General features: G+C 59.6%; 61 protein-coding genes and 1 tRNA gene. 49 read left to right on the top strand and 13 right to left on the bottom strand.

The window, feature by feature from the left end:
- Window positions 1–47: 47 nt before the first annotated feature.
- The 9 genes from asd to mshD all read right to left on the bottom strand — a co-directional run bounded on the left by asd (window position 48) and on the right by mshD (window position 10,038).
- Window positions 48–1,172 carry an aspartate-semialdehyde dehydrogenase gene (gene asd / locus HMPREF3160_RS00300; protein WP_083285181.1) on the bottom strand — a complete coding sequence of 375 codons (1,125 nt, stop codon included), beginning with the start codon at window positions 1,170–1,172 and terminating at the stop codon, window positions 48–50.
- A 49-nt stretch (window positions 1,173–1,221) separates the two neighbouring features.
- On the bottom strand, window positions 1,222–3,006 hold the full coding sequence (locus tag HMPREF3160_RS00295; RefSeq protein WP_070506359.1) for a choline/carnitine O-acyltransferase: 1,785 nt from the start codon (window positions 3,004–3,006) through the stop codon (window positions 1,222–1,224).
- A 117-nt stretch (window positions 3,007–3,123) separates the two neighbouring features.
- On the bottom strand, window positions 3,124–3,588 hold the full coding sequence (locus HMPREF3160_RS10270; RefSeq protein ID WP_070490209.1) for an NF038396 family protein: 465 nt from the start codon (window positions 3,586–3,588) through the stop codon (window positions 3,124–3,126).
- 1 nt (window position 3,589) lies between these two features.
- Window positions 3,590–4,162 (bottom strand): dihydrofolate reductase, encoded by a 573-nt coding sequence (locus HMPREF3160_RS00285; protein ID WP_070506356.1) that lies wholly within the window; start codon window positions 4,160–4,162, stop codon window positions 3,590–3,592.
- A gap of 64 nt (window positions 4,163–4,226) precedes the next feature.
- Window positions 4,227–5,033 (bottom strand): thymidylate synthase, encoded by an 807-nt coding sequence (locus HMPREF3160_RS00280; RefSeq protein ID WP_070490205.1) that lies wholly within the window; start codon window positions 5,031–5,033, stop codon window positions 4,227–4,229.
- An 86-nt stretch (window positions 5,034–5,119) separates the two neighbouring features.
- On the bottom strand, window positions 5,120–5,428 hold the full coding sequence (locus HMPREF3160_RS00275; RefSeq protein WP_035757991.1) for a GNAT family N-acetyltransferase: 309 nt from the start codon (window positions 5,426–5,428) through the stop codon (window positions 5,120–5,122).
- Window positions 5,429–5,549: 121 nt separating this feature from the next.
- Complete coding sequence (locus HMPREF3160_RS00270) at window positions 5,550–6,521, bottom strand: NUDIX hydrolase (RefSeq protein ID WP_256173696.1); 972 nt, start codon at window positions 6,519–6,521, stop codon at window positions 5,550–5,552.
- Window positions 6,522–6,544: 23 nt separating this feature from the next.
- Window positions 6,545–8,785: an RNA degradosome polyphosphate kinase gene (locus tag HMPREF3160_RS00265; RefSeq protein WP_070506354.1), complete on the bottom strand. Its 2,241-nt coding sequence runs from the start codon at window positions 8,783–8,785 to the stop codon at window positions 6,545–6,547.
- Window positions 8,786–8,958: 173 nt separating this feature from the next.
- Window positions 8,959–10,038: a mycothiol synthase gene (gene mshD / locus HMPREF3160_RS00260; protein ID WP_176744667.1), complete on the bottom strand. Its 1,080-nt coding sequence runs from the start codon at window positions 10,036–10,038 to the stop codon at window positions 8,959–8,961.
- A gap of 156 nt (window positions 10,039–10,194) precedes the next feature.
- Between mshD and HMPREF3160_RS00255 the strand changes: the two genes are divergently transcribed.
- From HMPREF3160_RS00255 to HMPREF3160_RS00235, 5 genes are all read left to right on the top strand, one after another.
- Window positions 10,195–10,839 (top strand): hypothetical protein, encoded by a 645-nt coding sequence (locus HMPREF3160_RS00255; protein WP_070506349.1) that lies wholly within the window; start codon window positions 10,195–10,197, stop codon window positions 10,837–10,839.
- A gap of 179 nt (window positions 10,840–11,018) precedes the next feature.
- Window positions 11,019–11,726 carry a nitrobindin family protein gene (locus HMPREF3160_RS00250; RefSeq protein ID WP_070506346.1) on the top strand — a complete coding sequence of 236 codons (708 nt, stop codon included), beginning with the start codon at window positions 11,019–11,021 and terminating at the stop codon, window positions 11,724–11,726.
- 66 nt (window positions 11,727–11,792) lie between these two features.
- The gene (locus HMPREF3160_RS00245) at window positions 11,793–13,049 is read left to right on the top strand and encodes a CAF17-like 4Fe-4S cluster assembly/insertion protein YgfZ (RefSeq protein WP_176744666.1); all 1,257 of its coding nucleotides are present in this window, start codon (window positions 11,793–11,795) and stop codon (window positions 13,047–13,049) included.
- A 144-nt stretch (window positions 13,050–13,193) separates the two neighbouring features.
- Window positions 13,194–14,240 (top strand): L-threonine 3-dehydrogenase, encoded by a 1,047-nt coding sequence (tdh, locus tag HMPREF3160_RS00240; RefSeq protein WP_070506344.1) that lies wholly within the window; start codon window positions 13,194–13,196, stop codon window positions 14,238–14,240.
- Between the two features lie 61 nt (window positions 14,241–14,301).
- A complete protein-coding gene (locus HMPREF3160_RS00235) occupies window positions 14,302–15,528 on the top strand; it encodes a glycine C-acetyltransferase (RefSeq protein WP_370977300.1) in 1,227 nt (408 codons plus the stop codon).
- Between the two features lie 72 nt (window positions 15,529–15,600).
- On the opposite strand, the gene HMPREF3160_RS00230 is transcribed toward HMPREF3160_RS00235, so the two are convergent.
- On the bottom strand, window positions 15,601–15,897 hold the full coding sequence (locus tag HMPREF3160_RS00230) for a PspC domain-containing protein (protein WP_070506341.1): 297 nt from the start codon (window positions 15,895–15,897) through the stop codon (window positions 15,601–15,603).
- Between the two features lie 119 nt (window positions 15,898–16,016).
- On the bottom strand, window positions 16,017–17,216 hold the full coding sequence (locus HMPREF3160_RS00225; protein ID WP_070506369.1) for a pyridoxal phosphate-dependent aminotransferase: 1,200 nt from the start codon (window positions 17,214–17,216) through the stop codon (window positions 16,017–16,019).
- 366 nt (window positions 17,217–17,582) lie between these two features.
- Here HMPREF3160_RS00225 and HMPREF3160_RS00220 point away from each other — a divergent pair, with 366 nt between their 5' ends.
- Window positions 17,583–17,960: a hypothetical protein gene (locus tag HMPREF3160_RS00220; protein ID WP_141739754.1), complete on the top strand. Its 378-nt coding sequence runs from the start codon at window positions 17,583–17,585 to the stop codon at window positions 17,958–17,960.
- 118 nt (window positions 17,961–18,078) lie between these two features.
- Here the strand turns inward: HMPREF3160_RS00220 and HMPREF3160_RS00215 are convergent, their stop codons facing one another.
- Window positions 18,079–20,112 (bottom strand): S8 family peptidase, encoded by a 2,034-nt coding sequence (locus tag HMPREF3160_RS00215; RefSeq protein WP_176744665.1) that lies wholly within the window; start codon window positions 20,110–20,112, stop codon window positions 18,079–18,081.
- A 474-nt stretch (window positions 20,113–20,586) separates the two neighbouring features.
- Here HMPREF3160_RS00215 and HMPREF3160_RS00210 point away from each other — a divergent pair.
- The 7 genes from HMPREF3160_RS00210 to rplL all read left to right on the top strand — a co-directional run bounded on the left by HMPREF3160_RS00210 (window position 20,587) and on the right by rplL (window position 24,736).
- Window positions 20,587–20,659, top strand: a tRNA-Trp gene (locus HMPREF3160_RS00210).
- Between the two features lie 140 nt (window positions 20,660–20,799).
- Window positions 20,800–21,024 (top strand): preprotein translocase subunit SecE, encoded by a 225-nt coding sequence (gene secE, locus HMPREF3160_RS00205; protein ID WP_035758003.1) that lies wholly within the window; start codon window positions 20,800–20,802, stop codon window positions 21,022–21,024.
- Between the two features lie 72 nt (window positions 21,025–21,096).
- Window positions 21,097–21,831, top strand: a complete 735-nt coding sequence (nusG, locus tag HMPREF3160_RS00200) for a transcription termination/antitermination protein NusG (protein ID WP_070490189.1) — start codon at window positions 21,097–21,099, stop codon at window positions 21,829–21,831.
- A 147-nt stretch (window positions 21,832–21,978) separates the two neighbouring features.
- Entirely contained in the window at window positions 21,979–22,410 is a 432-nt protein-coding gene (gene rplK, locus HMPREF3160_RS00195; RefSeq protein ID WP_035758007.1) for a 50S ribosomal protein L11, read from the top strand.
- A gap of 177 nt (window positions 22,411–22,587) precedes the next feature.
- Window positions 22,588–23,292 carry a 50S ribosomal protein L1 gene (rplA, locus tag HMPREF3160_RS00190; RefSeq protein WP_035758009.1) on the top strand — a complete coding sequence of 235 codons (705 nt, stop codon included), beginning with the start codon at window positions 22,588–22,590 and terminating at the stop codon, window positions 23,290–23,292.
- 427 nt (window positions 23,293–23,719) lie between these two features.
- The gene (gene rplJ, locus HMPREF3160_RS00185; RefSeq protein ID WP_035758011.1) at window positions 23,720–24,235 is read left to right on the top strand and encodes a 50S ribosomal protein L10; all 516 of its coding nucleotides are present in this window, start codon (window positions 23,720–23,722) and stop codon (window positions 24,233–24,235) included.
- Between the two features lie 126 nt (window positions 24,236–24,361).
- Window positions 24,362–24,736 (top strand): 50S ribosomal protein L7/L12, encoded by a 375-nt coding sequence (gene rplL, locus HMPREF3160_RS00180; protein WP_035758013.1) that lies wholly within the window; start codon window positions 24,362–24,364, stop codon window positions 24,734–24,736.
- 136 nt (window positions 24,737–24,872) lie between these two features.
- Here rplL and HMPREF3160_RS00175 read toward each other — a convergent pair whose 3' ends face one another.
- Window positions 24,873–26,063, bottom strand: a complete 1,191-nt coding sequence (locus HMPREF3160_RS00175; RefSeq protein WP_070506366.1) for an acetyl-CoA C-acyltransferase — start codon at window positions 26,061–26,063, stop codon at window positions 24,873–24,875.
- Window positions 26,064–26,456: 393 nt separating this feature from the next.
- On the opposite strand from HMPREF3160_RS00175, the gene HMPREF3160_RS00170 reads away from it, so the two are divergent.
- The 36 genes from HMPREF3160_RS00170 (at window position 26,457) to rplQ (ending at window position 55,688) form a co-directional block, all read left to right on the top strand.
- The gene (locus HMPREF3160_RS00170) at window positions 26,457–29,963 is read left to right on the top strand and encodes a DNA-directed RNA polymerase subunit beta (RefSeq protein WP_070490817.1); all 3,507 of its coding nucleotides are present in this window, start codon (window positions 26,457–26,459) and stop codon (window positions 29,961–29,963) included.
- A 133-nt stretch (window positions 29,964–30,096) separates the two neighbouring features.
- The gene (locus HMPREF3160_RS00165) at window positions 30,097–33,984 is read left to right on the top strand and encodes a DNA-directed RNA polymerase subunit beta' (protein WP_070506336.1); all 3,888 of its coding nucleotides are present in this window, start codon (window positions 30,097–30,099) and stop codon (window positions 33,982–33,984) included.
- A gap of 19 nt (window positions 33,985–34,003) precedes the next feature.
- The gene (locus HMPREF3160_RS09755; protein ID WP_070490812.1) at window positions 34,004–34,225 is read left to right on the top strand and encodes a hypothetical protein; all 222 of its coding nucleotides are present in this window, start codon (window positions 34,004–34,006) and stop codon (window positions 34,223–34,225) included.
- Window positions 34,226–34,434: 209 nt separating this feature from the next.
- The gene (rpsL, locus tag HMPREF3160_RS00160; RefSeq protein WP_035758017.1) at window positions 34,435–34,809 is read left to right on the top strand and encodes a 30S ribosomal protein S12; all 375 of its coding nucleotides are present in this window, start codon (window positions 34,435–34,437) and stop codon (window positions 34,807–34,809) included.
- Window positions 34,809–35,279 (top strand): 30S ribosomal protein S7, encoded by a 471-nt coding sequence (gene rpsG, locus HMPREF3160_RS00155; RefSeq protein ID WP_035758019.1) that lies wholly within the window; start codon window positions 34,809–34,811, stop codon window positions 35,277–35,279. The genes rpsL and rpsG overlap by 1 nt, the downstream gene beginning before the upstream one ends.
- Before the next feature lie 66 nt (window positions 35,280–35,345).
- Complete coding sequence (fusA, locus tag HMPREF3160_RS00150; protein WP_035758022.1) at window positions 35,346–37,460, top strand: elongation factor G; 2,115 nt, start codon at window positions 35,346–35,348, stop codon at window positions 37,458–37,460.
- A 242-nt stretch (window positions 37,461–37,702) separates the two neighbouring features.
- Window positions 37,703–38,896, top strand: a complete 1,194-nt coding sequence (tuf, locus tag HMPREF3160_RS00145) for an elongation factor Tu (RefSeq protein WP_070506333.1) — start codon at window positions 37,703–37,705, stop codon at window positions 38,894–38,896.
- 475 nt (window positions 38,897–39,371) lie between these two features.
- Entirely contained in the window at window positions 39,372–39,680 is a 309-nt protein-coding gene (gene rpsJ, locus HMPREF3160_RS00140) for a 30S ribosomal protein S10 (RefSeq protein WP_035758027.1), read from the top strand.
- Window positions 39,681–39,701: 21 nt separating this feature from the next.
- On the top strand, window positions 39,702–40,352 hold the full coding sequence (gene rplC, locus HMPREF3160_RS00135; protein ID WP_035758030.1) for a 50S ribosomal protein L3: 651 nt from the start codon (window positions 39,702–39,704) through the stop codon (window positions 40,350–40,352).
- A gap of 3 nt (window positions 40,353–40,355) precedes the next feature.
- The gene (gene rplD, locus HMPREF3160_RS00130; RefSeq protein WP_035758031.1) at window positions 40,356–40,961 is read left to right on the top strand and encodes a 50S ribosomal protein L4; all 606 of its coding nucleotides are present in this window, start codon (window positions 40,356–40,358) and stop codon (window positions 40,959–40,961) included.
- Window positions 40,958–41,266 carry a 50S ribosomal protein L23 gene (rplW, locus tag HMPREF3160_RS00125; protein ID WP_035758034.1) on the top strand — a complete coding sequence of 103 codons (309 nt, stop codon included), beginning with the start codon at window positions 40,958–40,960 and terminating at the stop codon, window positions 41,264–41,266. The genes rplD and rplW overlap by 4 nt, the downstream gene beginning before the upstream one ends.
- A gap of 34 nt (window positions 41,267–41,300) precedes the next feature.
- Window positions 41,301–42,140 carry a 50S ribosomal protein L2 gene (gene rplB, locus HMPREF3160_RS00120; RefSeq protein WP_035758037.1) on the top strand — a complete coding sequence of 280 codons (840 nt, stop codon included), beginning with the start codon at window positions 41,301–41,303 and terminating at the stop codon, window positions 42,138–42,140.
- Between the two features lie 10 nt (window positions 42,141–42,150).
- Window positions 42,151–42,432, top strand: coding sequence for a 30S ribosomal protein S19 (rpsS, locus tag HMPREF3160_RS00115; protein ID WP_035758039.1), 282 nt, complete (start codon window positions 42,151–42,153; stop codon window positions 42,430–42,432).
- A 44-nt stretch (window positions 42,433–42,476) separates the two neighbouring features.
- Complete coding sequence (rplV, locus tag HMPREF3160_RS00110) at window positions 42,477–42,842, top strand: 50S ribosomal protein L22 (protein WP_035758042.1); 366 nt, start codon at window positions 42,477–42,479, stop codon at window positions 42,840–42,842.
- Window positions 42,843–43,625 (top strand): 30S ribosomal protein S3, encoded by a 783-nt coding sequence (gene rpsC / locus HMPREF3160_RS00105; RefSeq protein WP_035758044.1) that lies wholly within the window; start codon window positions 42,843–42,845, stop codon window positions 43,623–43,625.
- Entirely contained in the window at window positions 43,625–44,041 is a 417-nt protein-coding gene (gene rplP / locus HMPREF3160_RS00100; protein WP_035758047.1) for a 50S ribosomal protein L16, read from the top strand. Before rpsC ends, rplP begins: the two co-directional genes overlap by 1 nt.
- A gap of 5 nt (window positions 44,042–44,046) precedes the next feature.
- Window positions 44,047–44,340 (top strand): 50S ribosomal protein L29, encoded by a 294-nt coding sequence (gene rpmC, locus HMPREF3160_RS00095; RefSeq protein ID WP_035758050.1) that lies wholly within the window; start codon window positions 44,047–44,049, stop codon window positions 44,338–44,340.
- Window positions 44,340–44,630, top strand: coding sequence for a 30S ribosomal protein S17 (rpsQ, locus tag HMPREF3160_RS00090; protein ID WP_035758053.1), 291 nt, complete (start codon window positions 44,340–44,342; stop codon window positions 44,628–44,630). Before rpmC ends, rpsQ begins: the two co-directional genes overlap by 1 nt.
- Before the next feature lie 437 nt (window positions 44,631–45,067).
- Complete coding sequence (gene rplN, locus HMPREF3160_RS00085) at window positions 45,068–45,436, top strand: 50S ribosomal protein L14 (RefSeq protein ID WP_035758055.1); 369 nt, start codon at window positions 45,068–45,070, stop codon at window positions 45,434–45,436.
- A gap of 3 nt (window positions 45,437–45,439) precedes the next feature.
- Window positions 45,440–45,784 carry a 50S ribosomal protein L24 gene (rplX, locus tag HMPREF3160_RS00080; protein ID WP_035758058.1) on the top strand — a complete coding sequence of 115 codons (345 nt, stop codon included), beginning with the start codon at window positions 45,440–45,442 and terminating at the stop codon, window positions 45,782–45,784.
- Window positions 45,784–46,353 carry a 50S ribosomal protein L5 gene (gene rplE / locus HMPREF3160_RS00075; protein WP_035758061.1) on the top strand — a complete coding sequence of 190 codons (570 nt, stop codon included), beginning with the start codon at window positions 45,784–45,786 and terminating at the stop codon, window positions 46,351–46,353. The genes rplX and rplE overlap by 1 nt, the downstream gene beginning before the upstream one ends.
- Window positions 46,354–46,432: 79 nt before the next feature.
- Window positions 46,433–46,831, top strand: coding sequence for a 30S ribosomal protein S8 (gene rpsH / locus HMPREF3160_RS00070; RefSeq protein WP_035758064.1), 399 nt, complete (start codon window positions 46,433–46,435; stop codon window positions 46,829–46,831).
- 17 nt (window positions 46,832–46,848) lie between these two features.
- The gene (gene rplF, locus HMPREF3160_RS00065; RefSeq protein ID WP_035758067.1) at window positions 46,849–47,385 is read left to right on the top strand and encodes a 50S ribosomal protein L6; all 537 of its coding nucleotides are present in this window, start codon (window positions 46,849–46,851) and stop codon (window positions 47,383–47,385) included.
- Between the two features lie 2 nt (window positions 47,386–47,387).
- Window positions 47,388–47,759, top strand: coding sequence for a 50S ribosomal protein L18 (gene rplR, locus HMPREF3160_RS00060; protein WP_035758070.1), 372 nt, complete (start codon window positions 47,388–47,390; stop codon window positions 47,757–47,759).
- An 8-nt stretch (window positions 47,760–47,767) separates the two neighbouring features.
- On the top strand, window positions 47,768–48,457 hold the full coding sequence (gene rpsE, locus HMPREF3160_RS00055; RefSeq protein ID WP_070506364.1) for a 30S ribosomal protein S5: 690 nt from the start codon (window positions 47,768–47,770) through the stop codon (window positions 48,455–48,457).
- Window positions 48,457–48,663, top strand: coding sequence for a 50S ribosomal protein L30 (gene rpmD, locus HMPREF3160_RS00050; protein ID WP_035758073.1), 207 nt, complete (start codon window positions 48,457–48,459; stop codon window positions 48,661–48,663). Before rpsE ends, rpmD begins: the two co-directional genes overlap by 1 nt.
- A gap of 2 nt (window positions 48,664–48,665) precedes the next feature.
- On the top strand, window positions 48,666–49,124 hold the full coding sequence (gene rplO, locus HMPREF3160_RS00045; protein ID WP_035758076.1) for a 50S ribosomal protein L15: 459 nt from the start codon (window positions 48,666–48,668) through the stop codon (window positions 49,122–49,124).
- 285 nt (window positions 49,125–49,409) lie between these two features.
- Window positions 49,410–50,717 (top strand): preprotein translocase subunit SecY, encoded by a 1,308-nt coding sequence (gene secY / locus HMPREF3160_RS00040; RefSeq protein ID WP_035758078.1) that lies wholly within the window; start codon window positions 49,410–49,412, stop codon window positions 50,715–50,717.
- A complete protein-coding gene (locus tag HMPREF3160_RS00035) occupies window positions 50,714–51,283 on the top strand; it encodes an adenylate kinase (protein WP_035758080.1) in 570 nt (189 codons plus the stop codon). Before secY ends, HMPREF3160_RS00035 begins: the two co-directional genes overlap by 4 nt.
- Before the next feature lie 121 nt (window positions 51,284–51,404).
- Window positions 51,405–52,223 carry a type I methionyl aminopeptidase gene (gene map, locus HMPREF3160_RS00030; RefSeq protein ID WP_256173680.1) on the top strand — a complete coding sequence of 273 codons (819 nt, stop codon included), beginning with the start codon at window positions 51,405–51,407 and terminating at the stop codon, window positions 52,221–52,223.
- Between the two features lie 192 nt (window positions 52,224–52,415).
- On the top strand, window positions 52,416–52,637 hold the full coding sequence (gene infA, locus HMPREF3160_RS00025) for a translation initiation factor IF-1 (protein ID WP_035758084.1): 222 nt from the start codon (window positions 52,416–52,418) through the stop codon (window positions 52,635–52,637).
- A gap of 135 nt (window positions 52,638–52,772) precedes the next feature.
- Complete coding sequence (rpmJ, locus tag HMPREF3160_RS09505) at window positions 52,773–52,886, top strand: 50S ribosomal protein L36 (protein WP_083285170.1); 114 nt, start codon at window positions 52,773–52,775, stop codon at window positions 52,884–52,886.
- A 162-nt stretch (window positions 52,887–53,048) separates the two neighbouring features.
- Window positions 53,049–53,423, top strand: a complete 375-nt coding sequence (rpsM, locus tag HMPREF3160_RS00020; RefSeq protein WP_035758086.1) for a 30S ribosomal protein S13 — start codon at window positions 53,049–53,051, stop codon at window positions 53,421–53,423.
- Window positions 53,424–53,475: 52 nt separating this feature from the next.
- Window positions 53,476–53,883, top strand: a complete 408-nt coding sequence (gene rpsK / locus HMPREF3160_RS00015; protein WP_035758087.1) for a 30S ribosomal protein S11 — start codon at window positions 53,476–53,478, stop codon at window positions 53,881–53,883.
- Between the two features lie 167 nt (window positions 53,884–54,050).
- On the top strand, window positions 54,051–55,040 hold the full coding sequence (locus HMPREF3160_RS00010; RefSeq protein ID WP_035758089.1) for a DNA-directed RNA polymerase subunit alpha: 990 nt from the start codon (window positions 54,051–54,053) through the stop codon (window positions 55,038–55,040).
- Between the two features lie 75 nt (window positions 55,041–55,115).
- The gene (gene rplQ, locus HMPREF3160_RS00005) at window positions 55,116–55,688 is read left to right on the top strand and encodes a 50S ribosomal protein L17 (RefSeq protein WP_070506331.1); all 573 of its coding nucleotides are present in this window, start codon (window positions 55,116–55,118) and stop codon (window positions 55,686–55,688) included.
- The last annotated feature ends 104 nt before the right edge of the window (window positions 55,689–55,792 follow it).

Genomic DNA, 55,792 nt, shown 5'->3' with positions numbered 1-55,792 from the left:
AGCGCTCACACGTTTAAGGACAGCAACGACCGCCTATAGATCGTCTTCTACAGGTTTCCGAGCGCGATCTGGAGCATGCGGCGCAGCGGCTCTGCCGCGCCCCACAGCAGCTGGTCGCCGACCGTGAACGCGGAAATGTACTGCGGGCCCATCTCCAACTGACGCAAGCGACCCACCGGGATGTTCAGCGTTCCGGATGCCGCGACCGGGGTCAGCTCGTTCATGGTCGCTTCCTTCTCGTTCGGAACTACCCTGGCCCACTCGTTATCGGAGTCGATCAGGCGGGCGACCTCGTCGAGGCCCACGTCTTCACGCAATTTGATCGTGAGCGCCTGCGAGTGGGACCGCATCGCGCCGATGCGCACGCATAGGCCATCGACCATGATGTGGTTCTCAGCCGTGGTGCCCAGGACCTTGTTGGTCTCCACACCGGCTTTCCACTCTTCGCGGGACTGGCCGTTGCCGAGGTCGGAATCGATCCACGGGATGAGGTTGCCCGCCAGTGGCACACCGAACTGGGTTGCGTCGAGCTCACCGGAACGCTGTTTACGCAGAACGTCGGTGTCGATCTGGGTGATCGCAGACGCCGGATCATCCAGCAGCTCCTTGACGGATGCGTTGATATCGCCGAACTGGGTCAGCAACTCACGCATGTGGCGCGCGCCGCCACCCGAAGCCGCCTGGTAAGTCATCGAGGTCGCCCATTCGACCAGGCCGTTGCGGAACAGGCCGCCTAGACCCATGAGCATGCAGGACACAGTGCAGTTACCGCCCACAAAATCCTTGACGCCGGTCTCAAGGCCGCGGTCGACCACGTTCCGGTTGACCGGGTCCAGCACGATGATCGAGTCGTCTTCCATCCGCAACGTGCTCGCCGCATCGATCCAGATGCCGTCCCAGCCTGCCGCACGCAGCTTGCCGTGCACGGCGCTCGTGTAGTCGCCGCCTTGCGCGGTGACGATGATCGGCAGCTTGGCGAGCTCATCGATATCGTGAGCGTCCTTGAGCGCTGGCGCGCCTTCAGCGAACGATGGGGCGGCCGCGCCAGCCTGGGACGTCGAGAAGAACACCGGGTCGATACCGGCGAAATCCCCTTCATCTTGCATACGCTGCATGAGGACCGAACCCACCATGCCGCGGTAACCGACAAAACCTACAGCCTTAGAAGTCATAGCTTCAAGGCTACGCGAGAACGCCGGCGCTAAGCCCGAATCTTTCGCATTATGATCCCGGCAGGCGTTCGGCTCGCCAGGGCAGGTCAGAGCCTCGCTGCTGCAGGAACTCCCACAGCATCTCAGATGCCTTGATGAGGTTCGCGGTGAACTCCTCGGGTTTCTCCGCGGTATCCACATTCCACGAGACACAGAACTCGGTGGCTTCCGGCAACGGAGTGTAGGAGATGCCGAAACCCTCCGGCCGGGTGGGTACAAAGCAGTAACGCACAATCTGCTCGGGGCCACCCACCGAGGTCGTGGAGAGGAAGTCCCGGCGCGCGGCCAGCACGGCGTCATCGGTGAAGAACGGATCGCTGGCATCGATCGTCGCCATCATTTGGATGTGGCGGTCGAAACCGTTACCGGACTTGCAGCGCTTGACCCAGCCGCGGTGTGCGTTGACGGCCGCGAGTAGATCCTCATGAGTCGCGGTGCCCGCAACGAGTTTGCGAGCGAAAGCAACGGCCTCGCCGGTAGCGGAACGCAGACATTCGGTGCGGCCAGCACGGTATTCACGCATATCCACGGCCTCATAGACCGCGCGGATGCGACCATAAGTGAGCTGCTGCGCGATGTGCATGGTCAGCTGAGCTACCGCGTCACGGCTGATCTTGAACGGCATGTGCGCAGGTGGTCGATGCGGCGCGGTGACGATCTGCACCGTGAACTTCGAGGCCAGCTCCGTGTAGGCGGCAACCCGCTCACGGAGCTGCGCCGTGGTCGCCTCATCGAGCGTCCACACAAGCTCCTCGGCATCGAGCCGTGTGAGTTCTTCTGAGGTTTCCGCCGGCAACTGCACGGTCTGGAGGCGTTTCATGGCGGTGACCAGCGTGGCGCCGTCGATGCAGGAGTGCTCCACATGCACCGCGGCCCACTCGTCGGGAAGACTCACCTGATAGCTCAACGGCTTATACGCCCATGCCCCGCGCGGGGTGAAGGTTGCCTCACGGATGCGCTGGGTATCTGTGGCGCCGCCGTCGGTCAATAGCTCAACGGTGAAGAGCATGTCGGCTAGACGGTCATACACCAGATGGTTGCCGCTGTGCTCCAGCATGTCTGGAAGCAGATCGTCAAGAACACCGGAACCCAGCAGGGAAGGGGCGTTGAAATCGAGCTCTGGGGGTTTCGTTGTCGCTGCTTGAATGTTCTCCAACGCGGCCCGCAGCGCTTCGGCGCAAGCCGGCTTGCCGGCACTGTCAGTGATAGGTACGGCGAAGAGGCGACCGTTGACGAAAACGCCGATCTCCCGGTTCGCCTCATCTAGCGTGCATGGGAAGACCTGATCTTCCCCCTCTAACGGGAGGCGTATTGAGCCACCGTAGACGAACCATTGATTCAACGTGATGCGGTTGCCGCGGGCGTCCACATCCTCCGGCAGATTCCCAGAGGCCACCTGCAGGTGCACCATAGCTGCGCGCTGAATGAACTCAACCGCTCCATCTAAGCCTAGAGATGTGTGCTCGCGGGGGCGAGCGAGCTGGAAGCAGACATTGGTGCTCAGAGGCAGCGGCTCACGGACGGTGAGGTAGCTGGAATACCATTCCTCGTGCAACCAGTTGGTGCCTTCAGCGGCGAGGGCCTCGGCGCGCTCACGCAGAGCGGCATCGAGCTTAGGGCCGGCGCCCGTGCGGAATTTCTCGACGATTTCGTGAGCGTGTTCCAGTTCAGCGCCTTCGAGCACTGCGCGGAGCGCATGTTCATACGCATCGAGAGTGCCGTCCAACGGCGGGACCTCGAGCGGCTTCAGATCCAGTGTTGCAGGATGCGGGATGATCCCGGGATGCCTGGTCATGCTTCGAAGCCTCCTACAGCTAGATCTTCGCTACAGCACTGTGCTGAATCCTTATGGAACGCGGCCCCTAACAAACCCGGGACCTTAGGAATCGCAGGACGTAAGAAGCCCGATCCCTTAGGAATCGCGCTGTTTCTGCTCGGCCTGTTCTTGAGCCGCTTGTTTCTCTTCAGCTTGTGCGCGTTCGGTTTCGAGGCGCTCGGCTTCGCGCGCATGCCAACGGTCGATTGCTTCTTGACCGGTATAGAACTCCTCGACCGCTTCCATCCGTTCGGCAACGAGTTTCTTCCGGATACTGATGCTGCGCACAGCAGCCCACACGAACGCCTGGACCACAACCACTAACAGGATCACGCCCGCGATCTTGTTGCCAACGATCACAGCCCACACACCCGCCGCCGCGCTCGCGAGCGCGAGCACCGGGAACAACATGTAGCCCAGCAGGAAATGCAGCTCCGGGCGTGGAGTGCCCAGAACCAGATCCTCGCTAGCGTCAGCTTCTGCGCTCGCCGCGTCGTTGTTCACTGACGCGCTACCCGCTGGGCCTTCCGGGGTCGTGTTTTTCTCCGGGGTCGTATTCATGTCAGCCTTTTCGTTGGTACACATCCACGCGGTAGCGCAGCTGTTGTTTTTCGCTCTCGATCCAGCCCTCACCTGCCGGGCTTGAGGTCACGTGTTCCCACCCCACACCGAGCTCGGGAGCGAGCGTGTCGCCTTCAACCTGGGTGTCAACGGTTGTGACCACGGCGAGGTTCGCCATCGGCTCTAGGGCTTCATAGATCGCCCCGCCACCAACAATCCAGACCTGCTCGCTACCTTCGCTGTTATAGGCGATGTCGAGCGCTTCAGCGATCGAATCCACAGCGTGCCCGCCGGCGGCGGAAACCTGGTTGCGGGTTTCCGCCTGGGTTGTCAGCACGATGTTGGTGCGGTCAGAGAACGGACGGAACGCGGCCGGGATGGACTCCCAGGTTTTGCGTCCCATGATTACGGGATGGCCCTCGGTGACGTGTTTGAAGAACGCGACGTCTTCGGGCAACCGCCACGGAATATCGCCGTCTACACCGATCACACGCTCAGCTGACTGAGCCCAGATCATACCGATTTGGCGTGCCGATTCGTGCGGGAGGAAGTCTTCAGAGAAATGGTGATGCATTGAAATGTGTGTTCAACGTCCTTGGAAACAGTCAGGTTTGGGAACTGTCCGGTAGTGTGCCCGTTCAGACCGCGATCGGCGCGGCAATACCTGGATGGTGCTGGTAGTTCTCCACGATGAAGTCCTCAAGCTCGTAGTCGAAGATAGACTCCGGCTTCCGTGCGAAACGCAGCGTTGGGTATTCGTAGGGCTCCCGCTCAAGCTGGGTTTTGACTTGCTCGATGTGGTTCTCATAGATATGAACGTCCCCGCCCGTCCACACGAACTCGCCAGGTTCCAAGCCCAGCTGCTGGGCCATCATGTGCACCAAGAGGGAATAGGAAGCGATGTTGAACGGCACGCCTAGGAACGTGTCAGCTGAACGCTGATACAGCTGGCACGAGAGCTTGCCGTTGGCGATATAGAACTGGAAGAACGCGTGGCACGGCGGCAGGGCCATGTTCTTGATCTCAGCGACGTTCCAGGCAGAGACGATGTGGCGGCGCGAATCAGGGTTATCGCGCAGCTGCTGCATGACCTCGGAGATCTGGTCGATGTGGCCGCCATCGGGGGTCGGCCACGAACGCCACTGGACGCCATAGACAGGGCCGAGCTCGCCGTTCTCATCAGCCCATTCATTCCAGATGCGCACGCCCCGTTCCTGCAGCCAGCGCACGTTCGAATCCCCACGCAAGAACCACAACAGTTCCAAAGCGACTGACTTGAAGTGCACGCGCTTGGTCGTGATCAGTGGGAGAGTGCCGTTGCTGAGGTCGTAACGGATCTGACGGCCAAAAACAGAGATTGTCCCGGTACCGGTCCGGTCAGATTTCGGGGTCCCGTTCTCCAGGACGTCCTTGAGCATGTCTTCATATGGCGTGGGGACGGTCATGAGACTCGATTCTACGCAGGGAGTAACCAAAAACACGGAAGGCTGTGGACAACGATACGCCCCATGCCTGGCTGTGGAAGCTGGGTTTAGCGGGCACGCAACACGGCGTACTGCGGGTGCTTCTCAAGGTAGTCGGCAGTGTAGGTGCACACTGGATCGACTTTGAGGCCCAACGCCCACAAGCGCTCCAGGACGATCGTGGTGAGCGCGCGTGCATAGCCGCGGCGGGAAAACTCTTCCCTGATGATCGTGTGGATGAAACTCAACACGTCGCCGTCTTGTTCGTACTGAATGAACCCGATGAAATCATCGCCATCGTACAGATTGAAACGAGACTGGACCTCGTCCTGCTCAACACGGAGCGTGTGCTGCTGAATCAGTGGAGGTTGCGGCATGGCAGGTTCCTTTCAACACGGCGCAAAACACGCCACGAACGCTGTGGGTGCTTCACCTCCGAGCCTACCAAGCACACGCTTGAAGCGATCGAGTCGCTCGAGCAGACACTCGTGAGCCGAATCAGTCTTCGAACGGCTTGTGGATCTCCACCGCAACGGCACGCCACCGGCGTTTAGCATCCAACGCCCGGTGCAAGATGATCGCTTCCCCCGGAGCCAGGTACGGGTTCTCTTGAGGCAAGAACTCCCGCAGTTCTTTAGGCGTCACCGTTTTCAGAGCCTTCAACAGGGTTGGCATCACGGGGCGATGCGAACACACCAACGTAGACTTCGGGTTGTTGAACTGCTTCAACAGGATCCGTTGAGCCTTATCCGGGTCACGGTCAGCGGCGTGCTCGGTCAAAGCGGTCTGCTTCTTGATGCTCATATCCATAGCCGCCGCATACGGCTGCACCGTCTGAACACATCGAGTCCAACGGCTTGAAACCAACCGTTCCGGCTGCCACACCGTCAGCATGCGAGCCAAGGCACGTGCCTGCGTGAAACCAGTTCGAGCCAATGTGCGCTCACCCTCGGAGCGGGTCCAGCTGTTGCGCGGCTTCGCTTTCGCGTGCCGCACCAAAAGGAATGGCGTCGTCTTCAAAAGCCCCTGCTCATACGCATCGACCACGGCCTTGATAGGGGCCTTGTCCGCATCGTTGGTGAGCTTCTTCAAAGCCTTCGACGGCGAATACCAGCGGGCAATATCGACCTCTTTGCCGTCGGGGCTAACCCGCCGCAGCTTCTCCACGTGAGCCGCCCAATAGTACACAACCTTCGATTTCTTGCCCACAAAGTAATGGGTGCACGGCAACGGGATCCCCAAAGTGACCTTGAGGTTGGCTTCCTCTTTAGCCTCACGGACCGCAGCCTCAGCGATCGTCTCGCCATCATCGACCTTGCCTTTCGGCAACGACCAATCCTTGTGCTTAGGCCTGTGAATCAACAAGACCTGCAAACCATCATCGGGGTCGATACGCCACGGCACAACACCAGCGGCAACGATATCGGGGTTGCTCTCGGCGATTTCGCCGATCGGTTCAGTAGAGCGCACAGGAAAAGAAATTGATGCTGACATTATGCGTTCGGTGTTCCTCGACGAGCTCGGGTCTTCAACAAGTATTCCTGAATATCCATCAGACGGTTGCCGTCGGCATCCTTATGAACACGGTTCCAGGTGCCGTCCTGCTGCTGATGCCACGATGACGTCTCATCAGACAAATACAGGTCCATCAACTCGATCAAGCCGCGCTTATCGTCCTCATTCTTGATCGGGACCAGTGCCTCAACACGGCGATCAAGGTTGCGGTGCATCATGTCAGCCGAACCGATATAAACCACCGGGTCGCCATCGTTATGGAACGCAAACACGCGAGAGTGCTCCAAGAACCGGCCCAGAATCGAACGAACCCGGATGTTCTCCGACAAGCCCGGAACATTGGCGCGCAACGAACAGATACCACGCACAATCACATCGACCTGCACACCCGCCTGCGAGGCACGGTAGAGCGCGTCGATGATCGTCTCATCCACCATCGAATTGACCTTGATGGTCACACGAGCGTCCTTGCCCGCCTGCTTGTTCCTGATCTCTTGCTCGATACGCTCAAGCAACCCAGAGCGCAGCGAACGCGGAGCAACCAAGAGGCGATCGAAGGTGGTACGCGGCGCGTAACCGGAGAGCTGATTGAACAAACGCGTGACGTCCTCACCCACGCTAGGATCACACGTCAACAAGCCAAGGTCCTCATAGAAACGGGCCGTGGACGGGTGATAGTTACCGGTACCGATGTGGCAGTAACGCACCAACTGATGACCCTCACGGCGCACCACGAGCGAAAGTTTCGAGTGAGTCTTCAAACCCACGATCCCGTAGACCACGTGCACGCCCGCCTGCTCAAGTTTGCGGGCCCAGGAAATATTGGCCTGCTCATCAAAGCGCGCCTTGATCTCAACCATCGCAAGAACCTGCTTGCCGGCCTCCGCCGCATCGATCAGCGCATCCACGATCGGGGAGTCACCAGAGGTCCTATAGAGGGTCTGCTTGATCGCAACAACCTTCGGGTCTGCTGCCGCTTGGGACAAGAACGCCTGCACCGAGGTCGCGAAGGAATCGTACGGGTGGTGCAACAGGATGTCGCGTTCCTTGACGGCCTCAACCACGTTCGCTTCCATCGCGGTCTCGGCCTCGTTCAGGAATCGTGACGTGCGGCCGATAGCCCGCGGATAGCGAAGGTCCGGGCGCTGAACCTGGGATAGCGCGCCAAGCCCGCGCAGATCCAGCGGGGTGGGCAGAGCGAACACTTCAGAGTCCTCAACACCAAGCTCACGCACCAGCAAAGTGCGGACCTCATCGGACATCTCTTCATCGATCTCGAGGCGAACCGGCGGACCAAAACGGCGCCGCAACAGTTCCTTCTCGAGTGCTTTCAGAATGTTCTCCGCATCATCCTCTTCAACCTCGAGGTCCTCGTTACGGGTCACACGGAACGTGTAGTGCTCCATGATCTCCATGCCGGGGAAAAGCATGTCGAGCTGGGTTGCGATGATCTCCTCGAGCGGGACGAAACGCACCCCAGCCGAAGGGTCATGAGACGGCGGATCAACACGGACCAAGCGGGGTAGAACATCCGGGACTTTGACGCGAGCAAACAGGTGCTTGCCCGTCTGCGGGTTCCGCACCAAAACAGCGAGGTTGAGCGACAACCCGGAGATGTAGGGGAACGGGTGGGCCGGGTCCACCGCCAACGGAGTCAGAACAGGGAAAACCTGTTCGGTGAACCAGTCCCGCAAACGGTGATGTTCCGAATCGGTGAGTTCGTCCCACCGGATGATCGTGATCTTCTCTTTAGTCAGTTCCGGCCGAACCTGCTCAGTGAACACGCGCGCGTGCCGCTGCTGAAGCTCTTGAGCGCGCTCGAGGATGGTCTCGAGCTGGTCCTGTGGACTCAACCCGGTCATCGATGGGACAGCCATGCCGGCTGCGATGCGCCGTTTGAGGCCCGCAACACGCACCATGAAGAACTCATCAAGGTTGGAACCGAAGATCGAAAGGAAGTTGGTGCGCTCCAGCAGGAACAGGTCAGGGTCTTCGGCCAGTTCGAGCACGCGCAGGTTGAAATCCAGCCACGACATTTCCCGGTCCAGGAACCGCTCCAGGCCAAAATCACCGTCCGGAGTAGTGTGGACGGAGACCTCTGGGGCCTCTATCCGGTCAGCGGTCGGCTTGACACGCTTCGGTTTGCTCGCAGGTACGGTTCCGGCGTGATTCTCCACGCGATCCTCCTTGTGATGCCGGGCCTGTTCGACGCCGGGCATGGCATGGGTGTCGTGCAGTGATCGGCCCTGCTCTTCACGAGCTATACAGACTCATGCAGAGCGGGTGGAATCACCTTCAGGATACCGCTCGTTTAGCGGTGTTTTTCTCCAGAAAGGCGATATAGGTGAGATCTTGGGGCAGATGTCAGCCAACTGTTACCTGAAAGTAGTTTCTAGGCGTCTTTCGTATACATCACGTCTACGTCCCAGCGTTCAAAACCGAGGCTGTCATACAGTGCGACCGCCGGGGCGTTATCGGCGTCCACGTACAACATGATCGTCTGGTGTCCCTCGTCTTTGAGATGGTTCAAACCCGCCAGGGTGAGCGCCTTGCCCAGACCGCGGCCCTGCGCATCCGGTGAAACACCCACCACGTAGACCTCACCGACTGCAGGGTGTTCAGTCCTGCGCTCATCCGTGTGAGCCGAGTGCACCTTGGTCCAGTGGAAACCCAGCAGGTCACCGGACTCGTCGTCGGTGGCCAGCAGGAAACCTGCCGGATCAAACCAGTCTTCAGCAAGCCGCTCATCCAAATCCGAACGCGTGAGCTTGCCCTGCTCCGGATGCGACGCGAACGCCGCCGCGTTCACGTCAAGCCAGGCATCGGCATCCTTGTTAGGGTCGAAAGCCCGGATGCTCACACCAGCAACCTCAGGGGTGGCAGGCAGCGACGCAGGGTCGCATAGCCGCATGCTCCACAACTCACGCACACGCTCCAAACCGACACGCTCCGCCAGGGTGCGTGCCGCATCGTGATCCCCGTGAGCCCACACGTTGACGGTGCGGCCCTCAATCTGGGAGGCGAGCATGTCCGCGAGGTCCTGGCCCATACCGAAACCGCGGTTGTTCGGATGCACAGCCATCTCAACGGTCGCAGGTTCGCTCGGCGCGCCGGTCACGATCGCGGCCGCCACCACGCTCTCACACGGCTGAGACTCTGCATTCGCCGGGCCTGCTGCTTGATCGGTCGATGCTGCCTGGTCCGTTGAGACGATCACACCCCACACGTCCTCGCCGCGGCGCAGCTCGATGCGGGTCTGTTCGTTGAACGGTTCGTGACCATCGGCGTCCTCAGCCGCGCGAGCGACCGCGATGATGCCATCCAACACGGCATCAGACGGACGGCCATCAAAGCGGGACAGCGTCCACATCGTGGAATCGGTGTTGGCGGCGTCAGCGTCCTGTGCGGCGGGGGCCTGCTGGCCGCGTGCATCGTGCTGGCCGTGTGCAGCGTGGGATTCATGCGTGCTCATAGTCATTACGCTAATCGAGTTGCGGCGCAATGAACATGCCTGTTCATGCCCAGCGAAGTCATCCCTAGCGGGTTCGTGCCCGCCGTTTTGTACTGGTTTAGCTCATTTGTGGTGGATTGACTGGGGCGGCGTGGTTCGATGCGGCATGATGGAAGGGTGCGTTATCCGTTGCTACTGATTCTGTCCGGGCTGGTGTGGGTTGTTCTTACGGCCCCGGCTTTGTTGAGCCTGGGGGCGGAGTCAGGTTCAACTCAGATGGAATCGAGCGCGGGTTTGTTCACGACCGCGTTGGTATTGCTCGCGATGTGTGTTTTGTGGCCGCGCCGCCAGCATGCCGTGGGTGGTTCCACGGTTCGGATCGTGATGTTCGTGACGATGGCGGCTTCGCTGGGAATGATGCTGTTGCTTCCGGAGGAGCACGGGTTGGCGTGGTGGCCGATGGGCGCGGCAGTCGGTGTGCTGCTGAGTTTCGTGTTGCAACTGTTCTCTGTTGAGGAATCTCGCGAGAAGGTAGCGGTGCTCGCCGAATGCATTGGCGCCTCACTGGTCGTGGCGTTGGGTTCCGGCTGGTTTGTGTGGGTCCGGGAGATCCGCTTGGATGGTGCCTCGGTTTCGACAGCTTTGTGGGTTTCGGTTGCGCTCGCCGTGGTGGGTGTGGGGCTGGGTGTCTGGCTGATCACCTTGAGCCGGCCTAAGGCGTTGGGTCAGATCCCGATGTGGACATTCGCTATCGCTGGGGCGTGCGGCGTGGTCGTGATGGGTATGCCCACTGCGCTTGTGACCCGGTATTTGATCTATTAGAGCGGTCATAGTTGCGGGCGGTTTCTGGCCTGGTGGGGGAACGGGGCTAGACTAGAGGCATGAACGATTACTTGGGTTATGAGATTTTCTTCTACGGCCTGATCGGTGCTGCCGGCTTGGGCATGTTGAGCTTCGCGATCGGCACCGTGCGTTACCTGTTCCGGGGTCAGAAGTAATTTATGGCGTTTGAGCTTCCCGTCGATCTCACGCCGGAGCTTGTCCCGCTTTCGTGGCTTTTGGGCCGCTGGGAAGGCTACGGGATGCTGGGAGAGGGTGCCGCTGATGATCAGCGGTTCTTCCAGCGCGTCACTTTTGAGCAGATTGGTTTGCCGGTTGTTGAATACCGTGCAGAGACGTGGCTAGCTGATGACGAGGGCCAGGTTATTCGCCCGATCGCCGTGGAGACCGGTTTCTGGCAGCTGGAACGTGAGCTGACTGAATCGGACGGCGGGCCTGGCCTGATCCCGGGTGACGTGGTTCCTGCGTTGCGTAACGCGGAAGACGTCGAGAAGCTACGCACTGAACGGGACGGCCGGGAGGGCTTTGCCCTCAACGTGACGATCGCGCACCCCGGTGGGATCACCGAACAGTATTCGGGGCACATCGCTGGCCCGCAGGTGTTCCTCGAAACCGCAGGTGTGCAACGTTCGCAGTACGCGCATCCGTATGATCGGGCGACCCGCATTTACGGGTTGGTCAACGAGATGCTGTTCTGGCGTTGGGACGTCGCAGGCGATGCCGGTGAGGAGCTCGCGGCGCATGGTTCCGCCCAGCTGAAGCGCGTTGCCCCGGGTGGCCGCCGACACGCCGCTGACAACAACGGCTCTAGCAACGGCGACGCTGCTGAGGGGACTGAGGAATCAGCCGGCGGCGAAGGCACTGACTAGGCCGAGTAGGCGTTGTTGCCGAGCTGCTGTAGAAGCTGAGTTTGTTGACATGCTGAGTTTGTGTAGATGCTAGACCCGCAGCCTGTTGATCTTTCCGCGGTTGAGCCGACCCCGGATTCCGTGTTCTTGAGCCTTGAAGGCGCAGTGCGCGCCTCGGGTGTGGACGCCGGCATTGCTCTGCACTATGGCTCGCCTTTGCGTGAGGGCCGCGACGTGGATGAAGCCCGTGCGGTCGTTGATTTGTCCTCGTGGGGTGTGGCCCGGGTGAGCGGCCCGGACCGTCTCACGTGGCTGAACTCGCTGGCTTCCCAAAAACTCGACACCCTGGCACCGAGTGAGCCGACCCCGAACGACTCCAACCAGTGCGCTGAGTCGGTTCAGAACGCGGCGGTGCGGGCCTTGTTCTTGAATCTTCAGGGCCGCATCGACTTTGATGTGCGTGTCCACGATGACGGCGAAGCCACGTGGCTTCTCACCGAACCGGGCTATGTGGGCAGCTTGGTCGAATGGCTGGGCAAGATGCGTTTCATGAGCCAGGTTGAGGTCGCTGATGTGACCTCCGAATGGGCTGTGGTGGGGGCGCGTTGTGTGTTGCGTGAACGGCTCGCTGATGCCGGTGGACAGCAAACCGGGGTGGTAGGACAGCTTGAGGACGCGTGGGGCCCGGTGTTCCGGGATCCGTGGCCGGATGTGTGCGTTGGTGGCTGGCCGTATGGCCCGGTCGACGGTGAGCATCCTGGTTCTGATGGTGAATGGTTCTTCTCGCTGGTTCGGCGCTCCCGTATGCCGGAGGTATTGAGCGCGGTGCAGGACGCTGGGCTGCGCATCGGCGGTCTGATGGCGTATGAACAAGTCCGCATCGCCGCCTGGAATCCGAGTATCCGGACAGAAGTGGACTATAAGACGATTCCTCACGAACTGGACCTTCTACGCGTGGCAACCCACCTGAACAAGGGTTGCTATAAGGGGCAAGAGACGGTGGCTCGCGTCCACAACTTGGGGCATCCGCCGCGCCGCATCGTGTTCTTGGACCTGGACGGTTCCGAACACACGTTGCCTGCGGCCGGCGCTGAAGTGAAGGCGGGTGAGCGCACGGTTGGTACGCTCACAAGCGCCGTTTTGCATCACGATGCCGGCCCGATTGCGCTGGCCGTGATCCGCCGGAACGTCGGTGTCGATACGGAGCTGACTGTGGTGGACGGCGAGCAGACCTATCAGGCGCTACAGACCGTGATTGTGCCCCCGAACGCTGGCAATGTGGTGGGCCGCCCGAAGGACGTGGGCCGGTTGGGTCCCGGCATGGGTAAGGATCTGCGCGGATAAGGCCTCCCCAGACGCCGGCGCGCGCGTTAGTCTTATTCCTAACTGCCGCCGCACCGTCTTATGCGCTCGGCCCGTGTTTTTCGGCTTGCGCCCTTACGGTTCATATCCTTTCGGCTCGTGCCCTTTCTGTTCTGGGAGGACTTCATGAAGGCCCTTTATAAGTCTGGCCCGCACGTCGGTTTCGAGTTCACTGACCGCCCCGTTCCTGCCCCGGGCGCGCACGATGTTCTGATTCGTGTTGCGATGGCCGGGATCTGCGGTACAGACCTGCACATCGAGGCCTATGATCAGGCGGCCCAAGACATGATCGCCCCACCCATGATCCCGGGGCATGAGTTCTATGGCGAGGTCGTCCAGACCGGCGGTTACGTGACCGATGTGAAGGTCGGGGACCGGGTTTCCGGTGAGGGGCACGTGGTGTGCGGTATGTGCCGCAATTGCCGTGCGGGGCGCCGCCACATGTGCATCAACACGCAGTCAGTTGGGGTGCAACGTGATGGCGCGTTCGCTGAGTATGTGGTGATCCCCGAATCGAATGTGTGGATTCACACGGATGATTTCGTGACCCCGGAGCTGGGCGCGATCTATGACCCGTTGGGCAACGCGACCCACACCGCGCTTCTGAATAACCTCGTGGGCGAGGACGTTCTTATTACGGGTGCTGGCCCGATCGGTTTGATGTCAGCCGCTATCGCCCGTCATGCTGGCGCGCGCAAGATTGTGGTCACTGACTTGAGCGAGGAACGCCTCAGACGTGTCGAGGGCATGGGCGCGGATGCAGGGGTTCTTGCAGGTCGCGAGAAGATCGCCGATGTGCAGCGCAACCTGGGGCTGGTTGAAGGCTTCGACGTCGGCTTGGAGATCTCAGGAGCCCAGCCGGCGCTTTCGGAAATGATCGAGAACATGAACCACGGCGGCCGCATTGCACTTTTGGGTTTGCCTAACGGCGCGTGGAGCGTGGATGGTGGCCGTATTGTGACGCGCATGCTCACGTTGCAGGGCGTGTATGGCCGTGAGATGTATGAGACCTGGTACGCAATGACCGCGATGCTGCAGAGCGATGAGCTGTTCAGGCAACGGATCGCTTCCGTGATCTCCGATGTGGTTCCGGCCTCCGAATGGCGTGAGGCTTTCGATATTGCCCGCTCGGGGCAACGCGGCAAGGTCTTGCTGGATTGGCGAAACGTTTAAGACACTCTGCTTAGACACACTGCTTGGAAACGATGAGATTGAGGGGAAGGGCTGAGGAATTATGACGAATGCACGTGAGGCGATGCTTGCTGATCTGCAGGCTGAACTGGATGAAATCGAGGCCTCGGGCCTGACCAAACGGGAGCGGACCATCACGACCCCGCAGTCAGCCCACATCACCGCTAGCGCGAACGGCCAAGCCCGTGAGGTGCTGAACTTTTGCGCCAACAACTACCTTGGCCTGGCCGATGATCCGCGGATCATCGACTCCGCACGTGAAGCCTTGACCGAACGCGGTTTCGGTATGGCATCGGTGCGGTTCATCTGCGGAACCCAGGACCAACACCTTGAACTCGAGGGTAAGCTCGCTGACTGGTTGGGAACCGATGACGCGATCCTGTTCTCTTCCTGCTTTGACGCCAACGGTGCCGTGTTCGCGCCGCTGTTCGGCGAACAGGACGCGATCATCTCGGACGCCCTGAACCACGCCTCGCTCATCGACGGGATCAGGCTCTCTAAAGCAGCCCGCTTCCGCTACGCCAACCGCGATATGGAAGACCTTAGAGCCCAACTCGAAGCGGCCAAGGCCCTCAACGATGGCGGGGGCGCTCGCCGCACCGTGATCGTGACCGATGGTGTGTTCTCGATGGACGGCTTTCTTGCTCCGCTGCGTGAAATCTGCGACCTGGCCGACGAGTACGGCGCTTTGGTCATGGTCGATGATTCGCATGCGGTCGGTTTCATGGGGGAGACCGGCGCAGGAACTCCTGAACATGCGGGGGTTTCTGACCGCGTTGACATCTACACCGGAACGTTCGGCAAGGCCCTGGGTGGCGCATCGGGCGGTTATGTTGCGGCTCGTCAGCAGATTGTCGATATTTTGCGTCAGCAAGGCCGCCCGTATTTGTTCTCCAACTCGCTGGCCCCAGCGATCGTTGCCGCAACGATCACTGCCCTGGACTTGGTTTCGGGGGCAGCTGACTTGCGGGAGAAACTCTTCGAGAATGCCGCGCACTTCCGCCGCCGGATGGACGAGGAGGGCTTCGAGCTGCTTGAGGGCGAGCATGCGATCATCGCAGTCATGTTCCACGATGCCGCGCTCGCGGCCAAGATCGCCGACGAGATGCTCAGCCACGGCGTATACGTCACGGCGTTCAGTTTCCCGGTGGTTCCGCGCGGTGATGCCCGCATTCGCGTTCAGCTTTCAGCGGCGCACTCACCCGAGGACATCGAGGCGTGCGTGGACGCATTCGTGGCGGCCCGCACAGCGGTTGAGGCCGCCAGCTAGAAGGCTAGGCGCCGGCGCGAAAGCGCGGCATCTGCTCTTAAGCAGGTGCCGCGCTTTCTTATTCGCGTTGAGTTATTTCCGCACTTTATTGGCGCCCCAGTTCATGAGTTTTTCTAGCACCAACGGATCGTATTCTCGCGGCGGGATGGCGACGGTCTTGCGGCGTCGCGCAGCTCGCTCGGCGGCCTCGTCGCTGGCGCCCCACGGGGTGAGGACCCACGCGATGAGGTAGGCAGGTAACGAGATGACCGGCAGGATCAACGCGATGAGCGTGATGAGCCGAACCATCCCGACGTCCCAACCGGTTTTGTGTGCGATGCCGCCACACACGCCACCCAGCATCCGGCGCGGCCCGCGGCGTATCGGCATGGCTCTAAGCCACCTGTAGATCGGATCCATGTGGAGCACTTCCTGAAAAGTCGGTTTCGTGAAAGGTTGCTGTCGTGTTCGGTGAAACTCGTGTCTGGCTGTGAAGCCGTTCCCAGAGACTAGGCAGCGCCGTTGATGAAGTCACGGACGCGGCGGAGGCCTTCGGCGAGGTCGTCGTCGCCGAGTGCGTAGGAAAGGCGCAGGAAGCCCGATGGCCCGAACGCTTCGCCTGGTACGAGCGCTACACCGGTTTCTTGGAGGATGAGTTCGGCGAGCTGGCTCGAGGTGGTGGGGGTTTGCCCGGCGTAGGTTTTGCCGAGGGCTTCGCGCACATCCACGTAAGCGTAGAACGCACCCTTTGGGGTAGGGCAGTGGAAGTCGTTGATCTGGTTGAGGGCTTCGACCATGGCTTTGCGGCGGCGATCGAAGCTTTCTCGCATCGTGTGGACCTCATCGAGCGTCCCGGAGACCGCCGCGATCGCTGCCCGCTGGGACACGTTGGCGACGTTACCGGTTGAATGCGACTGGAACGTTGAGACCACCTTGATGAGGTCGCTTGGGCCGATGAGCCAACCCACACGCCAACCGGTCATCGCGTAGGTTTTAGCTACACCGTTGAGGATGACAACCTTCTCAAGGCCTTCCGTTACAGCGGCGATGGATGTGAACTCGGCATCGTCGTAGACGAGGTGTTCATAGATTTCGTCGGTGATAACCCAGATGTCGTTATCGCGGGCCCATTCGCCTATCGCTTTGGTTTCTTCCGGCGTATAGACGGCACCGGTCGGGTTGGATGGGGAGACGAACAGGACCGCTTGGGTTGAATCGGTGCGCGCGGCTTCAAGCTGTTCGACCGTGACCTTATATCCGGCCTCAGGGCCAGCGAAGACCTCGACGGGCACCCCGCCTGCGAGTTTGACCGCCTCGGGATAGGTAGTCCAGTAGGGGGCGGGGATGATGACCTCATCACCGGGGTTCAGTAGGGCCTGGAACGTGTTGAACACCGCTTGTTTGCCGCCGTTGGTGACCACGATGTTGGCCGGATCAACCTCGAGCCCTGAATCACGCAGGGCCTTCGCGGCGATTGCTTCTCGCAGTTCGATGAGGCCGTTGGTTGCGGTGTAGCGGTGGTTCTTCGGGTCGCGGGCAGCAACAACTGCGGCCTCAACGATGTAGTCGGGAGTTGGGAAGTCCGGCTCGCCGGCACCGAATCCGATGACGTCCTCGCCTTGTGCTTTCATGTCCTTGGCGCGGTTGGTTACCGCGAGGGTTGCCGATGGTGCGATGGCGGAAAGTCTGGCTGAGAGACGAGCTGGCATGAACAGTCCTTCAATGATGCGGTTCGGGTTTGCGTTGGGGCGTTTCCGAGCCACCAGATAGAGATAATGTGGGGCGCTTCCATCCTAGCGAGGCGAGTGGGAAAATGAGGCATGCATTCAGAAATGACGCCTCAGTTTTACAGCCGCGAGAATCCTAGAACGCCGGGCGCGGCGCGGCGGCTTATTCCCGCGTGTGTGCTCGCATTGTCCCTATCGTTCGTAGCGGCATGCTCTAGCGGCCCTTCCCAGAACGAGGCTGAGCAGTCGGCTACCGAGTCGGCATCGCCCGCGGAAACAGGTTCGGCGGAGCCTTCAGCCAATGAGTCAACGCAGCCTTCAGCCAGCGAGTCAGAGGAGTCTACGACCATGCCCCCTTCATCTTCTACTTCGGGTGGTCCTCAGGACGGCCCGTCTTCGAGCAGGCTTCCTTCGATGCGCGGCCCAAAGAACGATCCTTCGCTGCGGCATCCTGGTCCGCCAGCGGTTGGTCGGGGAACTATTGACGGGTTGATCCTGCAAGTTAAGAAGGGTTCTGACCGCGACGAGGTGGATAAGAAGGTGGCTCGGGCCCTTGAGAAGTTCGATGTTGCGGCTAAGCCGGGGCTCACGATGTTCGATGGCTCGTTCGTCTACAGCTTGGAGCCTGGTTTCAAAGAGACCCGGTTGGATGAGGTGAGCGAGGCTTTGGAAAAGCTGCCGGAGGTCACCTCGGTTGAACCGGATTCGCAAGCACGCATGCAGTAGGCGGTGCCTGTAAGAGGAACGAACCGATAAAGATGCGGCCGGCCTGGAATGCTCCAGACCGGCCGCATCTTGCTCTCTTGTTTTATGGTGCTCTACCGCCTGCACGGTAGAGGGTCTCTTATTTGACGGTCACCTCTACGTCATCAAGGTTGAACGCGGTAGCGAAGAAGAGCCCTTCGCGGCCGATGAAGCGTAGCTTGATCTGCTGACCAGCGAACCGGGAGAGGTCGATGTGGTGCTGGCGGTAGCCTCCACCCTTCTCGGCATTGGAGTGAGCTTTCAGGGTGGTCCAGCGTTTGCCGTCCCACACCGAGACGGTGAGGGTGTCGCTCACCGCGGGCATCAGTTCGTTCGAACGCACCTTGAGCCAATAGCTCAAAACCGCATTGGATTTAGCGGGCACGGTCACGCTCTGTTCCAGCGTGTATCTCGAGGGGCGGCCGTTGCCGTTGAACATAGCCGAGTGGTCACCGGAGCGAGCATGAGTGCTGTTGCGGGCCAGGATGTTGCGAGCGTTGCTGGACCACGGCCCGAGGCCTTCCTCGAAGCCGCCGTTACGGATCAGCTGACGCCCAGGCTCAGGCTCAGGCTCAGGTGACTGCTCCGTTGTTGGTTTTGGACTTGGTGCCGTGGTTGGCGAGCTACTTGGCTCGGTGGTTGGCTCGGTGGTTGGCTCAGGGGTCGGCTGAGGGTTTGGTTCCGTGCTTGGTTCTGGGCTCGGCTGAGACGTTGGCTCCGTTGACGGTTTAGGGGTTGGCTTTGGAGCTGGCGCATTGTTTCCGGCCGCAGCCTTGACCGCACGCCCAGCATCGACGATCCCTGCGCCGCACGGACGCGGGCACTTGCCATTCGGTGCCTTCACGGTCTCTTTGAGGATCTTCTCGATACGAGCTGGGGAGATCTCTGGGTTCACGGACTTCATGAGTGCGGCAACACCTGCAACGTGCGGGGTAGCCATCGAGGTGCCCTGGTATTCCGAGTAGCTTGGGCCAACGGGACGGGTCTTGCCGGAGTTCACGGTGGAGAGGATTCCGCTACCGCGAGTATGGGTTTCACCGCCGGGTGCAGATACGTCCAGGGTGTCACCGAAGTTCGAGTAGTGGGCTGGCTTGCCTTGTTTATTGGTTGCACCAACGGTCACTACGTTTTGGCAGTTAGCTGGCTGGAAGTTCGCGGCGTTCGTGGTGTCGTTACCCGCAGCCACAACAACCACGGCTCCGCGGCTGTTAGCGAGGTCGATGGCACGCTGGTAGCTCGGCATGCAGGTTCCGCCACCACCTAGTGACATATTGATCACATCAGCTGGGTTCTGGTTTTTAGGGGCACCTTGCACGTCTACTCCGACTGACCAGGCGATAGCGTCAGCGAAGTCAGACAAGCGTCCGCCGCACTTACCGAGCACACGCACAGGCACGACCTTAGACTTTGGCGCTACGCCCACAACACCTTTCGAGTCTGCAACTGCCGCGATGGTGCCGGCTACGTGGGTTCCGTGCCAGGAGGAATCACGTCCGCGGGGCTCGCCGCATTCTCCAGCTACTTGCCAGTCACCGCTGTCGGTCGGGTCGCTATCGCGCCCGTCGCCATCGGTGGCTGTTTCTGGATCGGCGATGAAGTCATAGCCCGGCAGAATGTTGGCATCCAAGTCAGGGTGGCGGGTGATGCCGGAGTCCAATACGGCGACAACCGCACCCTCACCTTGCGTGTACTTCCACGCTTCCTGCGAATCCACTCCGTAGGTGCCGTGAAGACCCCACAGGCTGGACCAGTCCTGATCGCGAGGCTCAAGGCTCACCGGGTACAACCGGATATCCGGCTCAACGGATTCAACTGCAGGGTCAGCGGCGAGCTTGTCCATGAAGTTATCGGCCTTCTTACCTTTGAGGCGCTGATCCCCAAGATCGATCACGTGTGATCCGGTCGCGGTCTTGCGCACTTCCTCGGCATCTACTCCGTAGGACTTACCGGCTTTCTCCCAGGCCTTGGAGCGCTTCGCCGCCTGATTGGTGGCACGAGCCGAGGACTTGTAGGTCACGATGAAGCGGTCATAGCCATCGGCGTTGAGCTTCTCGATCGCCTCCTGTTTGCGTTCAAGGTTCTCCTGAGCCTTTTGCGAATCCTCATGAGACTGCTTGTCGGTTTTAGCAGACATGACGCTTTGCGATTGCACCGATGCTTCAGGCTGCGATGCGACAGGGGCCGCGTGCGCCATCGTCGGGGGGATAGCCAGAGTCAGTGTCGCAACGCATGCGCCAAGAGTTCCAAGCAATCGAGTGCGCGACGCGCGACGGGCGTGGACCCGGCGAGGGCGCGGTGTGGATAAAGTCACTATGATCGTCTTTCGTGTTCGGGGAGGGAGCACTGTGGATCGCTCACGGTGCATCAACCGTAGACGTGAATAAATCTATTGGGAAGACCTAACTCGCACTTCTTATACGATCCTCAGTAACTGCATGAGGGGTGCATCGAGAGTGCACGGTGTACTCATAGGTAACTGTCTGTGGTGTGTACTGAGCGCATGAGTTCGACTTATCGCGCGTGTTCGGTATAGACTGGACATTCGGTGTTCACCGTTTGCGGATCAGCGCGCTTAGGTGGGTGGCTAAAATCGGTGGACACGGCTCATAGGGCAGTGGCGCAATTGGTAGCGCAACGGTCTCCAAAACCGTAGGTTGCAGGTTCGAGTCCTGTCTGCCCTGCGTTTGGGCAAACGCCCGGCGATGACGGCGTGGACCCCGCACCCCAGGATCGGGGCCGCGGGGCCATGTTGTTTCAGCAAGAGATCTGAGTAAGGGATCTGAGCGAAGGATCTGACACGTGCAGATCGGAAGGTGAACCAGTGACGGAAACCACGGCACAACGCAAGAAGCGCGGCTTCTTCGGTGCGATCTCTCTGTTCTTTGCCCAGGTAATCCAGGAACTGCGCAAGGTTGTTTCACCAACCCGCAAGGAACTGGTTAACTACTGGTTTGTTGTACTCATGTTCGTTGTCATCGTCATGATCATGGTGGGTCTGCTGGATTTCGTGTTCGGTAAGGTCGCCGTCTGGTCGTTTACCCGATAACTACGCTCGAATGAGCCGCGCGCAACCGGGCGCGGTCAGCCGCAGAGCGCACCAAGCAGAAAGTAGGAGCGAGTGTCCGAGCAGGAACTGGAAGCTAACGAGTCAGAACCACGCACCGAGGTTGACTCGACCGTCGACGCCTCCGTCGACGCTGCCCAGGATGCGGACAGCGATGCTGCAGCCGAAACCGATGAGCTCACCGAACTGCGTCGCAAGTTCCGTTCGAAACTACGTCGGCAACCGGGCCACTGGTACGTCATCCACTCGTACGCAGGCTACGAGAACCGCGTGAAACTCAACCTGGAAACCCGTATTCAGACCCTGAATATGGAGGACTACATCTACGAGATCCAGGTTCCAATGGAAGAAGCCGTTGTCGTGAAGAATACGGTTTCTAAAAAAGTTCGTCGCGTCCGCATCCCGGGCTATGTGTTGGTCCGCATGGACTTGACGGATGAATCCTGGGGTGCTGTACGCCACACCCCAGGCGTGACCGGCTTTGTCGGAAACGCATATGACCCAACCCCGTTGAGCCTTGACGAGGTGTACTCGATGCTCGAGCACACCATCGAGGTTGAAGCGGAAGCCGAAGAGACCGGTAAAGAAGCAAAGGTTCCTGTCACAGAGGTCAAGGCAGACTTCGAGGTTGGCGAGGCCGTCATCGTCAACGACGGCCCCTTCGAATCGATGCCAGCAACCATCTCCGAGGTCAAGCTCGAAACCCGCCAGCTCGTGGTCCTGGTTTCCATTTTCGAGCGCGAAACCCCGGTCACGCTGCAGTTCAACCAGGTCACCAAAGTCAACTAGTCCAAGCGGGCTACATAGACAACACAAAAGTTTTCGTCGCCCCGGCTCGCTTAGCCGGGACCGACGATCCGGTCGCCGCGCCACGGCGACCAACCGGCCCTCGTACGCTCCTGTGCGAGGGTGAAGTTTGAGAGAGAAGGACCATACATGGCTCCGAAGAAAAAGGTCACTGGCCTGATCAAACTCCAGATTCAGGCAGGTCAGGCAAACCCGGCCCCACCAATCGGCCCGGCACTTGCCCAGCACCGTGTCAACATCATGGAGTTCTGCAAGGCTTACAACGCTGAGACCGAATCCCAGCGCGGTAACGTCATCCCAGTAGAGATCACGGTTTTTGAAGATGGCTCGTTCACCTTCATCACCAAGACTCCACCAGCGTCCCAGCTGATCAAGAAGGCAGCTGGCGTTGCTAAGGGCTCCGGCGTTCCACACACTGACAAGGTGGGTAAGCTCACCAAGGATCAGGTCAAGGAAATCGCTGAATACAAGATGAAGGACCTCAACGCTAACGACGTTGACGCTGCGTCCAAGATCATCGCAGGCACCGCCCGTTCGATGGGTATCGAGGTCGAGAAGTAATCGCGCTTCTCGCTACACGCCCTCGCGTGTGGCGCGCGGTTCAAACACGCGAACCAAACACATAGTGTGAGCGTGGACTGAACCCGTTACAGATATAAGCATCATGCCCCGTGAAGGGGAGTGGGAAGGGTCGAGCGCGGCCCGGGTACCACAACTGCACAAGGAGAAAAGACGCAGATGGCAAAGCGCAGCAAAGCATATTTGGAAGCAGCCGCCAAGATTGAAGACGGCAAGCTCTACCAGCCGAAAGAGGCTCTGGCTCTGATCAAGGAGACCACGAGCGCTTCGAAGGGTAACGCAACCGTTGAGGCTGTATTCCGCCTTTCGGTTGACCCTCGTAAGGCTGACCAGATGGTTCGCGGCACCGTGAACCTCCCACACGGCACCGGTAAGACCGCCCGCGTAGTGGTCTTCGCTGCTGGTCCGAACGCTGACGCAGCTCGTGAAGCTGGCGCAGACTTCGTTGGTTCCGATGACCTCATGGAGAAGATCCAGGGCGGTTGGACCGACTTCGACGCCGCAGTAGCCACCCCAGACATGATGGGTAAGGTCGGCCGCCTCGGTAAGATCCTCGGCCCGCGTAACCTCATGCCAAACCCTAAGACTGGCACCGTCACCATGGACGTTGCTAAGGCTGTTGGTGACATCAAGGGCGGTAAGATCGACTTCCGCGTTGATAAGCACTCCAACCTCCACTTCATCGTTGGTAAGGCTTCCTTCGACCAGAACGCTCTGGAAGAGAACTTCAAGGCTGCTGTTGAGGAAATCAACCGCCTGAAGCCATCCGCTTCCAAGGGCCGCTACATCAAGAAGGCCACCCTGGCTACGACCTTCGGTCCTGGCGTTCCACTGGACCCAGCAACCGTCACTGTCCGCAGCTAGCACCACGCGGCTAGTCGCCGACGAAACATAGCGTTGTCCCCGGTCATGCGAATGGCCGGGGACAATGTGTTTAATGCTGTGCCCCTCTAGCCTGAAGCTAGGGATACGGGCCCTGGTGGCGCATCGCGGGGAGCGCTGATCGGGAAGAGTGCTGGCTGGTTGCGCTACCGGCGTCTGCCGATTGGCGCATCGTGATCCATTGCGTTAGACTGGACGCTGTACCAAAGACCGTTGGTTATGGGCGCGTGCGCTCATCGAAGGTTCCCGCACTTGCAGGGCAGCCCACGTAGGGACAGATTCTTCACGAACCGAGGCGATCAGCGCCGTCGATGTTCACCGTGTAGCCCTGTGCCTATGTGCCAGGGCTATTTTGCTTTTCGGGGCAACCAACCGGGATGAACCATCTTAGAACCCCGGAAGGAGTGTCATGGCTAAGAACGTCAAGGAGATCGCCGTAGCGGAGATCACCAAGGACTTCGAGGAGTCCTCGGCTGCAGTCCTGACCGAATACCGTGGGCTCACCGTGGAACAGCTCAAGGAGCTTCGCCGCTCCATGGGCCCAGACACCAAGTACGCAGTCGTCAAGAACACCTTGACCGAGATCGCTGCTAAGAACGCCGGTGTCGACGCATTCGAGGGCATGCTCAACGGCCCAACTGCTATCGCGTTTGTACGCGGAGATGCAGTTGCAGCCGCTAAGAGCCTCACCGATTTCGCTAAGGACCACGAGAAGCTCATCATCAAGGGCGGCTACTACGACGGCCAGAAGATGGACGCTGAGCAGATCAAGGATCTTGCTGCTCTCGAGTCCGTCGAACACCAGCTGGCTCGTGTTGCCGGTGTCCTCAAGGCACCAGCATCCGCTGCTGCACGCATCATCGATGCGCTGCGTCTCAAGCGCGAAGAGGCCGGCGAAACCGCCGAAGCCCCAGCTGCAGAGTAGTCACGGTTCCGTAGCATCCGTTGTCCCGCAACATCCGTTTGCGGCGCGGGACGCTTGAGCCCAACAGTTTCAACCGACAAGCTTTTACGCGGAGCAAAGCCTCCGCATCGACGAAAGGACGCCACTATGGCGAAGCTCACCACCGAAGAGCTCCTTGACGCGTTCAAGGAAATGACCATCTTCGAACTCTCCGAGTTCGTTAAGCAGTTCGAAGAGACCTTCGACGTCACCGCAGCTGCTGTTGCTGCAGCTCCTGCTGCAGGCGGTGCCGCAGGCGGCGCTGAAGAGCAGACCGAATTCGACGTCATCCTCGAAGCCGCTGGCGATAAGAAGATTGGCGTTATTAAGGAAGTTCGCGGCCTGACCTCCCTAGGCCTCAAGGAAGCTAAGGAGCTCGTTGACGGCGCTCCTAAGGCTGTTCTCGAAGGCGTCTCCAAGGAAGATGCAGAGAAGGCTAAGGAAGCTCTCGAGGGCGCTGGCGCAACCGTCACCCTCAAGTAATTTCCTTTCACTCGCCGCGGCGTGACAGTGCGCCGCTCACAGTGAATGAATGTTTGGCCCGTGTCACCATTTGGTGGCACGGGCCAAACTTTGTTAAGGGCCCTGGCTGATGATGGGGGGAGGTAGGGGCGGCAGACTAGCGGTGCAGCAAGAGTGCTTCGCCTTGACCTCCGCCGCCACACAGCGCGACGGCCGCGGTGCCTCCGCCTTTCTCCTCAAGTTGGTAGCACGCTGTCACAATGAGGCGTGCGCCACTCGCCCCGAGTGGATGGCCCAAGGCGATCGCGCCACCCCATGCGTTCACGTCCTCTGCGTCCACACCTAGCTCGCGTTGGGACTGCGCGGACACGGATGCGAAAGCCTCGTTGATTTCTATGACATCGAGGGCGCCCTGATCGATGCCGGAACGTTCGAGGGCCCTCTTGATCGCTCGGGCTGGCTGGGAGTGCAGAGAATTATCCGGCCCGGCAACCTGGCCTGCCTCGCCGATGGTCGCCAGTATGGTCGCGTTGTTCTGTTCAGCCCAGATGCGCGAAGTCACGATCACGGCCGCTGCTCCATCCGATAGGGGAGAGGAGTTCCCGGCAGTGATGGTTCCTTCTTTCGAGAATGCCGGTCGCAGCTGAGCCAAGGCCTCAGCGTTCGTATCCTCACGCACACCCTCATCCTCAGTGACAGTATGCTGTCGGCCGCGGCGATCCTCCCACTCAACAGGGGCGATCTCTTGCTTCAGGTGCTCATGGGAAGAAGCTGCTCGTTGATGGGAGGCGGCGGCCACCGCATCCTGCTCTGCCCGCGAAATCTCGCGAGCATCGTTGCCGGCATCAGTCAGCGAGCCCATCGATACCTGATCAGCCGCATCCGTGAGGCCATCATGAGCCAGCGAATCGACCGCGGCTACGTCCCCGTACTTCCAGCCAGCGCGGGAGCCCGGCAAAAGATGAGGTGCATTCGACATTGACTCCATCCCGCCAGCAACCACAACATCAGCCTCACCTAGGCGAACAAGGCGGGCGGCGTGAATCACAGCCGAAAGCCCCGAAAGGCACACCTTGTTGACCGTCTCAGCATAAGCGGATGCAGGTAGGCCCGGAACCGAAAGGGCTGCCTGCCGAGCGGGGTTCTGCCCACATCCAGCCTGAACCGCCTGCCCCATCACCACGGCCTCGACACACTCCGCGCCGACCCCAGCCCTGCCGAGCGCGGCCTCGATAGCGCGCCCACCCAGCGCAGCGGCAGAAAAATCCTTGAGCCCGCCCAAAAGACGCGCAAAAGGCGTACGCGCGGCACCAATGATCACCGCGTCGCGCCCGCTCAAAGCCGCCATGCCCTGCAAGCCACCAGGGGTGGAATCGCCAGTCACGCCACCGGACATATGAACCTCCATCGTAAGAAAAACGCACACGAATGTGACCAGCATCTCACGATCGAAGGTGCGCTTGCCATGCAAGCCCGGCAGGCATCGTGCCCGGTATCACGCACGCGAGCTCAAAATACTATTCGACACGCTTGACGAACTGCGCTAAGATGGATCGTTGCGGCTCTTCTTGTCCTGTTACATCGACCTTCATATAGCGGTGGGTCGATGTTTTAACGTCTCATCAGGCGTTTACAACCTCACGCGAATTCCTAGTCTCACCAGCTAGTCAACGCATAGAGAATACGCATAGCGAGGGCAAAGCCGCACCCGGAAACATGACGGTCTGTGGAAGGAAAACCTTTGGTCGCCTCGAGCACCTCTCAGAACTCAACCGCTACATCGGCTCGTACCGCCGCCGCAGCGGGCCGCATCTCCTTCGCGAAAATCCACGAGCCCCTCGACGTTCCCGATCTGCTGGCACTGCAGACCGAATCGTTCGACTGGCTCATCGGTAACGAACGCTGGCAGCAGCGCGTAGCGAAGGCAGAAGAAACAGGGGACACCAGCGTCCCACGAGTACCAGGGCTTGCCGAGATCTTCGAAGAGATCTCACCCATCGAAGACTTCCAGGGCACCATGTCCCTGAGCTTCTCCGAGCCGGAATTCGCGGACCCTAAGTACACGATCGCGGAAGCCAAAGACCGCGACGCCACCTACTCGGCACCGCTCTACGTGCGTGCCGAGTTCATGAACAACCAGACCGGCGAAATCAAGCAGCAGACGGTCTTCATGGGCGATTTCCCGCTCATGACCGACAACGCAACGTTCATCATCAACGGAACCGAGCGCGTCGTTGTGTCCCAGCTGGTCCGTTCCCCAGGTGCCTACTTCGAGCGCACCCCAGACAAGACCTCCGATAAGGACATCTACTCCGCGCGCATCATCCCATCCCGTGGTTCCTGGTTCGAGCTCGAAATCGATAAGCGCGACCAGGTCGGTGTCCGCCTCGACCGTAAGCGCAAGCAGTCCGTGACGGTACTGCTCAAGGCCCTCGGCTGGACCGAATCCCAGATCCTCGAAGAGTTCGGCGACTACGAGTCGATCCGCATCACCCTCGAGAAGGACACCGTCCACACCGAGGAAGAAGCGCTGCTGGACATCTACCGCAAGCTGCGCCCAGGCGAGCCGCCGACCGTTGAAGCGGCACGCAACTTGCTTGAGAACATGTACTTCACCCCGAAGCGCTACGACCTCGCTAAGGTGGGCCGCTACAAGCTCAACCGCAAGCTCGGCATGGACATGCCGATGGACACCCCAGAGTCCTCCGTTCTGACCGAGGCCGACATCGTAGCGATGATCCGCTACATAGTCGCCCTCCACGCAGGCGAGCGCACCATCAAGGGTGTACGCAAGGGCGAAGAGACCGACATCCCGATCAACGTCGATGACATCGACCACTTCGGCAACCGCCGCATCCGCGCGGTCGGCGAACTGATCGACAACCAGGTCCGCACCGGCCTGTCCCGTATGGAGCGCGTTGTACGTGAACGTATGACCACCCAGGACGTCGAGGCGATCACCCCGCAGACCCTGATCAATATTCGCCCGGTGGTTGCTGCGATCAAGGAGTTCTTCGGAACCTCCCAGCTCTCGCAGTTCATGGACCAGAACAACCCACTGGCTGGCGTGACCCACAAACGCCGCCTCTCGGCTCTGGGCCCAGGCGGTCTCTCCCGTGACCGCGCAGGCATGGAAGTCCGTGACGTTCACCCGTCTCACTACGGCCGCATGTGCCCGATCGAGACCCCGGAAGGCCCGAACATTGGCCTGATCGGCTCGCTCGCAACCTATGGTCGCATCAACTCCTTCGGCTTCATCGAAACCCCGTACCGTCGCGTTGTTGACGGCGTGGTGACCGAGCACGTCGATTACCTGACCGCAGACGAAGAGCTCGAATACCAGATCGCGCAGGCAAACGCGCCGCTGGCAGAAGACGGCACCTTCGAAGAAGACCTCGTTCTCTGCCGTGAACGCGGTGGCGGCGGCGAACCAGTCCTGGTCGCTCCGAACGAGATCGACTACATGGACGTCTCGCCACGCCAGATGGTTTCCGCAGCGACCGCGCTGATTCCGTTCCTCGAACACGATGACGCCAACCGCGCGCTCATGGGCGCGAACATGCAGCGTCAGGCCGTTCCGCTCCTGGAGCCGGATTCCCCAATCGTGGGTACCGGTATGGAGAAGTACCTCGCGGTTGACTCCGGTGACGCGGTTCTGGCGAAGAAGCCAGGCGTTGTCACAAGTGTTTCGGCTGACCTCGTCTCCGTCATGAACGATGACGGCACGCAGACGAACTACCCGATCATGAAGTTCGCCCGCTCCAACCAGGGCAACGGCTACAACCAGAAGGTCGTTGTCACGGAAGGGGACCGGCTGGAAGCTCAGGCCCTCATTGCTGATGGCCCAGCAACCCAGGCGGGCGAGCTCGCGCTCGGTAAGAACCTCCTCGTTGCGTTCATGTCCTGGGAAGGCCTCAACTACGAGGACGCGATCATCCTCTCCGAGCGCATGGTCTCCGACGACGTCCTCACCTCGATCCACATCGAGGAATACGAGGTCGATGCCCGTGACACCAAGCTCGGCGCTGAAGAGATCACCCGTGACATCCCGAACGTGTCCGAGGAAGTGCTTTCGCAGCTCGATGAGCGCGGCATCATCCACATCGGCGCTGAGGTAGAGGCCGGCGACGTCCTCGTGGGTCGTGTAACACCTAAGGGTGAAACCGAACTGACCCCGGAGGAGCGCTTGTTGCGCGCGATCTTCGGTGAGAAGTCCCGCGAAGTCCGTGACACCTCGCTGCGCATCCCGCACGGTGAGTCCGGTACCGTCATCGGCGTCCGCATCTTCGATCGCGACGATGACGACGAGCTACCACCAGGTGTGAACCAGCTGGTCCGTGTCTACGTTGCACAGAAGCGCAAGATCACCGTTGGTGACAAGCTCGCTGGCCGCCACGGTAACAAGGGTGTTATCTCCAAGATCCTCCCGGTTGAGGACATGCCGTTCATGGCTGACGGTACCCCGGTCGACGTGATCCTGAACCCAATGGGTGTTCCGGGCCGTATGAACCTGGGCCAGGTCATGGAGTTGCACCTCGGGTGGGCCGCATCCCAGGGCTGGAACATCGAAGGTGAACCTGAGTGGATCAAGAACCTTCCGAACCTGCCGCGTGAGCAGGCTCCGATCAAGGTTGCCACCCCGGTCTTCGACGGTGCTGAGGAAGAGGAAGTCCGCGGTCTGCTGGACCACACTCTGCCGTCCCGTGACGGCGAGCGTCTGATCGATAACTCCGGTAAGGCGACCCTGTTCGATGGCCGCTCCGGCCAGCCGTTCCCGGAGCCGATCTCCGTGGGTTACATGTACATCCTCAAGTTGCACCACTTGGTTGATGACAAGATCCACGCTCGCTCGACCGGTCCATACTCGATGATTACGCAGCAGCCGTTGGGTGGTAAGGCCCAGTTCGGTGGTCAGCGTTTCGGCGAGATGGAGGTGTGGGCGCTTGAGGCGTACGGCGCGGCATACACCCTGCAGGAGCTGCTGACGGTCAAGTCGGATGATATCCACGGCCGTGTGAAGGTCTACGAGGCCATCGTCAAGGGCGATAACATCCCTGCCCCTGGCGTTCCGGAGTCCTTCAAGGTTCTGTTGAAGGAAATGCAGTCGCTGTGCCTGAACGTTGAGGTTCTTTCGACCGACGGCGAGACGATTGAGATGCGCGATGCGGACGAGGAAGTCTTCCGGGCCGCAGAGGAGCTGGGTATCAACTTGTCCAATGTTGAGCCGAGCTCGGTTGATGAGGTCTAAGTAGCGCTCGATGCGGTGGCGGGCTGGGGTGCCCGCCACCGGCTACGGACCTTTGTCCAGTCTGGTTGTGTTGCTGGGCTGGTGAACCACCTGATGAAGACTTCAATTTTTTGACGAAAGAGAGTAAGGACTTATGTCCACCGAATCGACTTTCGGATTGATGCGTATTGGTTTGGCTACGGCTGAACAGATCCGCGAATGGAGCTACGGCGAGGTTAAGAAGCCGGAGACCATTAACTACCGCACACTCAAGCCTGAGAAGGATGGCTTGTTTGGTGAGCAGATTTTCGGTCCTACGCGTGACTGGGAGTGCTCGTGCGGTAAGTACAAGCGTGTCCGTTTCAAGGGCATTATTTGTGAGCGTTGTGGCGTTGAGGTGACCCGTTCTAAGGTTCGCCGTGAACGTATGGGCCACATCGAGTTGGCTGCTCCTGTGACGCATATTTGGTACTTCAAGGGCGTTCCTTCGCGTTTGGGTTACCTGCTTGATTTGGCGCCGAAGGACCTCGAGAAGGTTATTTACTTTGCGGCGTACATGATCACCTCGGTTGATGAGGAACGCCGTCACGAGGAGCTGCCGAACTTGCAGGCTGCTCACGATGTTGAGATCAAGAACATCGCTAACACGCGTGACGCTGATATCGCTGAGATCGCTAAGGAGCTTGAGGAAGAGCTCGCTCGCCTTGAGGGTGAGGGCGCTAAGGCTGCTGAGAAGAAGAAGGCTCGCGACGCCGCTGAGAAGGAAATGGCGAACGTCCGTAAGAATGCGGACGCCGAGATTGAGCGTCTCACCGAGGTGTGGGAGCGTTTCAAGACCATCAAGGTGGGTGACCTTGAAGGTAACGAGTCGCTGTTCCGCACGATGCGCGCCAAGTATGGCCTGTTCTTTGAGGGCTTGATGGGTGCTGAGGCGATCCAGAAGCGCCTGCAGAACTTCAACCTCGAGGAAGAGGCAGAGGCGCTGCGTGAGGTGATCGCTACCGGTAAGGGTCAGCGTAAGACTCGCGCGATCAAGCGTCTGAAGGTTGTTAACGCTTTCTTGACGACCGATAATTCGCCTGAGGGTATGGTCCTTGACGCTGTTCCGGTGATTCCGCCGGAGTTGCGCCCTATGGTTCAGCTTGATGGTGGCCGTTTCGCTACCTCGGACCTCAACGACCTCTACCGTCGTGTGATCAACCGCAACAACCGCTTGAAGCGTCTCATGGATCTGGGCGCTCCAGAGATCATCGTGAACAACGAGAAGCGCATGTTGCAGGAGTCGGTTGACTCGTTGTTTGACAACGGTCGCCGTGGCCGCCCGCAGACTGGCCCGGGTAACCGCCCGCTGAAGTCGCTGTCTGACATGCTCAAGGGTAAGCAGGGTCGTTTCCGTCAGAACCTGCTGGGTAAGCGTGTTGACTACTCTGGCCGTTCGGTCATCGTGGTTGGTCCGCAGTTGAAGCTGCACCAGTGTGGTCTGCCTAAGCAGATGGCGCTTGAGCTGTTTAAGCCGTTCGTGATGAAGCGCCTGGTTGATCTGAACCACGCTCAGAACGTCAAGGCAGCTAAGCGTATGGTTGAGCGTTTCCGCCCTGCGGTGTGGGATGTTCTTGAAGAGATCATCGCTGAGCACCCGGTTCTGTTGAACCGTGCACCAACCCTGCACCGCCTGGGTATTCAGGCGTTTGAGCCGCAGCTCATTGAGGGTAAGGCTCTGCAGTTGCACCCACTGGCGTGTGCAGCGTTCAACGCTGACTTCGATGGTGACCAGATGGCTGTGCACTTGCCGTTGAGCCCTGAGGCTCAGGCTGAGGCGCGCATCCTGATGTTGTCTTCGAACAACATTCTGAAGCCTTCGGATGGCCGCCCGGTTGCGTTGCCTGCGCAGGACATGATCATCGGTTTGAACCACTTGACTACCCGCCGTGAGGGTGTTGTTGGTGAGGGTCGTAGCTTCTCTTCTGTTGCTGAAGCGATCATGGCGTTCGATGCGGGCGAGCTTGATCTGAACGCGGTCTGCACGATTGCGGTGGATAACTTTGTTCCGTCGGCTTCGCAGCCTGCCCCTGAGGGTTGGGTTGAAGGCAAGCCGGCGCTTCTGGAGACCACTCTGGGTGTCGCCTTGTTCAATGACACGTTGCCTGAGGACTATCCGTGGTTCGCTGAGGTCGCTACCAAGGGCACCTTGGGTGACCTCGTGAATGACCTCGCTGAGCGTTACCCGAAGGTCGATACTGCTCGTACCCTCGATAACCTCAAGGACAAGGGCTTCGAGTGGGCCACCCGCTCGGGTGTCACGGTTGCGATCTCTGACGTGACCTCTCACATGGACAAGGCCGCGATCCTGGCCCCGTATGAGGAGCGTGCTCAGAAGGTTCAGACTCAGTTTGAGATGGGTCTGATCGCTGATGATGAGCGCCGTACCGAACTCATTGACATCTGGACTCAGGCCACCGAGGAGGTTGCCTCCAAGATGCAGGAGGGCATGGAGAAGTACAACACCATTAACCGCATGGTGACTTCCGGTGCTCGCGGTAACTGGCTGCAGTTGCGCCAGATTGCCGGTATTCGTGGTCTGGTGTCGAACCCGCAGGGTGAGATTATTCCTCGCCCGATCAAGTCTTCCTACCGTGAAGGTTTGACGGTTCTTGAGTACTTCATCGCTACTCACGGTGCCCGTAAGGGTCTTGCGGATACCGCGTTGAAGACCGCTAACTCGGGTTACTTGACGCGCCGCCTGGTTGACGTTTCTCAGGACGTCATCGTGCGTGAGCATGACTGTGGTACCCGCCGTGGCCTTAAGGTCGCTATCGCGGATGAGGTCAACGGTGTCCGTACTCTGCATGAGACGGTCGAGAACTCGGCGTACACCCGCACCCTTGCCAAGGATGTTGTGGACGCCAACGGTGAGCTGTTGGCTGAGGCCGGCGAGGACGTGGGCGATGTCCTGATTCAGCGCCTCTTCGATGCCGGTATTGACGAGGTCAATGTCCGTTCGGTTCTGACGTGTGATTCCGCGGTTGGTACGTGTGCGTTGTGCTACGGCCGCTCGCTGGCATCCGGCAAGCTCGTTGATATCGGTGAGGCCGTGGGTATTGTTGCGGCTCAGTCGATTGGTGAGCCTGGTACCCAGTTGACGATGCGTACCTTCCACTCGGGTGGTGTTGCTGAGTCTGGCGATATTACCCAGGGTCTGCCTCGTATTCAGGAGCTCTTTGAGGCGCGTACGCCTAAGGGCTTGGCGCCGATCACCGAGGTTGCTGGTCGTGTCTCGATCGAGGACACCGAGCGCGCCCTGCGCGTTATCGTGACCCCGGATGATGGCTCTGAGGAAGAGGCCTACCCTGTTCTGCGTCGTTCCCGCCTCTTGGTTGAGGAAGGCGATCACGTGGACGTTGGCCAGCAGCTGGCTGCGGGTGCTATTGACCCGAAGCAGGTTCTGCGTGTTCTTGGCCCGCGTGAGGCACAGAAGTTCCTGGTCCGTGAGGTTCAGGCTGTGTACCAGTCTCAGGGTGTGGGTATTCACGATAAGCACGTTGAGGTTATTGTTCGCCAGATGCTGCGCCGCATCACCGTGATTGACCAGGGTGACACGGATCTGCTTCCTGGTGAGCTGGCTGACCGTGCGGTCTTCCAGGCCGCTAACCGTAAGGCTGTCGCTGAAGGTGCCCGCCCGGCATCGGGCCGTGACGAGCTCATGGGTATCACCAAGGCTTCGCTGGCTACCGAGTCGTGGCTGTCCGCCGCGTCCTTCCAGGAGACCACGCGCGTTCTGACTCAGGCCGCTATGGAGGCTAAGTCTGATCCGCTGTTGGGTCTGAAGGAGAACGTCATCATCGGTAAGTTGATCCCTGCCGGTACTGGCTTGGATCGCTACACCCAGGTTGATGTTGAGCCGACTGAGGAAGCGAAGGCTTCCTTCTACTCCGGCCCATCCGCTTTCTCTGGTTTCGATTATCAGGGGATGGATGCGTTCGGCGGCGAGTTCTCCGCGATCTCGATGGAGGAGTACGGCAACTTCGGTCAGGACTTCAACTGATCTCTAGCCTCGCTGGCTGGTGACGAATCACCGGTTAGCTGAGACCAAGTACGATGCGGCGGGTGCCTTCCGTAGGGGAGGTGCCCGCCGCATCGGCGTTAAGAGCTGTTTATGGTCCGGCCATGTTGTGTTGTGGCGGCGTTGGGGCGGCGCTGGCACTCTTGTGGCGTGCACGCTTGCGGATAAGGGCCTGGCGGCCGCGAACGTGCAGATTGTGGCGAGAACGAAAATGCTGATATAGTGGATGATCAGAGTTTTCGTGTGGAGAAGTGGACTCAGTCCGTGTCGTTCGCAGGTTGAATGACGTACTCCACACTTTCGCACGCCTCGGACCAAGCGGTTTAGAGATCGCGAGAAAACGATAACCGCACGCATCGCCCGCCGCGCTTTACATAGTGAGGCAACCGGGTGGGCAAGCGGACAGTCCGATCAGCAACGTAAGGACATAGATTGCCTACAATTCAGCAGCTGGTGCGCAAGGGTCGCGCTCCACACAAGAACAAGTCGAAGACCCCGGCGCTTGAGGGTAACCCAATGCGCCGCGGCGTGTGCACCCGCGTGTACACCACTACCCCTAAGAAGCCGAACTCCGCGCTTCGTAAGGTTGCTCGTGTCCGCCTCGCAGGCGGCACCGAAGTAACTGCCTACATCCCAGGTGAGGGCCACAACCTGCAGGAACACTCCATCGTGCTCGTTCGCGGTGGCCGTGTGAAGGACCTGCCAGGTGTCCGCTACAAGATCGTCCGCGGCGCACTCGACACCCAGGGTGTCAAGGACCGCGGCCAGGCCCGTTCCCGCTACGGCGCTAAGAAGGAGAAGAAGTAATGCCTCGTAAGGGTCCAGCTCCCAAGCGTCCAATTGTCAACGATCCGGTATACGGCTCCGCACTGGTCACCCAGCTGATCAACAAGGTGCTCGTAGACGGTAAGAAGTCCACCGCAGAGCGCATTGTATACGGCGCACTTGAAGGCACCCAGGCTAAGACCGGTAACGACCCGGTAGCCACCCTCAAGAAGGCCATCGAAAACATCAAGCCTGCACTTGAGGTTCGCTCCCGCCGCGTCGGTGGCGCAACCTACCAGGTCCCTGTTGAGGTCAAGCCTGGTCGCTCGGTTGCGCTCGCGCTGCGCTGGCTGGTCGGCTTCTCGAAGGTCCGCCGCGAGAAGAGCATGACCGAACGCCTCATGAACGAGATCCTGGACGCCTCCAACGGCCTCGGCGCAGCAGTCAAGCGCCGCGAGGATACTCACAAGATGGCGGAAGCCAACAAGGCGTTCGCTCACTACCGCTGGTAATCCACGTTCTACCCGGTGGCGATCCTCGCCACCGGGTATTGACACCTCAACCGTAAGGGAGACACCGTGGCACTCGACGTGCTCACCGACCTTAAGAAGGTCCGCAACATCGGCATTATGGCCCACATCGATGCGGGCAAGACCACTACTACGGAACGCATCCTGTTCTACACGGGTGTGAACCACAAGCTCGGCGAGACGCACGACGGTGCATCGACGACCGACTGGATGGAGCAGGAGAAGGAGCGCGGTATTACCATTACCTCCGCTGCAGTCTCCGCTTACTGGAATGACAACCAGATCAACGTCATCGACACCCCAGGCCACGTTGACTTCACCGTTGAAGTTGAGCGTTCCCTGCGCGTTCTCGACGGCGCTGTCGCTGTCTTCGACGCCAAGGAAGGCGTTGAGCCGCAGTCCGAGACCGTGTGGCGTCAGGCAGACAAGTACGGCGTTCCACGCATTTGCTTCGTCAACAAGATGGACAAGATGGGCGCTGACTTCTACCACACGGTAGGAACCATCGTCTCCCGTCTGGGCGCTAAGCCACTCGTGATGCAGCTGCCAATCGGCGCTGAGAGCGATTTCGTTGGCGTTGTTGACCTCGTCAGCATGAAGGCTCTCAAGTGGGAAGCTGATTCGAAGGGTGACGTATCCCTCGGCCAGAAGTACACCACTGAAGAGATCCCAGCTGATCTGAAGGACAAGGCTGAGGAATACCGCGCAAAGCTCGTCGAAGACGTCGCAGAAGCTGACGAAGAGCTCATGGAGAAGTACCTCGAAGGCGAGGAAATCACCGAAGCTGAGCTCAAGGCCGGTATCCGCAAGCTGACCGTTGCCGACGAAGCCTACCCAGTCTTCTGCGGCTCCGCGTTCAAGAACCGCGGCATTCAGCCAATCCTCGACGCCATCGTCGACTACCTGCCATCGCCGCTGGACGTTCCACCGATGCACGGTACCGACCCGAAGGACGAGACGGTTGAGCTGACCCGTAAGCCATCCGTCGACGAGCCGTTCTCGGCTCTCGCGTTCAAGATCGCATCCCACCCATTCTTCGGCACCCTGACCTTCATCCGCGTCTACTCGGGCCGCCTCGAATCCGGTGCTCAGATCCTGAACTCGACCAAGGGTAAGCGCGAACGCATCGGCAAGATGTTCCAGATGCACGCGAACAAGGAACAGCCAGTCGAAGAGATCGTAGCAGGCCACATCTACGCGGTCATCGGCCTCAAGGACACCACCACTGGTGACACCTTGTGCGCATCCGATGCTCCGATCATCCTCGAATCGATGACCTTCCCAGAGCCAGTGATCTTCGTTGCTATCGAGCCGAAGACCAAGGGCGACCAGGAGAAGCTCTCCAACGCGATCCAGAAGCTCGTCGCTGAAGACCCAACCTTCACCGTTTCTCTTAACGACGAAACCGGCCAGACCGAAATCGGCGGCATGGGCGAGCTGCACCTCGACGTCTTCGTCGACCGCATGAAGCGCGAATTCAAGGTTGAAGCGAACGTCGGTAAGCCACAGGTTGCATACCGCGAAACCATCCGCCGCACCGTGGAGAAGGTCGACTTCACCCACAAGAAGCAGACCGGTGGTTCCGGCCAGTTCGCAAAGGTCCAGGTCACTTTCGAACCTCTCGAGGTCGAAGGCGACACCATCTACGAGTTTGAGAATGCCGTCACCGGTGGCCGTATTCCACGCGAATACATCCCATCCGTTGACCAGGGTATCCAGGAAGCCATGGAACTCGGTGTCCTGGCTGGCTACCCGATGGTCGGCGTCAAGGCAACCCTGCTCGACGGTGCATACCACGATGTTGACTCGTCTGAAATGGCGTTCAAGATCGCAGGCTCCCAGGTTTATAAGGAAGCCATGAAGCGTGCCAACCCGGTTCTGCTCGAGCCGGTCATGGCCGTTGAGGTCCGCACCCCAGAAGAGTACATGGGCGATGTCATCGGTGACCTGAACTCCCGCCGCGGCTCCATCCAGTCGATGGATGACGCTCAGGGCGTTCGCGTCGTCAAGGCTCAGGTTCCGCTTTCGGAGATGTTCGGCTACATCGGCGACCTGCGTTCCCGTACGCAGGGCCGCGCCGTGTACTCGATGGTCTTCGACAGCTACGCCGAGGTGCCGAAGAGCGTCGCGGACGAGATCATCCAGAAGTCCCGCGGCGAGTAATTCCTGTGGGTAGAACGAGTGGGCGGCACTGCCGCGAGTAGTACCGCCCACTCGTTCACCGCCGGAGCAGCTTTACAGGCTGGCCGGCGGACGAACAGGGATCACCGCTAAGGTGAGGCAGATCTCACTGGATCCCGCTGAATTTTCATAAACCAACACGCCATCAGTAAACTGATTGATAGCTTGCTCACCAAAAGAGTGAGCAGTAGGAAGTTTGCTGAAAACAGTTCTAGGAGGAATCTGTGGCAAAGGCAAAGTTTGACCGCTCTAAGCCGCACGTAAACGTCGGCACCATCGGCCACGTTGACCACGGCAAGACGACGCTGTCCGCCGCTATCTCGAAGGTATTGGCAGACCGCTTCCCGTCTGACACCAACGTCGGCTATGACTTCGAAAACATTGACTCCGCTCCGGAAGAGCGCCAGCGCGGTATTACCATCTCCATCTCCCACGTGGAGTACGAGACCGAGAAGCGTCACTACGCACACATTGACGCTCCAGGCCACGCTGACTACGTCAAGAACATGATCACCGGTGCTGCTCAGATGGACGGCGCAATCCTCGTGGTTGCTGCTACCGACGGCCCAATGGCTCAGACTCGCGAGCACGTTCTGCTGGCACGCCAGGTTGGCGTTCCTGCCCTGCTCGTTGCACTCAACAAGTGCGACATGGTTGACGACGAAGAGCTCCTCGACCTCGTTGAGATGGAGGTTCGCGAACTTCTGTCCTCCCAGGGCTTCGACGGCGACGAGGCTCCAGTCATCCGCGTTTCCGCTTACCAGGCGCTGCAGGGCGACGAGAAGTGGGCTGACTCCATCATGGAGCTCATGAACGCTGTTGACGAGTACATCCCAGACCCAGTCCGCGAGAAGGATCAGCCATTCCTGATGCCAATCGAGGACGTCTTCACCATTACCGGTCGCGGTACCGTTGTTACCGGCCGTGCAGAGCGCGGTACCCTCAAGCTCAACTCCGAGGTTGAGATCGTTGGTCTGCGCCCACTGCAGAAGACCACCGTTACCGGTATCGAGATGTTCCACAAGCAGCTCGACGAAGCATGGGCTGGCGAGAACTGTGGTCTGTTGCTCCGCGGTCTCAAGCGTGAAGACGTTGAGCGCGGTCAGGTTGTTGTCGAGCCAGGCTCGATCACCCCACACACCGAGTTCGAGGCAAACGTGTACATCCTCTCCAAGGACGAGGGTGGCCGCCACAACCCGTTCTACTCGAACTACCGCCCACAGTTCTACTTCCGTACGACTGACGTGACCGGTGTTATTACCCTCCCAGAGGGCACCGAGATGGTTATGCCAGGTGACACCACCGAGATGACCGTCGAGCTCATCCAGCCAATCGCTATGGAAGAGGGCCTCGGCTTCGCTATCCGTGAGGGTGGCCGCACCGTTGGTTCCGGCCGCGTCACCAAGATCATCAAGTAAGACCCGTCTTACTGATCTGGCGCAGGCCACATCGACATGATGTGAATCAGCCATAACGAAACGCCATAACGAAAAGGGGTCCGATTCTCCGCAAGGGGAGTCGGACCCCTTTCGCGTCCCCGCCGCCCACACCCGAAATGAGGCAACCGACGTTGAGCCCATCACATTATTTTGTGAATCAACACAGGATGTGCCACACTAGATAAGTTGGCTTTTTGGGCCTAGAACCAAGATGCCAACACGGTCCCTGCACAAATGACGGCGGATAACACCACACCGGTGAAGACACGCCCGAGTGCGTGGATCGGAGCTCGGCCGAGGCAAGGAACCCTGAAGTATTTAGGATTTGGCTCGCAACCGGGCGTGCCGGTTACAGCAAGCGCATAGAGAACCAGACCTTCCTGGAACTAGCTGCCACCGCTGTGACCCGTGAGGCACACATCAATAACAGTGCTAACAACGTAAGGAAGACAGCATGGCGGGACAGAAAATCCGCATCCGGCTGAAGTCATACGACCACGAAGTCATTGACACCTCCGCACGCAAGATCGTGGATACCGTCACTCGTGCCGGCGCAACCGTCGTCGGCCCAGTGCCGCTGCCAACGGAGAAGAACACGTTCACCGTGATTCGCTCCCCACACAAATACAAGGACTCCCGCGAACACTTCGAGATGCGCACCCACAAGCGCCTCATCGACATCGTGGATCCAACTCCAAAGGCCGTCGATTCGCTCATGCGCCTCGACCTGCCAGCGGATGTCAACATCGAAATCAAGCTTTAATAGGGAGGTGCTGAGATAACTATGACCGCAAGCCGCAACATCAAGGGCCTGCTGGGCACGAAGCTCGGCATGACCCAGGTCTGGGATAAAGACAACAACCTGATCCCGGTCACCGTCGTCAAGGCTGACGCTAACGTCGTCACCCAGCTGCGCAACGAAGAGCGCGACGGCTACACCGCGATCCAGATCGGCTACGGCCAGGTAGACCCAACCAAGGTCACTAAGCCACTCGTTGGCCACTTCAAGGCCGCAGGCGTGACCCCACGCCGCCACGTAGCTGAAGTACGTACCGCTGACGCCGCAGACTACGAACTCGGTCAGGAACTGACCGTCGAACAGTTCGAAGCCGGTTCCAAGGTAGACATCACCGGAACCACCAAAGGTAAGGGCTTCGCAGGTGCAATGAAGCGCCACGGCTTTTCCGGCGCAGGCGCATCCCACGGTCAGCACAAGAACCACCGCAAGCCAGGCTCCGTAGGCCAGGCGTCGACCCCAGGTCGCGTCTTCAAGGGCAAGAAGCTTCCGGGCCGCATGGGCGTTGAGCGTCAGACCACCCTGAACCTCACGGTTCACGGTGTTGACGCAGAAAACAACCTCCTGCTCATCAAGGGCGCAGTCCCAGGTCCGCGTGGCCAGGTTGTCCTGGTTCGCACTGCAGTGAAGGGAGCCTAACCAATGGCTATCAAAACCGTAAAGGTTGATCTCCCAGCAGAGATCTTCGATACCGAGGCCTCCGTTGCTCTCTTGCACCAGGTAGTTGTTGCGCAAGAGGCAGCACGCCGCCAGGGTACGCACAAGACCAAGACCCGCGCTGAACGCTCCGGCTCCGGCATCAAGCCGTTCCGCCAGAAGGGGACCGGCCGTGCACGTCAGGGCTCCATCCGCGAGCCACAGATGCGCGGCGGTGGTATCGCACACGGCCCAGTGCCACGCGACTACTCCCAGCGCACCCCTAAGAAGATGAAGGCGGCTGCACTGCGCGGCGCCCTCACCGATCGTGCCCGCCACGATCGCATCCACGTCGTAGAGGACATCATCACGGGCGACACCCCGTCGACCAAGCAGGCACGCGAAAACCTCAAGTCCCTCACGACCCGGAAGAACCTGCTCGTGGTGCTTGAACGCGCCAACGACGTCGCAGCTCTGTCCGTGCGTAACCTTGAGAACGTTCACGCCCTGTTCGCGGACCAGCTCAACACCTACGATGTGCTCCGCGCTGATGACGTCATCTTCACGAAGGCTGCCTTCGACGCCTTCACCGGTAAGGAGGACGCCAAGTGACTAACATCAACCGTCGCACGGCCCACGACGTGATCGTCGCTCCGGTCGTTTCGGAGAAGAGCTACAACCTGATCGACGAGGGTCAGTACACCTTCCTGGTGGACCCACGCTCGAACAAGACCGAAATCAAGGCTGCAGTAGAGGAGATCTACGGCGTCAAGGTTGCATCGGTCAACACCAGCAATCGCCCGGGTAAGCGTACGCGTACCCGTTTCGGTTGGGGACAGCGCAAGAACACCAAGCGCGCGATCGTCACCCTCCAGGGCGATGACACCATCGACATCTTCGGCGGTCCGGTCGCCTAAGGCAACCGGAGACCACTTTAACGAGGAACAATAAATGGCAATTCGCAAATACAAGCCGACAACGCCGGGCCTTCGTGGCGCGTCCGTTGCCGACTTCGCAGAAATTACGCGCAGCACGCCAGAGAAGTCCCTTCTCCGCCCGCTGCACAAGACCGGTGGCCGTAACAACACCGGCCGCATCACGACCCGTCACAAGGGTGGTGGACACAAGCGCCAGTACCGACTGATCGACTTCCGTCGCGCAGACAAGGACGGCGTACCGGCGAAGGTCGCGCACATCGAGTACGACCCGAACCGCACCGCCCGTATCGCACTGCTGCACTACGTGGACGGCACCAAGCGCTACATCGTAGCGCCGGAACGTCTCAAGCAGGGCGACCGCGTCGAGTCCGGCCCGAACGCTGACATCAAGCCAGGTAACAACCTGCCGCTGCGCAACATCCCAGTGGGTACCGTTGTGCACGCGATCGAGCTCCGCCCAGGTGGCGGCGCCAAGATGGCTCGTTCCGCTGGTGCATCCGCTCAGCTGGTAGCCCGCGAAGGCAAGTACGCACAGTTGCGTCTGCCATCCGGCGAAATCCGCAACGTTGACGTACGCTGCCGCGCAACCGTCGGCGAAGTCGGTAACGCTGAGCAGATCAACATCAACTGGGGTAAAGCTGGCCGCATGCGCTGGAAGGGCGTACGCCCAACCGTTCGCGGTGTCTCCATGAACCCGGTTGACCACCCACACGGTGGTGGTGAAGGCCGTACCTCCGGTGGCCGTCACCCAGTCAACCCAGCCGGTAAGAAGGAAGGCCGCACGCGCCGTCCTAACAAGTCCAGCGACAAGCTCATTGTGCGCCGTCGCCGCACTGGCAAGAACAAGCGATAGGAGCTCTTAGATGCCACGCAGCCTTAAGAAGGGCCCCTTCGTTGATCAGCACCTTCTTGTGAAGGTCCTGAACCAGAACGAAGCAGGTACCCGCAACGTCATCAAGACGTGGTCCCGCCGTTCCATGATCGTGCCGGACATGCTCGGCCACACGATCGCTGTGCACGACGGACGTAAGCACATCCCAGTGTTCATCACTGAGTCGATGGTCGGACACAAGCTCGGCGAGTTCGCTATGACGCGTACTTTCCGCGGCCACGTGAAGGACGACAAGAAGGGCAAGCGCCGCTGACCATAGGTCAGAGGTTGCAGCTCCTTCCTTAGGAAAGGAAAGCAATGGAAGCCAAGGCAATTGCGCGCCACCTGCGCGTTACGCCGATGAAGGCCCGGCGCGTCGTCAATCTTGTCCGCGGCAAGCAGACGACCGAGGCACTGGCCATCCTGAAGTTCGCCCAGCAGGGCGCTTCGGAGCCTGTGTACAAGGTTGTCGCCTCCGCTGTCGCGAACGCGCGCCAGAAGGCCGATCAGCAGGGTCTGCCGTTCAATGAGGACGAGCTCTACATCAGCGAAGCCTATGTAGACGAAGGCCCAACCATGAAGCGGTTCCAGCCACGCGCCCAAGGCCGTGCATTCCGCATCAACAAGCGCACCAGCCACGTCACCGTGGTCGTTGCCACGCCTGAGAAGGGTGGGGAGAAGTAAATGGGTCAGAAGATTAATCCAAACGGCTTCCGACTCGGCATCACCACCGACCACGTGTCGCGCTGGTTCGCCGATTCGAAGCTGCCGGGTCAGTCCTACGCTGACTTCGTCAAGGAAGACGTCAAAATCCGTTCGCTGGTGACTGACGGCATGGATCGTGCCGGCATCTCCAAGGTCGAGATCGAACGTACCCGTGACCGTGTACGCGTGGACATCCACACTGCACGCCCGGGTATCGTGATCGGCCGCCGCGGCGCGGAAGCCGACCGTCTTCGCGGCGAGCTCGAGAAGCTCACCAACAAGCAGGTTCAGCTGAACATCCTCGAGGTCAAGAACCCAGAGACCGATGCACAGCTGGTAGCTCAGGGAATCGCTGAGCAGCTTGCCTCCCGCGTGGCGTTCCGCCGTGCAATGAAGAAAGCCATCCAGTCCGCGATGCGCGCCGGCGCCAAGGGCATCCGTGTCCAGTGCTCCGGTCGCCTCGGTGGCGCAGAAATGAGCCGCCGCGAGTTCTACCGCGAAGGTCGCGTGCCACTGCACACCCTCCGCGCGAACATCGACTACGGCTTCTTCGAAGCAAAGACCACCTTCGGCCGCATCGGCGTGAAGGTCTGGGTCTACAAGGGAGACGTCACTGATAAGGAACTGGCTGCACAGCAGGCAGCAGCACCAGGCCGTGGTGGCCGTCGCGGCGACCGCCGTGGTGGCCGCGGTGGCGAGCGCCGCCGTCGTCACGATCGTGGTGCAGCAGCTCCAGCAGCAGCTGAAGGAGGCAACGCCTGATGCTGATTCCACGTCGCGTCAAGTACCGCAAGCAGCACCACCCAGGCCGTAAAGGCATGGCCTCTGGTGGCACCGAGGTGACTTTCGGTGAGTGGGGCATCCAGGCCCTGACTCCCGCATACGTCACCAACCGCCAGATCGAAGCTGCACGTATTGCGATGACCCGCCACATCAAGCGTGGCGGTAAGGTCTGGATCAACATCTTCCCAGACCGTCCATTGACCAAGAAGCCTGCCGAAACCCGCATGGGTTCCGGTAAGGGTTCCCCGGAGTGGTGGGTTGCAAACGTCAAGCCAGGCCGCGTTATGTTCGAACTGGCTGGCGTTTCCGAAGAGGTCGCACGCGAAGCTCTTCGCCTGGCAATCCACAAGCTTCCGCTGAAGGCGCGTATTGTGCGCCGCGAGGGTGGTGAATGATCCCAATGGCTATCGGTTCTAAGGATCTCGCAGTCGATAAGCTCGACGGCATGGACAACGCTCGTCTGAACGAGGAGCTTGCAAACGCAAAGAAGGAACTGTTCAACTTGCGTTTCCAGGCTGCAACCGGTCAGCTCGAGCAGCATGGTCGCCTCAAGGCTGTCAAGCGCGACATCGCTCGTATCTACACGATTCTTCGTGAGCGCGAGCTCGGCATCCGCGAGGATGTCGTCGCAACCCAGGCTGACGAGAAGAAGAAGACCAAGAAGAAATCCAAGAAGGCGGAGGACGCTAAGTGATGAGCGAAAAGGAGAACGCTGTGGCCGAAGAGGCACAAGCCCGCGGTTACCGCAAAACCCTGCGCGGTTACGTGGTGTCCGACAAGATGGACAAGACCGTTGTGGTCAACGTTGAGGACCGTGTCAAGCACGCCCTCTACGGCAAGGTCATGCGCCGTTCCAAGCGCGTGAAGGCCCACGACGAGAACAACACCGCTGGTGTTGGCGACTTGGTCATCGTGGCTGAGACCCGCCCACTGTCCAAGGACAAGTGCTGGCGTCTGGTTGAGATCGTCGAAAAGGCGAAGTAAGCCAGGCTCGTCTGCAGCTTATATAGCTAACGGGGCAGTAGCACGCTGACCCGGACAGGCCGGAACTGTGAGCGCGATAACGCGATTACGGTTCCGGCCTTCTTTTTGTTAGACTGGGACGTCCGTGCGTTAGCCGGCTACGCGCGCCCTAAAACAGGTGAAGCAAGACCCATGGTCTGAAACATCTGTGAAAGGCACGTGAACGGAGACTATCCACCTCCGACCAGCTGACACTGAAGATCAGCCAGCCACACCATCGGCGGCTTAGGTAATTCAAGCACGGGCTCAGACCGAAAGCCTCGGCCTTGAATCCCTCCACTGGAGCAGTACACCTGCCCGACGCATGGTTTCAGGGGTAAGCGATGGTCTGAGAAGTCCATTCATTCCGTTCCGCAAGGCTTCGAGTACGAAGAACCAGCGAGACACAGGAGAGACTAGTGATTCAGCAGGAATCGCGACTGAAGGTCGCCGACAACACGGGCGCCAAGGAAATCCTGGCCATCCGCGTTCTCGGCGGAACCAACCGTCGCTATGCAGGAATTGGTGACGTCATCGTCGCCACCGTCAAGGACGCGATCCCTGGCGGAAACGTGAAGAAGGGCGACGTCGTCAAAGCCGTCGTCGTCCGTACCAAGAAGGAACGTCGCCGCGTTGACGGTTCGTACATCAAGTTCGACGAAAACGCAGCCGTAATCCTCAAGAACGACAACGAGCCACGCGGTACGCGTATCTTCGGGCCAGTCGCCCGCGAGCTGCGCGATAAGCGTTTCATGAAGATCGTTTCGCTGGCGCCGGAGGTGCTCTGACTCATGGGTGCAAAGATCAAGAAAGACGACCTGGTACAGGTCCTGTCCGGCAAGGACAAGGGGCTGCAGGGCAAGGTTCTGAAGGTTATCCCGTCTGAGCAGCGCGTGATTGTTGAAGGCGTCAACGTCGTCACCAAGCACAACCGAGTAGGCCAGACTGACCGCGGTTCCAAGACCGGCGGCATCGAGAAGGTAGAGGCACCGATCCACGTATCCAACGTCGCGATCGTTGACCCAGAAACCAAGAAGCCAACCCGTGTTGGTTTCCGCCTCGAAACCGTAACCAAGGACGGCCGCGAAAAGACCGTCCGCGTTCGTTACGCCAAGGCTTCCGGGAAGGATCTGTGATGACTGAGACCACTACCAAGATCCAGCCGCGTCTGAAGACGAAGTACCGCGACGAGATCCGCGACGAACTGCAGAAGCAGTTCGACTACAAGAACGTCATGGAAGTTCCAGGCCTTGTGAAGGTCGTTGTGAACATGGGCGTTGGCGAAGCCGCACGTGACTCGAAGGTCATCGAAGGCGCAGTACGCGACCTGACCGCGATCACCGGCCAGAAGCCACTTGTATCCAAGGCTCGCAAGTCGATTGCACAGTTCAAGCTGCGCGAAGGCATGCCAATCGGCGCCTACGCGACCCTGCGCAACGACCGCATGTGGGAGTTCGTTGACCGCCTCGTCACGCTGGCACTGCCACGTATCCGTGACTTCCGTGGTCTGAACCCTAAACAGTTCGACGGCAACGGGAACTACACCTTCGGTCTGACCGAGCAGGTTATGTTCCATGAAATCGATCCAGACAAGATCGACCGCACCCGCGGTATGGACATCACCCTCGTGACCACCGCTAAGACCGACGAAGAAGGCCGCGCACTGCTCAAGGCGCTGGGCTTCCCGTTCAAGAACGAAAACTAAACCAACTACGTCGAAGGTCCTTAGCAACAAGCCCTAACAGGCAGCGAGGAAACCCCGACGAGGAAGGGCACAAGCCCACATGACCATGACAGATCCGGTCGCAGACATGCTGACGCGTCTGCGCAACGCGAACTCTGCACACCATGAGGACGTCACCATGCCGTCCTCCAAGCTGAAGGTCCGCATCGCGGAAATCCTCAAGGCTGAAGGCTACATCGCCGACTACGCCGAAGAGGAAGCCCGCGTTGGTAAGAACCTCAAGATTGACCTGAAGTTCGGCCCAAACCGTGAGCGCGCCATCGCAGGCGTACGCCGCGTGTCCAAGCCGGGCTTGCGCGTCTACGCGAAGTCCACTGAGCTGCCTAAGGTATTGGGTGGTCTTGGCATCGCGATCCTGTCCACGTCTTCCGGTCTTCTCACCGACCGGCAGGCAGAGTCCAAGGGCGTTGGCGGCGAAGTCGTCGCTTACGTCTGGTAAGGGAAGGGGAAGACACTATGTCACGTATCGGACGTCTTCCGATCACCATTCCCTCGGGCGTCGAGGTCAAGATCGACGGCCAAGAGGTTTCCGTGAAGGGCCCAAAGGGCGAACTCTCCCACACCGTTCCATCGATGCTGACTGTTTCTCAGGAAGAGAACACCGTCAAGGTCGAACGTCCGGATGACGAGCGTGAAACCCGCGGCCAGCACGGCCTGACCCGCACCTTGATCAACAACATGATCGTAGGTGTCACCGAGGGCTACTCCAAGAAACTCGAAATCACCGGTACCGGTTACCGCGTTATGGCCAAGGGCCAGGATCTCGAGTTCCAGCTCGGCTTCTCGCACCCCATCATGGTGAAGGCCGCCGAAGGCGTGACCTACACCGTGGAAGGCACCAACAAGGTGACCGTTTCGGGTATCGACAAGCAGCGCGTCGGCGAAGCCGCCGCGAAAATCCACAAGCTCCGTAAGCAAGATCCTTACAAGGGTAAGGGCATCAAGTACGAGGGCGAAGTCATCCGCCGCAAGGTCGGAAAGGCAGGTAAGTGACTATGGCTCTGGCTACAAAGAAGAGCTCCCGGGCTGCCTCCCGCAGCCGTCGTCACGCTCGTGTGCGCAAGCACATCGTGGGCACCGCTGTCCGTCCGCGCCTCGTCGTATCCCGCTCCGCGCGCCACATTGTCGCGCAGATCGTGGACGATGGCCGCGGCGTGACGCTCGCGTCCGCCCGCACCATGGAAGCCGATATTCGTGCTTTCGAGGGTGACAAGACCGCAAAGGCTAAGCGTGTTGGCGAACTCATCGCCGAACGCGCGAAGGCAGCCGGTATCGAAGCCGTGGTTTTCGACCGCGGCGGTAACAAGTATCACGGCCGCGTGGCCGCGGTCGCCGAAGGCGCGCGTGAAGGTGGGCTGGCACTGTGAGTGAAGAAATGAAGAACGAAGCCCCTGTGGAAGAGCAGAACAAAACCCAGGGCGAAGAGCAGAAAGACGCCGGTCAGCGTCGCGGACGTGGCGAAGGCCGCGGTCGCGGTGAAGGCCGTGGACGTGGCGAAGATCGCGGCCGTGGCCGTGACAACCGCCGTGGCCAGGACGAGGACAAAGACAAGTTCCTCGAGCGCGTCGTAACCATTAACCGTGTTTCCAAGGTTGTCAAGGGTGGTCGTCGCTTCAGCTTCACCGCTCTTGTCGTAGTAGGTGACGGCAACGGCATGGTTGGCGTCGGCTACGGTAAGGCCAAGGAAGTTCCAGCAGCCATCCAGAAGGGTGTGGAAGAAGCTAAGAAGAACTTCTTCCGCGTTCCACGCGTTGGCACCACCATCCCGCACCGCGTCAAGGGCGAAGCCGCTGCAGGCGTCGTTCTCCTTGTCCCGGCCGCTGAGGGTACTGGTGTTATCGCTGGCGGTCCGGTACGTGCAGTACTCGAATGCGCTGGCATTCACGATGTGCTGTCCAAGTCGATGGGCTCCACGAACCAGATCAACATCGTGCACGGCACCATCGCTGCGCTGAAGTCGCTTGAAGAGCCAGCAGCTGTTGCTGCTCGCCGCGGCTTGGCCCTCGATGAGGTCGCTCCAAGCGCGATGATCCGCAAGATGCAGAACGCGAAGGCAGGTGCCTAATTATGAAGAACCTGACTCCGTCTGATGCAAAGCTGAACATCACCCTTGTTCGTTCCGTCGCTGGCCGCACCCCGGCACAGCGTGAGACGGTCCGTTCGCTGGGTCTCAAGCGCATCGGCCACACGGTTGAGCGCACCGCAGACGCAGTAACCGTTGGCATGGTGAACAAGGTGAAGCACCTGGTTGAGGTCGAGGAGGCCAAGTAACCATGTCTGAGAACACTGAGAACCCGATCAAGATCCACGATCTTGCCCCGGCACCAGGTTCCCGCAAGTCCAAGACTCGCGTTGGCCGTGGTGAAGCATCCAAGGGTAAGACCGCAGGTCGCGGTACCAAGGGCACCAAGGCTCGTCGCCAGGTACCTGCAGGCTTCCAGGGCGGTCAGCTTCCGCTGCACATGCGCCTGCCGAAGCTCCGCGGCTTCAAGAACCCATTCCGCACCGAGTACCAGGTTGTCAACCTGACCCGCCTTGAGGAACTGTTCCCAGAGGGCGGCGAGGTCACCGTTGAGGCACTCGTTGCTAAGGGCGCGGTACGCAAGAACCAGCCAGTCAAGGTGCTTGGCACCGGCGAACTGAACGTGAAGCTCGATGTGAAGGTCAATGCCTTCTCCGCATCGGCTTCTGAGAAGATTCAGGCAGCTGGCGGTTCCGCTACCACCGTCTAATGATTCGTTGGGTGTTGTGTGAGCGGATGACTCTCACATAGCGCTCTTTGTCAAGGGGGCCTCTTCCGTAGAAGTCGGGAGAGGCCCCCTTTCTCACCTATGTTTTCTGCCCCGTGTGCCGAGGGACCGCGTTTCGCGCTTGCGCAAAGAGTTTCCCTGGAAATTATCAGGTGATAAATTAGCCCCGGCTTACACTTAGCGGTAGAATCCCAAGAGCTTTACTGTGTTCTGGACAGTTGTGTCCTAAGAACGCAGCTAGATAGTCCACATGCAAGGAGTCCACGCGTGCTGAGCGCAATATCAAGGGTTTTCAAAACCCCAGATCTGCGGCGCAAACTGCTGTTTACGATCGGCATTATCATCGTTTACCGCATCGGCGTTTTCATTCCGTCCCCAGGTGTGGACTATTCCGCGGTCAACCAGTGTCTAGCGATCTCAGAGACCACGGGTGGTCTCTACGAGTTCGTTAACTTGTTCTCCGGTGGCGCACTGCTGCAGGTTTCGATCCTTGCGATGGGCATTATGCCCTACATTACTGCCTCCATTATTGTGCAGTTGTTGCGCGTGGTTGTCCCGCACTTTGAAGCCCTCCATAAGGAGGGCCAAGCTGGCCAGGCGAAGCTGACTCAGTACACGCGTTACCTCACGGTCGGTTTGGGCCTTTTGCAGGCCACCACGTTGGTCACGCTCGCTAACACCGGCAACCTGTTCCCGGGTTGCCCAGTAGAGATCTTCCCGGAGAGCACTCTGTGGACTATTTCGCTTGCGATCGTCGCGCTCACCGCCGGTACGGTCTTCATCATGTGGCTCGGTGAGCTGGCAACCGAACGCGGTGTCGGTAACGGTATGTCTTTGCTGATCTTCGTTTCGATCGTCGCTGGCTTCCCAGGTTCGATGATGAACATCCTTCAGCAGAAGGGCTGGTTCATCTTCATCGTCGTGATCATCCTTGGCCTCGTGGTTCTGGGTTGTGTGGTCTTCGTTGAGCAGTCGCAGCGTCGCGTACCTGTTCAGTACGCCAAGCGAATGATTGGTCGCCGCACGGTGGGCGGTACCTCCACGTACATCCCGATCAAGGTCAACATGGCTGGCGTGATCCCGGTGATCTTCGCGTCCTCGCTGCTGACGCTGCCGATGATGATGGTCCAGTTCAACCAGGACCCGCAGGGCAATATGCCTGGCTGGGTTGAGTGGATCAACGCTAACCTCGCTACCACCTCGGCGCCACTGCACATGGTTCTGTACCTGCTGCTGGTGTTCGGTTTCACTTATTTCTACGTCTCCATCACGTTCAACCCGGTTGATGTTGCAGACGACATGAAGAAGTACGGCGGCTTTATTCCGGGCATCCGCGCGGGCGAGCCGACCGCTAAGTATCTGAGCTACGTCTCGTCCCGTATCACGTTTGCTGGCGCCGTCTACTTGGCGTTGATCGCGATCATCCCAGTGGTTGCGTTGGTTTCGGTCGGGGCAAACCAAAACTTCCCATTCGGTGGTACCTCGCTGCTGATTATGGTTGGTGTTGGTCTTGAGACGGTCAAGCAGATCAACGCTCAGATGCAGCAACGACACTACGAAGGACTTCTGCGATGACAAAGCGTTTGTTGATTGTTGGCCCTCCGGGCTCAGGTAAGGGTACTCAGGCTGCACGTATCACCGAGGGTTTGGGTGTTGTAGCGATCTCGACCGGCGACATTTTCCGGGCCAACGTGAAAAAAATGACCCCGCTGGGTGTTGAGGCGAAGAAGTACATGGATCGCGGGGACTACGTTCCGGACTCGGTCACGAACTCGATGGTTGAAGACCGTCTGGCCCAGGATGACGTCAAGGATGGCTTCTTGCTGGATGGCTACCCACGTACGGTTGCTCAGGTTGAGTTCCTCGATGAGGTTTTGAAGCCCAAAGGCCAGGAGCTTGATGCAGTCATCTTGCTGGCAGCAGATGAGGACGAACTGGTTAAGCGTCTTCTGAAGCGTGCAGAGATCGAGGGCCGTGAGGATGACACCGAAGAGGTCATTCGCCACCGTTTGACGGTCTACAAGGAGCAGACCGCCGATGTGGTTGCGGCCTACCGTGAACGCGGCCTGGTCCGTGAGGTCGATGGCCTCGGTGAGCTCGATGAGGTCACCGGACGCATCATGAACGCGTTGAAGGCCTAATTTTCAGAAGGCCTGAAGCGTTGAAGGTTTAGAGATTGTTTGGGCGGCGCCCGGTCCTCGTTTGCGGGGTCGGGCGCCGCTTGTTTGTTTCGTTTCTGGAGTATGGAGGAGGGGCGCTAGGGTGCGCTCGATTGAATACAAGAAGCCGGCGGAGCTGAAGCGGATGGCTGATGCGGGTGTGGTTTTACGTGAGGCACTCGATGAGACGGTCGCCGCAGCTAAGCCTGGAGTGACCACGCTGGAGCTGGATCAGGTGTTCCGCGGAGTGCTTGACCGCCACGGGGCGAAAAGTAACTTCTTGGGGTATTACGGTTTTCCGGCCACGATCTGCGCTTCCGTCAATGAAGAGGTTGTTCACGGGATCCCGGGGGAGAAGGTCCTTGAGGACGGCGATGTTCTGAAGATCGACGGTGGCGCGATCGTCGATGGTTGGCATGCCGATTCTGCACGCACGGTTCTGATCGGTAAGCCATCGGAGGCGGACCGACGCTTGTCTGACATCACGCATGAGGCGATGTGGGCTGGCATCGCTGCGGCCGCATCGGCCCGTTTCGTGGGGCAGATCGGGCAGGCGATCGAGGCGTCGGTGCACCAACAGGGCGGGCATGATCTAGGGATCCTCGAGGACTACTGCGGCCACGGGATCGGCTCCGAGATGCATATGGCCCCGGATGTTCTCAACTACGCCGCGGACTACCGCGGCCCGCGCATCAAGCCGGGCATGGCGCTAGCAATCGAGCCGATGCTGGTCACTGGAAGCTTGGATACCAAGACGTTGGCTGATGACTGGACCGTGGTCACTACCGATGGTGGCCGGGCCTCGCAGTGGGAACACACGGTACTGATCCACCGTGGCGGAATCTGGGTATCGACCGCAGAAGACGGCGGCGCCGCTGACCTAGCTCGCTACGGCGTCACCCCGGCGCCGGTTCAGGCCTAGCACACGCGCCAGTAGTGGCCGGCACGCGAGGGCGATCCGCCTCACACGCGGTTGCTTGAATATGTGCTAGTGAGCTAGGATGGATAGCTGGTTGCTTTGCCACGCATTTAACGTGCAAAGTAGCTGGTCAATCATCGCTATCCGTTGGCATCACGCTCGTGGTGTTGGCGGGTTCGGACGTTAGCGGAGGATATGGGTAAGAAAGAAGGAGTCATCGAGCTGGAGGGCACCGTTACGGAGGCCCTGCCAAACGCGATGTTCCGTGTTCGTTTGCAAAATGATCACGTAGTTTTGGCGACCATCTCTGGAAAGATGCGCCAGCACTACATCCGAATTCTTCCCGAGGACCGCGTGGTCGTTGAACTGACCCCGTATGACCTCAACCGTGGACGGATTGTCTACCGCTACAAGTGATCTCCGAAGATCCAGTCACGGCGAACCCTGCGGAAGGGTCCGCCGTTGGTCTGTGTCTGAAGAGGAATTTGCAGTCTGACGTGATGTTTGAACAACTAAAAACTGATCAATCAGAAACGTAAGGACACAACCGACGTGAAGGTCCATCCGAGCGTGAAGCCGATTTGCGACGACTGCCGCGTTATTCGTCGTCACGGCGTCGTTATGGTTATTTGCTCCAACCCTCGCCACAAGCAGCGCCAGGGCTAAGCGAAACAGTCGACGCACGGCACCACGCCACACATTGAAAATAAGCAGTACCGGGTAGTACCGCTACCGTCTACCCTCGGGCTACCAGGAGGCCGGGGCCGCACCTGAAGGTGCGGAGGGTATTGCCGAACACCTCCTGAACACAGTAAGGAAGAGACCACTATGGCTCGTCTCGCCGGTGTTGATATTCCGCGCGATAAGCGCGCAATCATCGCACTCACCTACATCTATGGCGTGGGCAAGACCCGTGCCGCCGAGACCCTCGAAGCAACGGGCATCGACCCGAACACGCGCATCAAGGATCTCAGCGACGATCAGCTCGTGAAGCTGCGCGACCACATCGAGGGCTCCTACACGGTTGAAGGTGACCTTCGCCGTGAGGTTGCAGCCGATATTCGCCGCAAGGTTGAAATCGGCTCCTACCAGGGTGTGCGTCACCGTCAGGGCCTGCCGGTCCACGGTCAGCGCACCAAGACCAACGCTCGCTCGCGCAAGGGTCCTAAGCAGACCGTTGCCGGTAAGAAGAAGGCCCGCTAATCCACGCGGTTAGCTCGCCCAATTTAGAGAAGACTTTCAGGTAGGAGTAAAAATGCCCCCAAAGGGTCAGGCCACGAGCGCGGCACGTAAGCCGCGTCGCGTAGTCAAGAAGAATGTTGCGCAGGGTCATGCGCACATCAAGTCCACGTTTAACAACACCATCGTTTCGATCACCGACCAGACCGGTGCTGTGATCTCCTGGGCCTCTTCGGGCCAGATGGGTTTCAAGGGCTCGCGCAAGTCGACCCCGTACGCTGCGCAGATGGCTGCCGAGAAGGCCGCTAAGGAAGCGCAGAACCACGGCATGCGCAAGGTCGATGTTTTTGTGAAGGGCCCGGGTTCGGGTCGCGAAACCGCAATCCGTTCGCTTCAGGCAGCAGGCCTCGAGGTTGGCTCCATTCAGGATGTCACCCCGGTTGCACACAACGGCTGCCGCCCGCCGAAGCGTCGTCGCGTCTAGTACGCGGGTTGCGCGCTGGACAACGCAATGCAGTACAAAATGTGTTGTGGTGTCCTGTCCCGGAAGATCCGATGTTCTTCCCCCGGAGTGGGGAGCAACAGTTCCTCATTCACCCAGTCGCCATCTGCAGCGTCATATAGCGGACGCTCGCTGAAAGGACAACATCCGTGCTAATTGCACAGCGCCCGACCCTGACCGAAGATCAGCTGTCTGAGACCCGTTCACGCTTCACCCTTGAGCCGCTTGAGCCAGGTTTTGGCTACACGATCGGTAACTCTCTGCGCCGTACTCTGCTTTCCTCCATCCCAGGTGCCGCTGTAACCAGCGTGCGCATCGAGGGTGTTCTGCACGAGTTCACGACCGTTGAGGGTGTCAAGGAGGACGTCACCGAGATCGTTCTCAACGTGAAGCAACTCTCCGTTTCCTCTGAGCACGACGAACCAGTTGTTGCGTACCTGCGCAAGCAGGGCCCTGGCGTTGTCACCGCTGGTGACATCTCTGCACCTGCAGGTGTTGAGATCCACAACCCAGAGCTTGAGATCGCAACGCTCAACGAAAACGGAAACTTCGATATGGAGCTCACCATTGAGCGCGGCCGCGGCTACGTGTCCGCCGCTCAGAACAAGCGTGAAGATTCCGAAATCGGCCGTATTCCGGTTGACTCGATCTACTCGCCGGTTCTCAAGGTGACGTTCCGCGTAGACGCAACCCGTGTTGAGCAGCGCACTGACTTTGACAAGCTCATTCTCGATGTCGAGACCAAGCCGTCGATGTCTCCACGTGACGCTGTAGCCTCCGCCGGCGTGACCCTCGTTGGTCTGTTCGGCTTGGCGCACGAGCTCAACAAGGAATCCGAAGGCGTCGAGATCGGCCCATCCCCAACGGATGAGCAGGCAGCCGCTGACATGGCACTGCCGATCGAAGATCTTGAGCTTACGGTGCGTTCCTACAACTGCCTGAAGCGCGAGGGTATCCACACCGTTGGTGAGTTGGTAGCCCGCTCTGAGGCGGATCTCATGGACATCCGTAACTTCGGCGCAAAGTCGATTGACGAGGTCAAGTCCAAGCTCGACGAGCTGGGCCTTGCACTCAAGGATTCACCAGCAGGATACGAAGCTCCTCTGGCGGATGACGACTACGAAACTGAAGAGTTCTGAGTTCGCTCTCTGAAGCGTCTCGCATGGTCTCACCCGCGGTAACGGGTCAGGCCTCACTCAAGGAGATTTACGACTATGCCAACCCCAACTAAGGGCCCACGCCTCGGCGGTAGCCCGGCGCATCAGCGCCTCATTTTGTCCAACATGGCAGGTGAGCTTTTCACCCACGGCCGTTTGAAGACCACGCTGACCCGTGCAAAGCGTCTGCGCCCGTTCGCGGAGAAGCTGATCACGACTGCTAAGGCTGGCGACCTCAACGCTCGCCGCCGCGTACAGTCTGCGATTGCTCCTCGTTCGGCAACGAACAAGAACGCTGTGTACGAACTGCTGACCAACATCGCTCCAGCTATGGCAGAGCGCAACGGTGGTTACACCCGCATCACCAAGATCGGTAACCGCTCCGGTGACAACGCACCGATGGCTGTTATCGAGCTCGTCATGGAGCCGGTTTCCCCTAAGCAGGCTGTTGTGAAGGAAGCCCAGAAGACTACCGAGCAGGCAGCACCTGAGGTGGAGACCCAGGAAGATGCTCCAGCCAATGTTGCTGAGATGGACGAAGCCGCAACCCCGGCTGAGGCCACCGAGGCTGAAGCCACCGAGGCTCCGGCTGAAGAGGCACAAGAGTCTGAGGCCAAGGAAGACAAGTAAGTCCTTCAACGTCCACGTCTTTGCATGTTGAGCTAAGCACCGCTTAGACCACATATAAGTCCCCGCGCCGTAAGTGAACTAGCCCCCGAAAGTTGGACTGGTTT

The organism is Arthrobacter sp. HMSC06H05, assembly GCF_001807395.1.
In the GTDB taxonomy this organism is placed as follows: domain Bacteria; phylum Actinomycetota; class Actinomycetes; order Actinomycetales; family Micrococcaceae; genus Pseudoglutamicibacter; species Pseudoglutamicibacter albus.
The sequence above is the reverse complement of the archived record's forward strand: the minus strand, read 5'-3'. Positions and strand labels throughout refer to the sequence as shown.

Coding starts and splice junctions, on each gene's coding strand:
- mshD (WP_176744667.1), bottom strand. CDS start 10,038: ATGAGCACGCATGAATCCCACGCTGCACACGGCCAGCACGATGCACGC.
- rplA (WP_035758009.1), top strand. CDS start 22,588: ATGGCAAAGCGCAGCAAAGCATATTTGGAAGCAGCCGCCAAGATTGAA.
- HMPREF3160_RS00250 (WP_070506346.1), top strand. CDS start 11,019: ATGGCGTTTGAGCTTCCCGTCGATCTCACGCCGGAGCTTGTCCCGCTT.
- HMPREF3160_RS00230 (WP_070506341.1), bottom strand. CDS start 15,897: ATGCCGATACGCCGCGGGCCGCGCCGGATGCTGGGTGGCGTGTGTGGC.
- tdh (WP_070506344.1), top strand. CDS start 13,194: ATGAAGGCCCTTTATAAGTCTGGCCCGCACGTCGGTTTCGAGTTCACT.
- HMPREF3160_RS00235 (WP_370977300.1), top strand. CDS start 14,302: ATGACGAATGCACGTGAGGCGATGCTTGCTGATCTGCAGGCTGAACTG.
- HMPREF3160_RS00225 (WP_070506369.1), bottom strand. CDS start 17,216: ATGCCAGCTCGTCTCTCAGCCAGACTTTCCGCCATCGCACCATCGGCA.
- HMPREF3160_RS00285 (WP_070506356.1), bottom strand. CDS start 4,162: ATGCATCACCATTTCTCTGAAGACTTCCTCCCGCACGAATCGGCACGC.
- rplK (WP_035758007.1), top strand. CDS start 21,979: ATGGCTCCGAAGAAAAAGGTCACTGGCCTGATCAAACTCCAGATTCAG.
- rplQ (WP_070506331.1), top strand. CDS start 55,116: ATGCCAACCCCAACTAAGGGCCCACGCCTCGGCGGTAGCCCGGCGCAT.
- rpsG (WP_035758019.1), top strand. CDS start 34,809: ATGCCTCGTAAGGGTCCAGCTCCCAAGCGTCCAATTGTCAACGATCCG.
- rpsC (WP_035758044.1), top strand. CDS start 42,843: ATGGGTCAGAAGATTAATCCAAACGGCTTCCGACTCGGCATCACCACC.
- rplJ (WP_035758011.1), top strand. CDS start 23,720: ATGGCTAAGAACGTCAAGGAGATCGCCGTAGCGGAGATCACCAAGGAC.
- rpsK (WP_035758087.1), top strand. CDS start 53,476: ATGCCCCCAAAGGGTCAGGCCACGAGCGCGGCACGTAAGCCGCGTCGC.
- HMPREF3160_RS00175 (WP_070506366.1), bottom strand. CDS start 26,063: ATGGCGGCTTTGAGCGGGCGCGACGCGGTGATCATTGGTGCCGCGCGT.
- HMPREF3160_RS00215 (WP_176744665.1), bottom strand. CDS start 20,112: ATGTCTGCTAAAACCGACAAGCAGTCTCATGAGGATTCGCAAAAGGCT.
- rplB (WP_035758037.1), top strand. CDS start 41,301: ATGGCAATTCGCAAATACAAGCCGACAACGCCGGGCCTTCGTGGCGCG.
- HMPREF3160_RS00220 (WP_141739754.1), top strand. CDS start 17,583: ATGCCCCCTTCATCTTCTACTTCGGGTGGTCCTCAGGACGGCCCGTCT.
- rplX (WP_035758058.1), top strand. CDS start 45,440: ATGGGTGCAAAGATCAAGAAAGACGACCTGGTACAGGTCCTGTCCGGC.
- rpsH (WP_035758064.1), top strand. CDS start 46,433: ATGACCATGACAGATCCGGTCGCAGACATGCTGACGCGTCTGCGCAAC.
- rpsM (WP_035758086.1), top strand. CDS start 53,049: ATGGCTCGTCTCGCCGGTGTTGATATTCCGCGCGATAAGCGCGCAATC.
- rplP (WP_035758047.1), top strand. CDS start 43,625: ATGCTGATTCCACGTCGCGTCAAGTACCGCAAGCAGCACCACCCAGGC.
- rpsE (WP_070506364.1), top strand. CDS start 47,768: ATGAAGAACGAAGCCCCTGTGGAAGAGCAGAACAAAACCCAGGGCGAA.
- rplV (WP_035758042.1), top strand. CDS start 42,477: ATGGAAGCCAAGGCAATTGCGCGCCACCTGCGCGTTACGCCGATGAAG.
- rpsQ (WP_035758053.1), top strand. CDS start 44,340: ATGAGCGAAAAGGAGAACGCTGTGGCCGAAGAGGCACAAGCCCGCGGT.
- infA (WP_035758084.1), top strand. CDS start 52,416: ATGGGTAAGAAAGAAGGAGTCATCGAGCTGGAGGGCACCGTTACGGAG.
- rpmC (WP_035758050.1), top strand. CDS start 44,047: ATGGCTATCGGTTCTAAGGATCTCGCAGTCGATAAGCTCGACGGCATG.
- HMPREF3160_RS00245 (WP_176744666.1), top strand. CDS start 11,793: ATGCTAGACCCGCAGCCTGTTGATCTTTCCGCGGTTGAGCCGACCCCG.
- HMPREF3160_RS00265 (WP_070506354.1), bottom strand. CDS start 8,785: ATGCCCGGCGTCGAACAGGCCCGGCATCACAAGGAGGATCGCGTGGAG.
- HMPREF3160_RS00280 (WP_070490205.1), bottom strand. CDS start 5,033: ATGACCGTCCCCACGCCATATGAAGACATGCTCAAGGACGTCCTGGAG.
- rplR (WP_035758070.1), top strand. CDS start 47,388: ATGGCTCTGGCTACAAAGAAGAGCTCCCGGGCTGCCTCCCGCAGCCGT.
- rplL (WP_035758013.1), top strand. CDS start 24,362: ATGGCGAAGCTCACCACCGAAGAGCTCCTTGACGCGTTCAAGGAAATG.
- asd (WP_083285181.1), bottom strand. CDS start 1,172: ATGACTTCTAAGGCTGTAGGTTTTGTCGGTTACCGCGGCATGGTGGGT.
- rplD (WP_035758031.1), top strand. CDS start 40,356: ATGGCTATCAAAACCGTAAAGGTTGATCTCCCAGCAGAGATCTTCGAT.
- rpsS (WP_035758039.1), top strand. CDS start 42,151: ATGCCACGCAGCCTTAAGAAGGGCCCCTTCGTTGATCAGCACCTTCTT.
- rplO (WP_035758076.1), top strand. CDS start 48,666: ATGTCTGAGAACACTGAGAACCCGATCAAGATCCACGATCTTGCCCCG.
- HMPREF3160_RS00165 (WP_070506336.1), top strand. CDS start 30,097: ATGTCCACCGAATCGACTTTCGGATTGATGCGTATTGGTTTGGCTACG.
- HMPREF3160_RS00295 (WP_070506359.1), bottom strand. CDS start 3,006: ATGACCAGGCATCCCGGGATCATCCCGCATCCTGCAACACTGGATCTG.
- HMPREF3160_RS10270 (WP_070490209.1), bottom strand. CDS start 3,588: ATGAATACGACCCCGGAGAAAAACACGACCCCGGAAGGCCCAGCGGGT.
- rpsJ (WP_035758027.1), top strand. CDS start 39,372: ATGGCGGGACAGAAAATCCGCATCCGGCTGAAGTCATACGACCACGAA.
- HMPREF3160_RS00035 (WP_035758080.1), top strand. CDS start 50,714: ATGACAAAGCGTTTGTTGATTGTTGGCCCTCCGGGCTCAGGTAAGGGT.
- HMPREF3160_RS00275 (WP_035757991.1), bottom strand. CDS start 5,428: ATGCCGCAACCTCCACTGATTCAGCAGCACACGCTCCGTGTTGAGCAG.
- rplC (WP_035758030.1), top strand. CDS start 39,702: ATGACCGCAAGCCGCAACATCAAGGGCCTGCTGGGCACGAAGCTCGGC.
- rplE (WP_035758061.1), top strand. CDS start 45,784: ATGACTGAGACCACTACCAAGATCCAGCCGCGTCTGAAGACGAAGTAC.
- rplF (WP_035758067.1), top strand. CDS start 46,849: ATGTCACGTATCGGACGTCTTCCGATCACCATTCCCTCGGGCGTCGAG.